The sequence below is a fragment of the Paenibacillus gyeongsangnamensis genome, from assembly GCF_027533625.1.
GTDB lineage: Bacteria > Bacillota > Bacilli > Paenibacillales > NBRC-103111 > Paenibacillus_G > Paenibacillus_G gyeongsangnamensis.
The window spans coordinates 345,432-389,989 of the sequence record NZ_JAQAGZ010000003.1 but is presented as its reverse complement, the minus strand read 5'-3'; the positions used below and the strand labels follow the sequence as shown (position 1 = coordinate 389,989).

The window sequence follows — 44,558 nt, the reverse complement described above, 5'->3', positions numbered from 1 at the left end:
CGGCGCCGGCGGTGCTGCGGCTGCGGCTCGCGAGCAGCCAGGCGGCGCTGCCCGCGGCGAGCAGCAGCAGCGCCGTGAGCGCCGCCGCCGGCTGGCGCAGCAGCGCAAGCGCCGCGGGCACGAGCAGCGTCAGCGCGAGCAGCGCCGCGAGCGGCAGCCGCGAGGCGTCGGAGCGCTGCCCGCGGCCGGCGCTGCGCGAGCGCGGACCCGCGGCGGCGCCGGCGGCGAGCTCCGCCTCGCGCGCGGCTTCGCGCCAGGCGTAGTACAGCTTGCGCCCGCGCCGCAGCAGCTCGAGTCCCTGCTGCGGGTCGAGGCCGCCTTCCGGGCCGGACATGCTGCTCGCATCCCCTACAGCCGCGCCGGCCGCTTCCAGCTCCAGCCGGGCGGTTTCCGCCGCAAGCAGTGAGTCCTCCCGCTGCCAATCCCGCCACTCCTCCCGGAAGCCCGCCGCCTGCTCCCGCAGCATGACAAGAGACGGCAGCGCCTCCAGCGTCGATTCCGTCCACTCCGGCTGGATCCGCCGAAGCTGCTGGCGCAGCTCCTGATCAAGCTGACGCTCCTCCGTCTCGGCCTCTACGATCAGTCTCCCGGTATCCTCGTAGGCGGCGTACCGCTCCGAGAGATGCTCCAGCTCGGCGCGATCCGCGAGCACGTCTCCCTCAGCCTCCGACGCTTCCTGCGCCTTCACGAGTGCGGTCGTAACCGAATCGGCCTCTAACCGGATCCGGGACTGCTCGACCTGCAGCCGTTCGAGCTCGCTCTGCAGCTGCTCCCAGCGGCTAAGCGCATCCTCCGGCCAATCCGTCAGCTCCGGAAGCCCTTCAAGCTCCGTCCGCAGCTCCCGGCAGCGCAGCCGGTGCGGCCGGGCTTTCCAAACGCGCTTCAGCCGATCCGCTTCCTTTCGAAGCGTGCCGGCCCCCACTTCCATAGCGGCAAGCTCGCCGGCGAGCCGTGTCTCGTCCTCACGCAGCGCATCATAGCGTCCCGCCTGGGCCAAACTGTAGCGCAGCTCGTTCTCCGCTGCGCCCAGCTCCTGCAGCTCGCGGTTGATCCGGGGCGTACGCCCTCTCGGCTTGTACAGCTGCTCAAGCTCGCCGGCCAGCTTCCGTTCGGCCGAGCGCAGGCCGAGACCGCTGGCCCCGAGTCCAGCTCCATACAGGTAGCCGCTGATCTCGCCATGCTGCAGCGTGCGCAGCTCCTGCAGCTCCGTCAGTCCGAAAGCAAACAGACTGCGGAACAGCTCGGGGGTAACGCCGGAGAGCAGCTCGGACAGCTCCCGCTCTCCCCCGATCGACCTGTCCGCGAACCTTACGCGCACACTTCCCGCCGCAGGCGCGCGTCCCCGTCCGTCCGGCTCCGCGTCCCATCGCTCGATCCGGACGGTGTTTCCCGATGCATCCTCAAGCACGATGGCTCCTCCATGGGCGCTGCCGTCCCCCGGCGCGAAGCGTTCTGCGGAGCCGCGCGGCGGAAATCCGAACAGCACAGCCCGGATAAATCCGAGCAGCGTGCTTTTCCCCGCTTCATTCGGACCGTACACAAGCGAAGCCGGAGCAATTAGGTGCAGCCCCTTGTTCTTCAGAGAACCGAAGCCCCCGATATGGATCTGTTTGATGTTCAAGGCTTCATCCCCATTTCTGCCTCCCCGGCCAACATATCGATCACCAGCTCTTCGGCCTCCTGCAGCCATTCCCGCAGCTCTTCATCGTTCAGTTCGTTTAGCAGAGCTTGCAGCTGAGGCTGCGCCTTTACCGCGGCGAACGCTTCCTCCTTGAGCCCGGCCCACTCATCCGGGTCAGCCCCGATCTCCTGCGAGAGACGCAGCAGGTCTCCCAGGAAGCCCGGCTGCCCGTTCAACCGTTCCCGGTCCACCGGCGCGCCGGTACGGTCCTCGATCGCATCAACCCACACGATGCCGGCATCCGCCTCCAGCCGTTCCTGCTCCCGAAGCCTTGCCGCCAGCTCTCCCGCCGAGCCTTCGCGCCGCAGCGCCGCGTGCAGCGGTCCGCGGCCTGTCAGCCGCAGCCGCGCCAGAGCCGGACGTCCAGCCGCGTCTTCGCGCAGCGTCTCCACCGCATCCTCCAGCGCCTCCTTCAGCTCCTGCTCGGTCGATAAGGACGAGATGTCGACTGAGCCCTCAATCCAGCGCACCTCGTCGAGCGAATGAAACGCCAAGGACGTATCGCCGGAGGACGAGACATCCGCCAGATAACAGCCTCGCGCCCCGGTCTCCCGAAAATGCCGGCCCTGTATATTCCCCGGATAGACGATCCATGGACGCTCGTGCAAAATAGCGCGCGTATGGATATGCCCGAGCGCCCAATAATCGACGCCGCGCTGCAGCAGTTCCTGCTTGCGGCACGGCGCATAGTTGTCGTGCTGCGGGTCTCCGTCCACATTGCTGTGCAGGAGTCCGATATGGTACAATCCGTCGTTCCAGTTCCGGAATCCGGCCGAGAGGTTGTCCGTAACCGATGCCGTCCGGAACGAAATGCCAGATACTCGGGCGATCGGCTCTTCATCCCGTCCCTTGACGACGACGCTTTCCACTTCCTCCCAGCCGAAAGTAACAACCGACTCAGGCCAGCGCAAATGCGCCGTATAGCCGCCTTGTACCGGATCGTGGTTTCCATGAATGACAAAGGCGGGTATCCCTTGACCCGCCAACGCTTCAAGCGCTCCTTGAAATTTAAGCTGCGCCCGCAAAGAACGATCCTTCGTATCGTACACGTCGCCCGCAATGACGACAAAATCGACCCGCTCCCGCACCGCCAGCTCCACGAGCCGGTTCACCGCTCCGAAAGCAGAGGAACGGACCTGCTCCCGCAGCCGGTCCGGGAGCGATGCGATCCCTCGGTACGGGCTGTCCAGATGCAGGTCCGCCGCATGAATAAACCGAAATGCTTTCATTTGCGTCTCCTCCGTACTATTCCTTCGCTTCTTTCCGGTACGTCCGGTACATGCTCCTCAGCTGCTGCACGACCGTCGTCATCGAATAAGATTTCAGCGCCTTCTCCAAGGCGACCCGCGCAAGCTGGTAACGGTACATCGGATCGCTAGCCACCTTCTCGAGCGCCAGCGCCAGAGCAGGCACGTCGTCCACCGGTACGAGCAGACCGTTGCTGCCGTGTTCGATCTGTTCTGCGATACCGCCGACATTCGTGCCGACCACCGCCAATCCGCACAGCGAAGCCTCCGCGAACACCGAACCGAAAGCTTCCGCGCGGGAAGGCAGCACGAACACATCGAAGAAAGGCATGAAGTCTTCAGGATGGAGCATGTAACCGTAAAAAATCGTGTCGTCATAGATGCCGAGCGATGCCGCCAGCTCCTCAAGCTCGGTGCGGATCGGCCCGTCCCCGATAATATGCAGCACGAACGGGTGGCCCTTTTTCTTGAGCTCTGCGCACGCTTTCAGCAGCACGTCAAGCCCTTTGGCCGGAACGAGTCGGCACACCGTTATGAGCTGAGGCATCTTGTTCTCGTGATGCACGGGACGGAACCTTTTCTCATCGAAGCCGTTCGGAATGACGCCGATCCGCTCCGGCTCCTGCACGAATTCGGCCAGGTAATTCTTGAAGGAGTTGGATACCGTCGTGATTTGATCCACCTGATCCTCCAGCTCCCGGTACAAGGAGGTCAGGAACGTTTGCTCCTGGCCTCCTTCCTCAATCTTGCCGTTCAGCATCAGCTCGCGTTCATAGCTGGAATGCATCGTCATGATGACAGGTGTGTCCGGGAACAGCTTTTTCATCACTAGTCCCGCGATCGGATGATGAGCATGTATCAAATCGTACGTCTTGGTAATCCGCATGCGGGTCCACCAGACGTAGTCCTTAAAGGTTTGGATATATTTATCGACCACTTTGTTTCCGGCGTACTTCTCCCAGTCGAACGTCGAGAAGCGCACCTCTTCCGTTCCTTTACCGCGTATGCGCTTGGGAAGCGAGAACAGCTCCATTTCCCAGCCTCTTTTATTGAAGCGGTCGATCATGAAGGGAACCATCGAGGAAACCCCGCCCGGCTGCTCCGGGGGAAAAAACAAAGCTTGAAGTATACGCATGAAGTCCTCCTAGAATCGTCCGCGCTTGCCGGAACAGGGCATGACTCGGTCGCCGGCAAGGCTTGTTAATATCATCCTATCAGTTCTGGCAATGGACGACAAGACTTCACGAATCGAATATATGTTTGCTATAATGAAAGGCAACATCTTCCGAAAAACTTATTATGACCCTGCCACTGTGGAGGCTTTCCTATCTTTATGACGACGCCAACGTTTTCCGATTTCGTGTTCGGCCCCTACGGCTCCGTATTTATATACGGCATGCTGATGGTCATTATTTTGATGACTTCGCTCGTATCCTTCCGGCTTCTCATGAACCGCCGCAAGATCGGCTATTTATCCATGATCGTCTCTTTAATTATTTTGCTGGTCCAGTACGGACAGCTGATCCGGCAAGCACTTTCTCCAAGCATTGACGATACCGCCGTTTTCACTGCCCTGCTGGTGAAGGTGCTGGCTTTCGTTTTGGTAAATATCGGTCTGTACCAGTTGTACAACGCCACCCGAACAAGAGATTTCGTCGTATTCGCGTTTTTCGGCGGCATTACGGCGCTCGTCTCGATGACCTATTGGTATGCGCCGAACTGGCTGGAGGGCAGCGAAGAACAAATGAGGCTGCTGAAGCCACTTGGCTTGGAGCTCTACTTGTTCCTGCTACTGTTCCTGAGCTTTCTCCTGGTCAATCCCCGCATCGGCCAGAACGGCAAATATCAGCTGATGCTGACCGTTTATTTTGCGGGGCATATCGTACATATGGCCAACGTGTATTTATTCGACGGCAAGCAGCGCTACCTCGGTTTGCTGGAGCAAACGGTTCCATTCGTATTTCACATTGTTCTGTTCCTGTTTATCTTCGAGCGGGTCATCGAAATCATGCAGGCGATTTACAATTCGTCCATAACGGACGGTCTAACGAAGCTGTACAACCGTAAATATTTTTATAACAGGGTTCAGCAGTGCATCAATCAGCAGACTCCGGTATCGATCATTTTCAGCGACATTGATAACTTTAAGAAGCTTAACGACACGAAAGGGCATCATATGGGCGATCAGGTATTGAAGCAGGTTGCTCACATTATGAAAGAAGAGGCGGAAGACAGCGGGCTCTGCGGGCGCTATGGCGGAGAAGAAATGGTCGTGCTGGTGACCGATCCTGATGAGAGCGCGGGGGAGCTGGCGGAGCGGATTCGGGCCCGGGTGCAAGAGGAAACCATCGTCACGGTAAGCATGGGATACAGCTCTTACAAGAAAGGTCTCGGAGCGGACGAGCTGATCAAAAAAGCCGACGAAGCCATGTATCAAGCCAAGACGTCGGGCAAAAACAAAGTGGTCGCATCATAGTGCCGGCCGACCTCAATCCTATCGTCACGCAAGCAAGTGTTCTTCTTAAGAGGAACACCTGCTTCACTCTATGATGAACAACTCCTCCATCGGATGGTTCAGCAGATCGCTGAGCTTCTTGGCCGTAGCGGGCCCCACCGGCTTCACGGACCTCTCCAGCAGGCTGATGTAGGCGTAGCTTAACCCCGTAAGGTTCGCGAGCTCTCTTTGCGTTAATCCTTTTATAATCCTCGCTTTGACGATAGCGTTTTGTTTGGCTGTGATTTTCACCATGACGATCCCTCCATGCTGGGGCTTATTTCCTATTTCCATTATATCCCACATTATTTACAAAAGCAATATCATAAGTTTACTTTAGTATATCGAATTACCAATTGAACTTGCGAATGTTTACTGCTAGTATAAAAACATTAACCCTTGTTTACTTTATTTGTCAGTCCGGTCGCTTGATTTACAACCAAGAATGAAGGTGTTAAGGTTGGATTTTTACGAGCAGCTCAAAGACATGCGCAAGCTAAAAGGCTTTACGATACGTGAGCTGGCCGACCGCTCCGGCGTATCCGCCGCTTACATCTCGCAGCTGGAGAACGGCAACCGCGGCGTTCCTTCGCCCGAGGTGCTGATGAAGCTATCGGAAGGCTTGAACATACCTTATACGGAGCTTATGGCGATTGCAGGCTACTTGGAAAAGTCCCCGGAGACCGATACGGCAAAAGCCGATAAACCCCGGATCAATTTGCGCCGTTTTTTACGCGAGAATGAGCTGGTGTTCGATGGCTTGGAGCTGACCCGGCAGGACAAGGAATGGATCGAACGGATGCTGACAGTGCTGTTCTGGCCGGATAAACGCCGCATGGAAGGACTTAAGGAGGAGTCTTCCCCTGCGGATGACTCCGGCAGGTACCGTTATTGACCATGACAGGGAGGTACGGGTATGGGGAAATTGTTCTCTGAGCTGGGTCCGGAGCATGTGGCGTTTATAGAGAAGCAGCGGATGTTTTTCGTTGCGTCGGCTCCGCTGGCCGGGGAAGGACATGTGAATCTTTCACCCAAAGGCTACGATGCGTTTCGAATTCTTTCCGCCGCGGAAGTCGCTTATTTGGATTTGACCGGCAGCGGCAACGAAACGAGCGCGCATGTGCAAGAGAACGGAAGGATCACGCTCATGTTCATGGCCATGGAGGGAGCCCCGATGATTCTCAGGCTGTACGGTAAGGGGAGCGTGTATCTCCCCGGCTCACCGGACTGGGAACGGCTGAGGCCCCGCTTCCCCGACATCCCCGGCGCCCGCCAAATCGTTGCCGTACAGCTCCACGCCGTCAAAACCTCCTGCGGCTTCAGCGTACCTTATTATTCCTACGACGGCGACCGCGATACGCTAAAAGAATGGGCAGCCCGGAAGAGCGATGATGCGCTGGCCGCCTATCGACGGGAAAAGAACGCCGTTAGCATGGACGGTCTAACCATCCCGCTAGTGTCGGATGCGTTAGAATGAGCTCAGCTTGGGGCAATTGAGGACGAAGCCGGCAGCCCCTGGGGAGAATACGTCTGAGCTTGGAAATCCGGCTGCTTGCATTGGAATTGGCTAGTCGGGTGCCAACGGTTTTCCGCTGTTAGAAGGCAGCCCTCGGAGGCTGCCTTTTCGTGCCGTTAGCTTTGTAAGCCGGCCTTATGTATCCAAGTCTTTTCAAGTGTGAAGTTTGGTTAGCTCATGCGCTCTACTCCATTAACTCCATTAACTCCACTAGCACTACTAACTCCACTACCTATATTACCTCTATTACCTCCACTAGCTCTACTACCTACATTAACTCCGCTAGCTCCACTACCTATATTAATTCCACTACCGAAGTGAACTTCAAACCCTTGTAACCCTGGTTTAGCGGACCTAACCTCGTTTCCATTGAATCCAAGTCTGCTAGATACTCTACTTGCACCCGTGTTGATCCTCAGATCTCACTATCTCGGTTTAGCTTGCCTAAACTACTCGTAAAGGCAATAATGAACCTCAGGACCCTACTAATGAACCTGGGGGCGCTAAAAGTACCCGATTGTTCACTACAGCCCCATACCGCGCCCGCTGTCCTGGTTTACTGAACCTGGGGTCACTTCTAGTGAGTCCAGGTTCACTAACGCCCCTCTTCCAGCGCCCCGACACCCTATAGCACCTTGAGAACCCTATGAATGAACATCGCGTCTCTTGAATTAATCGAAAGTTCATTACAGCCCCAACGGCGGATCTAGCCTAGGGCTTGTAATTGCCAACACACTCATCAAACAGCATGGAGGCCGGATCGGCATCATTAGCCCAAAGGGCCGTGGCAGTACATTCTGGTTTCAAGTACCGTCAAGGCGTTGATTCGGCCGGATAAAAAAACCGGCAATCCCCAACGGGCGAATCTGCCCGCCGGGATTTTCCGGTTCGATTTAACATTATTTTTGCTTATAAGGAATCGGGTCGCTCGAGCCTGCTTCCGCGAAGCCCTTCAGCCGCAAACGGCAGCTGTCGCATTCTCCGCAAGCCTCGGCTTGTCCGTTGTAGCAGGAGGTGGTGAGCTCATAAGGAACGCCGAGCCGCAGCCCTTCTTGAATGATTTCCGCTTTCGTCCACATAATTAGCGGCGTCTCGATGTGCAGCGGTCCGCCTTCCACGCCGACGCGGGTGGCGAGCGCCATCACTTCCTCGACTTTGTGGATAAATTCCGGACGGCAATCAGGGTATCCGCTGTAATCCATTGCGTTCACGCCGATATAAATCGCTTCGGCTCCCGTAACCTCCGCATAGGATGTCGCTATCGACAGGAACAGCAGGTTCCGTCCAGGAACATAGGTAACGGGAATATCCGAATCCACAGGACCGCTCTCCCCGGCCGGCGGCACGTCGATCGATTCGTCTGTTAAGGCGCTTCCGCCGAAATCCTTCAGGAAGCCGAGCGAGATCACCTTATGACGATCCTGAACACCGTAATGCGCCGCCACTTGGCGGGCGTTCTCAATCTCCGACTTATGGCGTTGACCGTAGTCGAAGGTTATAGGGTACAGCTCGTAGCCTTTGTCGCGGGCTATGCCCATGCAGGTCGTACTATCCAAGCCGCCGCTCAAAATGACAACCGCTTTTTTCATATGCGTCCATCCCTTTCTTTATCAACCGTTCTTTAGCCGATTCATTTATGCCAAAAAAGCCCGGCTTGCGCCCAGCGTTTACACGCCGCGCGCCGCCGGGTCCCATATGATCTTGTGCAGCTGCATGTTCAGCTTCACATGGGATAGTCCGTGCTCCAGCATCAGCCGCACCAGCTTCTCCGGCGGCATCGTTTCCCATACCGGGCTGAACAGCGGCAGGGCCTTTGTCGGATTCGCCTCCAGCACTTCCTTCGCCGCCATAAAATCGCGCTCGCTGCCGATGACGAATTTCACCTCGTCCTGCCCTCGAAGCAGCGGGAAATTCGACATGACCATCTTGTCCTCTTCTCCCGAGTCCGGCAGCTTATAATCCATCACATAGCGGACGATCGGCGAATCAATCCTAGACAGGAAAGGTTCCAAATCGATCGCTCCGTTCGTCTCGATGTGCAGGTCTGTGAGCCGACCGGTTTCGGCCAACGCTTCAATCAGCGCCGCCGAGCGGTCGCCGTACAGCAGAGGCTCGCCGCCTGTAAGACACAAGTGGGTGGAACGGAATTTCGCCGTTTCCCGCACGATGTCGCCGATCGCCATGACAAACTCCGCTTCGGCCGGAGGGTAGCTATACTTGGTATCGCACCAGGTACAGCGCAAATTGCAGCCGAACAACCGGACGAATACTGTCGGAAACCCGGCGCGAGTCCCTTCGCCTTCGACCGTTTCGAAGATTTCCACCATCGGCAGCTTAATGCCATCGCGCTCCGCCTTATTCATGATGGGCGCCTCGTTCATGCCGGATCATCTCCCATCAGCCTGGCGGTAACCGCAGCATAACTGGTCGGCGTCTCCCACAGACGAACTTCCTCCACCCGGATCTGCGGAAACAACTGCTCTTCGAGCAAGCCTTCCCGAAGCTGCTCGTACATCCAGACGACCATGTTCTCAGCCGTTGTATTCATCGGCGGAAGCACCTCGTTCAGATAACGATGGTCCAGCTTGTCTATAATGCGGGCTTTCGCGATTCGCTTTATGTCTCCGAAGTCGATCGAAATGCCGCGTTCGTCAACCTTCCCGCGCATGATTACCTGAACCTTGTAAGTATGCCCATGCAGGTTCTTGCATTTCCCTTCATAGCAGTGCAAGTGGTGCGCACTATCGAAGGTGAATTCCTTGGATACAAGTACTTCGCGATCGTGATACTTCAATTGGTTTTTCTGTATATCGACACCCAACGTTTGTACTTTATTTGGGATTTCGTATTCCACTCTCGATTCACCTCTCCCCAAAAAGACCAAACTATTATATCACGGCTGGTTCGCTTCTCACAATATGGTGAAACCTGTATAATGGGTAGGAATTCGATTATGCGAAAAAATTCGACAATGGAGCCGGATAGATGATGATTACGTTACCCCCATCTTATGTTGAACAAATGCGCCGGCAGCTTGGCGCGGAGTCGGCCGCTTTTCTCGCCAGCTACGATGCTCCGAGAACGCAGGGACTGCGGCTGAATCCGCTGAAAACGGGCCTCCTCGAAAAAGGTTTAGATCGGCTGGAGCTGAAATCACGGTTCGGCCTGGAGCCCGTCCCTTGGTGTGACACCGGCTTCTATTATGACGAAGCCTCACGCCCTGGCAAGCATCCTTTCCACGCCGCAGGGCTTTACTATATCCAGGAGCCGTCAGCCATGTCGGCTGTAGAACTGCTGGCACCGGAGCCGGGCGACATCGTGCTCGATTTGGCGGGGGCTCCCGGGGGCAAATCTACGCATATCGCGGGCAAGCTCCGCGGAGCAGGGCTTCTCGTCTCGAACGAAATCCATCCGGCAAGGGCGCGCATCCTGTCCGAGAATATCGAACGGTTCGGCATCCGCAACGCGATCGTGACCAGCGCCTCGCCTCCGCAGTTGGAGGAGCGCTTCCCCCGCTTCTTCGATAAAATCATGGTCGACGCTCCATGCTCCGGCGAAGGCATGTTCCGCAAAGATCCGGAAGCAATGGACGAGTGGTCTCCGGACCACGTCACCATGTGCGCTGCGAGGCAGTCGGATATTCTGGACAGCGCCCTGGCGATGCTGAAGACCGGCGGGCGGCTGGCCTACTCCACATGCACCTTTAACGAAAAGGAAAATGAAAAGGTCATCGCCGGACTGCTCCAGCGGTATCCCTCACTCCGGATAGAACGGACGGAGCGGATTTGGCCTCATCTGCAGCGGGGGGAAGGCCATTTCGTCTGTGTGCTGCGCCTGGAAGAGGACCCCGGCACCGGCCGGCCCGCCCTCTCCGCCGCGGCAGCGAAGCGCCCCGAAGGCAGACCGAAACGGGGTGCGGTCCGGCCCGAGGAAGAAGCGATCCGGTTGTATGAAGCCTTCGCAGCCGATACGCTTTCTCCCGAAGAACGAGCGCTTCCCCCCGGTGAGCCGGTGCTTTACGGGGAACAGCTCTACTGGCTGCCCCATGCGGCGGGCTGTCCCCTGGACAGAGGTTGGCTTCAGGGCTTGAAGGTTCTTCGCCCTGGGCTCCATCTCGGCGAAGTGAAGAAGGGCAGACTGGAGCCGGCTCATGCCTTGGCCTTGAGTCTTCCCGACGCGTCGTATGCGACAAGGGTATTCGACCTGCCGGACGAAAGCGATGCGGCGGAACGCTATCTTCGGGGGGAAGCGCTGCATACGGACGAAGCCGCCGGCGGTTGGACGCTGGTCGCCGTAGCCGGATTCCCCATCGGCTGGGGCAAGCTGTCCGGAGGCCAGCTCAAAAATCATTACCCCAAGGGACTCCGCAAGCCGTAAGGCTTTAAGCTTCACTAAATAAAGGCTGTGCGCCCGTATTAGGGCGTCACAGCCTTTTTATCTTAATGCAGCTGCTCCGTCTCGAAGAACATCTCCTCGATCAGCCGGTTCTTGTGCATCATGCTTAAGTTGATAAGATCGTAGTCTTTTTCCTTCTCCAGCTCTTGCATTAGCATCATGGCGATCGCCTCCCGGTCTCCGGCGCTGCCCGGCTCCCTGAAATCGACGAAGCCGGAAAGCTGCTTGTCGCTGATATCTACCGTCGCCGTGCCGATCGGCAGTCCGCTGCGCGATGGCTGATAAATCTCGTAGCTCAGCACATCCCCGTCATCCCGCGCCAAAATAACGTTATATTTCTCTCCTGGCACTTCGCTATCGAAGTCAGCCGCGTCCTCCAGCAGATCATCGTGCGTCAGCTCGATCGTTTCGAGGATATCGCCGTCCAGCTTCATATCGATGACGAAGGAAACGACCTCTCGATCCTCCAAATCGCCGGCGAGCAGGTCCGCCGTTTCATCCATCTCTTCCTCCGTCGGCTCGACGCTCCAATCGACGAAGCCTGTCACTTCCCTCCCGTCGATCCGTACGAAAGCATCGGCGATCCAGTGCTCTCCTTCATAAATACGGTACTCCACCGTATTGCGCGTTTCGCTGGTTACGGCCAGATCGAGCCCGGTCAGCGTATAAACATCCTGCTCGCCGGGCTCATCCTCGAACCTCGTATCGTAATCGATCCAATCGGACTCATAGTCCAAATCTTCCTCAACGTCGACCCCAGGCATGCGGGGATCGACAGACGATCCCTCCGAGGCGATAACATGATCGTAGTTGCTGAAGGTTACCATGACTTCGCATTCCTTCAGGCGCATCGCGTCGATCAGCCCCTGCACGTACTGGTGTACGTGGTCGCACACCACATCTTTTTCCCGCTCGGACAACACTTCGGTTTCCAATTGGAGCGCCCCCGCCATTTTATCGCCCTCCCGGTACACCAGTGTCAGCGTACCCACAAACTGGTCGCGATAAACGATATCGCACACTTCTCCGCCGGATGTTCGGATATCCGGCCGCAGCACAAGCTCACTCATCGATGTATTCCTCCCCTGGGGCAAGATGGCAGTTCCAATACGCCGGGCACTAAGCCTAGCCGTAGGATTAGCAATCTTAGCATGTCCTGCCACGCCCAAAAACTATGCACCGGGACAAAAGTCCATACCTTTCCCGGGAGCCGCCATATGATAAGGTAGACCGATGCCCCACCGGGTTATCGGAAGCCTAAGTTCAAAGGGAGGAATTCCAAATGTCTTTTGCACACGGCTTCTTCACTTCGACTGGTACGATCCTCGTATTGTTCATTCTGCTCGTTATCGTTTCCCGTTGGGTATTGTAAGAAGCGCTTCCCCGTCGCACTAAGGATTAAAAACGGCAAGGGTCCGAACGCCTGGATCGTCCGAACCCTTGCCCGAGAAATCCATTTAGCTCAGCACATACCGCTGCAGCGCGAACCTGACGCCCTCCTCGTTGTTGGAGGGGACGACGGCGTCGGCTGCTTTTTTTACGTCTTCGGGCGAATTATCCATAGCGATGCCCAGACCGGCAAACCGGATCATGTCCACATCGTTGTAATAATTGCCCATCGCCACAACCGCGGAACGATCGACGCCCCACAAGGCGGCCAGCTCCTTAAGCGCTTCTCCCTTGGAGGCCGCAGCCGGCATGACGTCGATAAAATGTACGCCGCTGCGAATCGCCGTCAGCGACGGCGGCAGCTCCAGCGCCGGGATATCCGCCTCGACCCGGTCCATCTGCTCCTCGCTGCCGAACAGCGTAAACTTAACGAGCGGCTCCGCATGACGCAGCACGTCCGGAACGATATGGGGAGTCAGCATAAATTTGGCATACATCGCCTTCGCTTCCTCCCCGATGCCTTCCGCATACATTTCCCACGCGGTACACACGTCAAAGTGAACCTGCCGCTCGCGGCAGTAGACCGTCAATGATTCCAGCTCGGCGACCTGGAAGCTGATTTGATGCAGCAGCCGGCGGGACGGCGTCTCCACGGTCACCGCCCCGTTATGCGTGATCAGCACGCCGTCCAGCTTCATCTGCTCCAGAACCGGAATCGCATTCGCAGGTCCGCGGCCGGTACACAGGACGATGCGGGCTCCCGCGTCATGCGCCATGCGAACCGACTCCACCGTGCCGCTTGTCAGCTCGTAGCGGTCGTTCAGCAACGTCCCGTCGACGTCCAGTGCAATAATCCGGTATTTCGATTTCACCAGCTTCATCATCCGTATGGTTTCTCCTTCTCCATCAGGGCAACTCTCTCGATAAGGTAACCCGTTTCTATACTCTATAAGTTTATTCGGCTGCTCTAGCTTTCTCCATGCGCTCTAAGCTTCTGCAGCTCCTCCGATGTTAACTCCCGGTAGCGGCCCGCCTGCAGGCTCGAATCCAGCGATAAAGGTCCCATGGTGATCCGCTTCAGGAAGACGACCCGTTTGCCCACGGCTTGAAACATACGCTTCACCTGATGAAACTTCCCTTCCATAATGGTCAGCTCGATTCGGGATTCGGAGGGCGAACCGGCCGCCGCCGGCTTCATCGTCTCCAGAATGCGAAGCTCCGCCGGCATCGTCTTGTAGCCGTCGTCCAGCTCTACGCCATGACGGAATGCAATCGCATCCGCTTCCTCCACATACCCTTCCACAACCGCGTAGTAGGTTTTGGGCACATGCTTGCGCGGAGACAGCAGGTTGTGGGCCAGCTTGCCGTCGTTGGTGAGCAGCAGCAGCCCTTCGGTATCCTTATCCAGCCGCCCGACGGGGAACAGCTCGAAATGGGCATAGTCGTCGTCCAGGAGATCCAGAACAGTCCGGTCCCGGTTGTCCTCCGTCGCCGAGACGACACCCTGTGGCTTATTCAGCATCAAATAGACGAATTCCCTGTACCTCACGGCTTCGCCCTCTACCGTAATCTCGTCCTTATCCGGTTGTACCTGCAGCCCGCTGTCCTTGACGGGCTTGTCGTTGACGCGGACGGAGCCGCGCTTCACAAGCAGCTTGATCTCGCTGCGTGTGCCGAAGCCGGAGTGCGCCAGAAGCTTGTCCAATCGCAGCTTAATTGCCACCTAGGTCCACCTCCAGCCCGGGGGATAATCGTTTTTCAGCAGGCCGTCCTGCCATCGGCCCCAGCCGACGGGGAAGCCGTCGACGCAGACGAGGACGAAGCCTTTGGGCTGGATGCCCTCCTGCGCGATATGCAGCTCATCCGCAGCGAGCTCCAGCGTCTCGCCCTTCAGGTATTTTACAGTGCGCGGATTGGCTGCCGCGAAGCTCACGCTACGCAGCGCATCGGAGGCGCGCAGCCCCATAGCCAGCGCGTGCGAAGGCACGAAGCGCTGCTTGGCTACGCTGCCGAGATACCAGCCAGGCCGGATGACCCGGATCCCGTCCAGCTCCGGCAGCGCTTTCGGCGCGGCGTAAGCATGCTCACCGCGCCAGACGACCGCGGCGCCCGAGTACGGCCCGGCGGCCAGCTGCTCCGCCGCGAAGCGGCCGAGCGCCTCCAGCGGGTCCGCTGCCGGGGCGGCCGCCCCGGCGCGCCCTGCGCCCTTGCGGGCCGGGCGTGCCTCGCGCGGGCGCAGCGGCTCCACGCGAAGCCCACGCTCCGGCTCCGCCGCCGCCGGCGTGCCGCCGCCGACGCTGCCGCGGTGCCTCAGCACCGCGGCGTAGTGGCCTTCGCCCTGCAGGCGGTGCGGCCACAGCCGCGCCGTACCGGCCGTTTCAGCGCCGCGGGCATAGCCCGCTGGAAGCCAATCCGGCCGTCCCGGCGCGAACTCCTGGTGCACGGCGCTCCCGCCGACGGGCACCACCTCAAACCACGGATTCGCATCCAGAAACTCCGCGATCATGGCCTCATTCTCCTCCTGCGAGAACGTGCACGTCGAATAGGCGAGCGTCCCGCCAGGCTTCAGCATCCGCGCCGCCTGGCGCAGCAACACCCGCTGCATCGCCGCGTAGCGCTCCGGCCAATCGGGCCGCCAGGCTTTGGCCATCTCCACCTCCTTGCGGAACATCCCCTCTCCGGAGCAAGGGGTGTCGACGAGAATTTTATCGAAGAAGCCCTCGAACGGGCCTTCGAGCTTCTCAGGGTCTTCGTTCAACACAACGGCGTTCCGGATGCCGCTGAGCTCGATATTTTTGACCAGCGCCTTCACCCGGTCGGGGTGCACGTCGTTCGCCACCAGGAGGCCCTCGCCTTGAAGTCTTGACGCGAGCTGGGTCGTCTTCCCTCCCGGCGCCGCACATAAATCAAGCACCCGGTCGCCTGGACGCACGTCCAGCAGCTCCGCAGGTGCCATTGCGCTGGGCTCCTGTATGTAGTATAACCCGGCGTGATAATGCGGGTGCTTCCCCGGCCGGTCGCCATCCTTGTAATAAAAGCCCGATTCGGCCCACGGCACCGGCCTGAGCTCCAGCTCCGACAAAGCCAAGAACGCTTGGACTGGCACCTTCCACGTATTGACGCGAAGTCCGTACAGCCGCTCCTCGTCATAAGAGGCCAGGAAGGCCGGCATTTCGGCCCCCAGCCTCGCTTCCATCGCTTGCACAAAAGCTTCAGGCAAGCCTTGCTTCATGCTTCGTTCAGCTCGCTTCTAGTTAATCTGGAAGAAAAAAATCCGGTCTCCGTCCGGCTGCGTCTGATAACGCGATAAATAATGGCCGCTGAGCATTGCGAAATCACGGTTATCCCAATTGTACTTCTTATAATGAAACGCTGCAACGATGAGATCGGGGCGCGTCAGGGAGCTGACGAAGACGCGCTTGCCCGGCTCATCCATGAACAGCACGCTGTCTTCCTCCGGCCAAACACGGAGCTGTCCGGTTCGCCATTTCGTCATGTAGACCGTCCGATCCTGGATGTTGGCAAATGCCTGCGCCCCCGGCGAATCATTCACCGCATCGGTCAGGACGCTGCCGTAAAGCACATCCTTCCGGTCCCAGCTATCCGGCACATTCACCGAAGCGAGGGGGATCGTCTCCCCGCTCATCGCATCGCCAAGCAGCCAGCCGGCGGTTTTCTTGTACGGACCCTTGGTTCCGGAGGCCACCGTATACCGATGCAGCAGAACCTGCTTCTTCTCCTCGCTGTATCCCGCAAATTCCATCCGCTCGGCCGAATCCCTGGGCAGGCTGAACCGTTTGATCGGATTCCCCTTCATATCAAGCAGCTGTACCCCGAATGAATTCAGAAGGGAGCGCTTCTCCCCGGCAAGAATTTGCTCGCCTCCCCGGTCATAAGTAAAGTTGTAATAGACAATGCGGCCACCGGCATCCATGCCCGCGTCGACCAGCCCCTGCTCTGCGGTAAAAGGCTGCTTGGCCGTACCGTTGTTCAAATCGAGCCACCAAACGTCGTTCTGAAACCGGCTTGAGCTGTACAACATCACCTCGGAGGAAGGAGACTGCACGAGCGTTTCCCCGGGACGCTTCTCCCCGCTGCCCGGCAGATCGAATGACGCGGCACCCGTCTTGAGGTCGTACAAGGCCAGGCCGTGCTTCGTATCACGGATCAGAACATGCCGTTTATCGGGCGACAGCCCGGCCCCGAGTACCATGGGAAGGCTGCTCGTTTCCTTCGGCACATGCATCAGCTCAAGGACCGGCGTCACCGTCTGGTTCTTTAGGTTGTACCGGTTCACCTCGTAGACCCAATCCTCGCCTTTATTGTGAACGGCCGTATATAAGAATTCATCCGCGCTGAGGAACCCGCAGAGCCGGGTCGAGCCTGCCGCGACCTCGGAAGGAATGCCGTAAGTGAGCGCGATCGGCTCCTGCAGGATCGCTTGCGACTGGGGATCGGCACTGACGAAATCGATTTGGGTCCAGGGACGGTCTTCCTGCAGCTCGGTCCGCTGCATGAAATAAACCGCCTTCGCACGGTCGGGAGTCGTATATTGTTCCATAATACGGCTTTTCTTAAGGGTAGCCTGCAGAGTCCGGGATTTCGCTTTAACTATATGAATTTCGGGAAATTCAAAGGGAGGAAGGGTCGGGTTGTCGCTTGCGAAGCGATCCTTCAGCCGAGCTTCTTGCGGATTTGACGCCGGCATGACCTGCTCCGGAAAAGAACGGCTTGAGACGACAGGAGCCGTTGGGTGCATCGACATACTGAGAACGTAAACTCCGCTAAACCCCAGGCTAAGAACGGCGAGCAAAGCGCCAAGTCTGACGTAGGGACTTGCCTTATGGCTGCCGCTGAAATGAATTCCTCTCATGCTGTTTCCCCGCTTCTGTCATGGATCTGGAGGCTCCGCCCCGCTACTCAATAATTCCACGAACAATTCGAAATTCCTTCAATTTTATAGTATGATCGGAAGAGGGAAACAAAGCGTAAGCAACGAATCCTAATATAGGATACCGAATCGGAAAGGGATTGAAGAAGAGATGAAGAAGCTTGCCATTTATTTGTCCATCATCGTGGTGCTATTCGGCGCGATTTATGTGGTGAATGCCCAATCGAACCAAGCGAAATTCAGCAAGTATGCGAATAACGTATACGGCATTGCGCCGGACAAGCTGAACCCGGAGACAGTGAAGCTGCTTGACGATCCGAATTACCAGAATATCATCCTGCCGGACGCGCTGGACAAGAAAATCGCGAACAAGGAAGATTTCGTTCTTTATTATTTCTCCTCCACTTGCCCGCATTGCAAAGTTACGACACCTGTACTGAACCCGGTGGCGAAGGAGGTCGGCCTCGACATCAAGCAGTTCAACCTGGAAGAATTCAAGGACGGCTGGAACCGCTACAAGATTGAAGCTACTCCTACGCTGATCGCTTACAAAGGCGGCAAGGAAGTGGAACGGCTCGAAGGGGAGCAAAAGGCGGACACGTTCAAGACCTTCCTGCAAAAGTACAAAAAATAATTCAAAACCAAGGTTGCGTCAAAGACCGAACGATAACGGTCCGGGACGCACCCTTTTTTTCTTTTGCGGGTTCCATTGGCCGATGGCATGAGCTCATTGAGGCGGAATAACAAAACCGGTCCCCATGCATGCCGCCGTAGTTAGTTCTCTTCCCCATGCTCCTCAGGCGGATGCTGCCGGAGCGCCTCCACGGCTTGCACAAGACGGTCGTCCACTATCCGGATGTCCAGATCGTAGAATTCAAACGGCTCCTTCTCCCGCTTATGCAGCTTGTCCAGATAACGTTCGCTGTCCTCCCGCAGGCGCTTCAAGTCGATGCCGAGCTCGATCCCGCCGAAGCCGTTCAGCTTTTCGAGTCCCGCGGTGAACAGCTTCACGGAGCCGTTCGGATTGCCGTTCCGATAATGGTAAAGGCCTACTGCTACCTGCAGCAGGCCCTGATATAAAGGATCGCGGCCTTCTTCGAGCCACAGCTCCTCCATTACCTCGTGGCACTCGAAATAATCCCGCTCGAAATTAAAATAGTAAATGAACTGAACATACAGCCGGTCATACTGCGTCATGTTCCGCCGCTCCTCCGCCATCAGGTTGACGAGCCTTTCTTCGCCCGCCGGATCGCTTCCTCCACCTGATGCAGCAGATGCTTCAGATGCCAGGCGTCGTCCGTGTCCCAGAGCTCGTTGAACCGCAGCTGGAACTGCGCGGCCTCGCGGACTCTGTGGTAGAAATAAAGCTCTTGGATGCCGTTCAGCACCCGGGCGATAATATCCGACTTGTCTTCGAACAGCTTCTGGGCTTCCATAATTTCCACGCGGATGCTGCTCATCTCCTGATCGAGCTGGTAAGCCGCCTCCGCCGCTTTGCTGAGCCGGTTCGTCACTTCCGGAGGCAGACTCTCCCGGTATTTGTAATTCAGCGAATGCTCGATCGTCGCCCAGAAATTCATCGCCAGTGTTCTCAGCTGGATCTCCGCCAACACGCGCTTCATGCCAAGCGCGGTCTGAACGGGGTATTCTACAATAATATGAAAGCTGCGGTAGCCGCTCGGCTTATTGTTCTTAATATAATCCTTCTCGTAGAGGAAGGTCATGTCTTCGCGCGACTTGATCAGCTCGGCGAGCCGCTCGATATCCTCAACGAACTGGCACATGATCCGGATCCCGGCAATATCCTCGATTCCGGTTTCCAGCTGTTCCATGGGCACGCTCAGCCGCTTGGCTTTATCCAATATGCTTGAAATCCGCTTCACGCGGCCCGTAACGAATTCAATGGGGGAATATTCCTCGCGGCTCTTCAGTTCGCCGCGCAGCGTCTTGAATTTGACCTTAAGCTCCTCCACCGCCTGTTCGTAAGGCAGCAGAAATTTCTTCCAATCGCGTCCATCCATACCGGCTTCCTCCATTCTGACTTCACCTTAATGCTCCGAGCCGATCGCCTCCGACACATGCTTGAAGCCGTCCCGCTTCAGCAGCTCGCGCAGCCCGCCGTTGATTCGGCGCAGAAGCTCGGGCCCTTCGTAAATGAGCGCCGTGTAGATTTCTACGAGACTGGCTCCGGCCCGTATTTTTTCATATGCATCCTCCGCGGAGAAAATGCCGCCCGACCCGATGATCGGAAGCCGGCCTCCGGTTGCCTTGTAGAGCGTCCTGATCAGCTCGGTCGAGCGTTCCGTGAGCGGACGTCCGCTCAGGCCGCCGGTCTCCCCCCGGTTCGGGTGGACAAGCCCTTCCCGCGAAATGGTCGTGTTCGAGGCGATAATGCCTGATACGCCGCTCTTTACGATCGTTTCGACCATGTATTCAACTTCCTGCGGCTGCAGGTCCGGCGCAATCTTCACGAGCACCGGCTTCTCCCTTCCTCCGAAGCGCGCGTGCTGCTGCCGGATTTCCTCCTTCACCGCCGCAAGCAGCCAGGACAGGTCGTCGCCGTGCTGCAAAGCTCTCAGGTCCGGCGTATTCGGCGACGAGATGTTCACGACGAAGAAATCGCCGTATCCGTACAGCGCCTGGATGCAGGCGCGGTAATCCTCCTCCGCCTTCTCATTGGGAGTAACCTTGTTCTTGCCGATATTGATGGCCAGGGGAATCGTGCGTTTCCCTTGATTGCGGAGATTGCGCTTCATCCCTTCAATCCCGACGTTGTTGAAGCCCATCCGGTTAATCAACGCTACGTCCTCGGGCAAACGGAACAGCCGGGGCAGCTCATTGCCCTCCTGCGGCTTCGGCGTTACCGTGCCGGCCTCCATAAAGCCGAAACCGATACTTGAGAAGCCCGGCACCGCCTTCGCATTCTTGTCAAGCCCTGCGGCAAGGCCTACCGGATTGGGAAAACGGATCCCCCAAAGCTCCATCTCCAGCTCCGGGTACGATCCGACTCCATACATCGCCTTCAGCAGAGATCTGCCGCCGGGAAGCTTGCCGACCGTGTGCATTCCGTTGATAATGAGATGATGCGCCGACTCCGGATCCATCCGAAACAGCACCGGTTTTGCTATCTGTTTGTACAACATCTGGTTGTTTTCTCCCCTTAACCGTTCAGCAATCGATATTCCTCTTTTGACAGTTTATCCTTTTGCCGCACAAAAATAAAGGGGACAAGGCCTAAAACGACTCTTCTAAAACGGTTACATTATGATAAAATAATAATAAACCTCAGAAAAGGCAGGGCTGATCTCCATGCATAAGAACAAACCCACCTATTTGAAGCGCAGAACAAAGGATGAACCGAACAAGAAGCTGATCATCTGGGTCAGCTCCATCTTTGCGGTGCTTGTCGTCCTGATGGCCGCCCTGCTTATTTTCAATCGCTAAATCCATCGTTGCTCACCGCAAAAATGGCCTTTAGGAAAGACATCCTGACCGGCCGTTTTTTAATCTAACCATTTATACACCTTGCCCGGATTCGTTTCCTCACTGAATAACGGTACGGTGTAAGGCGCTTCTCTCCGTTCAATTTCCTCCGGCAGCAATCCTTTCCCGATGGTCACGGGCGTGCCGAGCGGCACCAGATCAAACAGCTCCTCCACATCGTCCTTCAGCATCCGGACGCATCCAAGCGACTGATCCTTCTCCATGCTGGCCGGCTTGTTCGTCCCGTGAATGGCATACTGCGTATCGGAGAGCGTCATGCCCCTGGAGCCGAATTCGCCGTTCGACTTGCCGTTCGGATTGCGCACCTTCTCGCTGATGGTGAAGCTTCCCTCCGGTGTCCGGTCGCCGCCAAGCCCTACCGGATAGTTCCTTACGATCATATTTCCGCTGAGAACGGCCAGACGGTGCGCCGTCTTGTCCACGACAATCCGCATCGGCTCATTCAGCGGCTTGGTGAGCTTCCCCCCTGCGGTCTGGGCTGCGGCAGACGCTTGCGCAGGAAGAGGCTCGCCCGCAGGCTGCGGATGCTGCCGGACCCAGGCCGCTATCTCCGTAATCATCGTTTCCTTCTGCCGCTCGTACTGCTCCTGCATATACGGCGTCAAACCCGGCAGCGTATTACTCGGATAGCTCTGGGTCAGATCGGAAGGCGATTCGGGCGCCCTGCCGGTTCGGCGTATATAGGAAGCGACGGCCGATCTCAATGCAAGCTCCTGCTCTTGCCTGATCATCCAGGCGGCGACGATTTCCGCCGCTTTCCCGGAATCTCCCGGCTGACAATTGCAGCTGGCCCGATCTAAGTAACTGATCTGCTGCTGGGAAGCATCTCCCTTCGCCTCCACCGAGATCAGCAGCTCCGGCTTCTTGAGCCATCCGATCCAATGCGTCTGGCCGATAGCAACCCCTCTAGTCAAGATGCCGTAGCTGGCGATCCACTCCTGAAGCAGCATCTCCTGCAGCGCAGAGCCGACCGCTTCCTTCGACTTGGGTCCGGATAAATAATATACCTTGGTCTCTTGCAGCTGCTGAGGCGTCATGCCGGCTGGGAGCACCGATTCCGCCTTCGGGGACTCCGTGTTATGCAGCGGGGCATAGACAATGGCGGCCGCCGCCACGAGCGACAGCGCCGTCCAGCGAAGATAGCGTTTTCTTCTTGACCTTACTGCTCTCGCCTTCCATTGCCGAATCGGCTCCAGCACATCCGGAGGCAGCTGTATCGTCTGGTTCTCATAAGCCTCGTAAATTTCGCCGGCCTGCGCGTAACAGTAAAGGGCTTTGCCCTTCTTCCCCTGCTCCTCGTATTCGCGTCCAAGCAAATACCAGGCCATCTTATTATCAGGGTGTTCTCTTACATACGTTTTCAAATAAAAAGGATCCCGCTTTAAGAAAGCCTGCAGCTTATCCTCCGTCCGATCAGGTTTCACGAGCCACCCCTCCTTCCACCTTCCCCCATGTATATCGGTTCGGCTGCCTGCAAAGTTTAGAACCCGGCCGGAATGGCAGACCGTTCCCTTATACAAAACAAGCCCGGATCCGCAGGACCAAGGCTTAGGTTCGTCTGGCTTCCAATCCCCGATTCTTAAGGATTCCGGGAGGTCCCGAGGCTGTCAACCCAGTTTCGGTCGGCCGCCCTCAAATAGTTCCTTTCCTCCATTACCTCCCGGAACGCATCCACCGCTTTTGGATCGAAGTGCGTTCCCTTGCAGCGTTCCAGCTCATACACGCCGTCTCTGAGGCTTCTTCCCTTCGCATACGGACGGTCGGTCGTCATGGCGTCAAAAGCATCCGCCACAGCCACAATTCTCGCATCGAACGGAATTCGCTCTCCGCTTAGCCCGTCCGGATAACCGGTTCCGTCCATTTTCTCATGGTGGTGCTTGGCGATCTGCGTAGCCTGGCGCATCCGTTCTTTCGGCTCCATGCGGGATAAAATTCGGGCACCGATCGTCGTATGCGAAGCCATAATTTCGAACTCGTCATCATTCAAGCTGTCCGCCTTGAGAAGAATACGGTCGGGCACTCCGATCTTACCGATATCGTGCATCAGAGCGCCCCTATGGAAATGTATGCATTCGTCCTCCGGCCATTTCAGTTTGCGGGCGATCCAGAGCGAGTACAGCGCTACCCTGGAAGAATGGCCCGCTGTGTAAGGATCCCTCGAATCCAGTGCCAGCACCAGGGAATGAATGAGACTGATCGAGAACGGGTGATCCCCGGCCGCGCCTTCCCTGTTCAGCTCCATCGATGATTCCAGCAGCAGTGCCAGCTCCTGGTTCTTCCTTTCCAGCTGCTCGATCCGAGCCAGCAGCTCCCGTTCGTCTTTCACTTCAAACCCTTCCTTCCTACCGCATGTCCCCAGCCGTATCAGATCCCACTTCATCATATGGCTTAATCATAATCGAAAAGACCTATTCTGTGAAGAAGAGATCCTCTTGCTTCGCCACAGAATAGGTCTGTTTTATTTGATAAGACTTTATAAGTTTTCGTGGACTTATAGCTTCGCATCAACCTTGATAAACGCGCTGGTCCTTGTAAGACAAGGACGGCGTAGCCGTTTATCCTGGTCGAATTACCGCTTTACAGTTTTACGTCGGTACGCTGTCTCAGAATGACCGTCCGGTTCTCGTCGTTCCACTGTACGTCCAGACCGATTTCTTCAGCGAAGAAACGCACGGGGACGTAGGTCCGATCCTGACGAATATACGGCTCCACGTCGGTCGGCTTTGCTTGAGCATCCTTCCCTGCGACAAGCCGCTTGATGCCGGTCTTGCCGACATACAGCTCGACCGTCGTACCGTCTTTGGTAAGCTGCACCGAACTCGTCGCGTCGTCGAACGTCACTTTGAAGCCCAGCGCCTCGGTAATGGCACGGACGGGAACCATCGTTCGACCGTTCACGATTTCGGGCTGGGCGTCGAATGCCATCACGGCGGAATCCAGCACCACTTTCACTTGATCGTTTGCCGGAAGATCGGCGGGCAGACGGTAAGGGCTGATCTTGCGGACTTTATTATTGTAGGAATCCGCAACATAAATACTCCCGTCGGCAGATACGGCAACGGCTGCAGGACGGTTCAACCGCGCTCCGCGTTCGGTGCCATCCTCTTCACCCGTAGTCAAATCCGGCGCGCCGGCCAGCGTATACACTCTTCCGTCAAGCAAATAACGTACCGCGTGGTTCTGGCTGTCCGCAATGACGACACCGCCTTCTTCCGTAACTGCGATGCCCATCGGAAAATGAAACCTGGCTTGCAGCGCATCGCCGTCTGCGTAATCCCCTGCTACGTACAGCTCATGCTTATCGTATACGGCGGAACCTCCGCTTGCCGCGAAGCCGCCCCCGGCTAGTGTAGTTACTTTGCCTTGCTTGAGATCGATATAACGGATGCGTTGGTTCCCGGAGTCGCTGACCACCAGATTTCCTTGTTGATCCAGCACAAGACCGGTAGGTTCATTGAAGCGTGCCGCCTTCAAATCTCCGTCCTGATAATCCCCGGCGGCCACGACTTGACCCGGCGTCACTTCAACGACGCGCGATGAAGCCGAATTCAGCGTACTGACCTGGCCCGACGGAGAAATGCTACGAATCATATGGTTCAGCGTATCGGCAACATATACCGTTCCGTCGGCAGCCACGGCGACAGCCGAAGGGTGATGGAAGGTCGCTTCCTTGGCCGCCCCGTCCTTGCTTCCCAGGAGACCGCTTCCCGCCAGCGTGCTGACGGTGCCGCCTGCGCCGATCTTCCGAATGGCATTGTTGGCCGAGTCGGCTACGTAGACATTGCCGGCCGCATCGGCCGCAAGGCCCATCGGCCCTTGAAACACCGAGCGATCCTTCTTGCCGTCGAGCAGTCCTCCGACCGGAAAGCCCGTATCATCCAGCTGGTACAACATCCCCGCATAAGTTGCAACGAGATTGTCCTTGATCGAACGGATCAAATGATTGCGCGTATCCGAAACCAGCAGCGTGCCGTCCGGAAGCGCGGTCAAGCCTGCCGGAGACCGGAACAAGGCTGTAAGCTTACCCCCGTTCTCGCTGCCTAAGGCGCCGGTACCGGCTTCCGTCGTGACGGAGGTTAGTATTTGATTGTCGCCGCCCCTCAGGCTGGTCTTGCCGATCGAAGCGGCGGATACGCCGCCGCTTCCGATCAGAGCGAAGATCAGCAACGAACCGGCCGCTATTTTGCTTGCTCTATTCATACTTGTCTCCTTCCTGACAACCTATTAAGGCGCTACCGTATTCGTAACGGAACCGGACTGGATCGGCCATTCGTATACCGTACCGGAATCCTTGTTTACGATCTTCATATAAACGAGACTTGCTGCAGGTGTTGCTGCTGCATTCCGGATTTTAAGAGGAATGGTCACAAGCACCTTTTCCCCGTCAACCGTGAGGTTTTCGGCTGCCGTGTTCCCCTGCACGAAGCGTGTCCCGGCATAGATCAGCTCATTTTGCGTCTGACCTTGAATCTGGTTCAGGATCTCGGCGGAATCCCCGCTCCCGAATACCGTCGAAGCATTGGAAGGGAGCTCTGTCGGCCCCTCGTAATTCAGCTCCGAGTTATTGTAAACGAGATGCGCCTCCACCGCGTAGAAAGCGGACGAGCCGGTGAAGTTTTTCAGCTTCAAGGTATACGTCGCCACTCCGTTCGAGATCACGGGATCAGATAAGACGAACCCGGCTGTGGACGAAGTATCGACGGATATTCGCCCGGGAACGGGAACGGCGTTTCCGCGGATTCCCGACTTCTCCGTAACCAGCTTCAGGCCGCTGTAATTTCCGTCCGGCAGCGGAATCGTTACCGTATCCGCTCCTTTGCCGTCGGCGCCGGCAAGCACCTGATCGGTATTAAGCACGAGAATTTTGCTGCCAGCCGGTGCCTTGGCTTCAATCTTAGCCATGCCTTTGCCAAACACGGTATCCGCTGTAGGACTGACAAGAACGGCAGTACCCGGATCGACTACCGTGAACGCCGGGATGGCGACGGCCGAACTCGACCTGCTGCCTCTGACTGCCTTCGCGGTCAAATTGGCTGCGCCCTCCGCAAGGGGGCTCAGCTGAATCTCAACGTCCGCCGCATCATTGCCTGCTTGCGATCCGACCAACGTTGCACCGTTATAAATTTGAATCGTGGCTTTGGCGGACGCTTTCGCCTTAAGGACAACCGGATTTTTCACCACGGCGGCAGGAGCCGTAACGGTTGGGGCCTCTATGCGGCTATCGTCCGAAGAAGAGCTGCCAGTGTTTCCACCGGTTCCTCCGCTGCCGCCTGCACTTACTCCGTTTCCGCCGGAGGAGCCGGCTGTGGAAGGCGTCGTAGCTTGCGCATTCTTTTTCTGGTTGTCGATGAACGCCTGCCGGCCGGCCGAATCCAGAGTCGCCATGAAGCTGTCCACGGCCGCCTGATTCAAGGCCGCTTCCGTTTTTTTGTTCGCTTCGATGATTCCCGCCATTTGCTGTTCCATCTTCTGCAGGTCAGCCGAACGTTGTGCGGCCTGCATCTCTTTCCTTTCGCGATCGAACGGGTTTTCAGGGGCAGGCGGCACGAACAACTTAGGGTCCATGCCCGCATTTTTATCTAAAGGAACCGGCTCTTTCATAAAATCGATTCGTTTGGACGGATCGAAAATTTGCCGGTTCACGCTATCGATTAACGCAGAGTCGATTTTTTTGCTGTCGACCGCTTGCTTCGCAAGAAGAGGAATGATCGCATCGAAATTATTCCTGACCGCGTCGAGCTCCGCTTGCGTTTCCAGGAGCAGAACGCTGGATGCATCCGGTTTCGTGATTCCTTGGTTAAATTGCTCCAGGAGCTGCTGCTTGATCTGATCATTCTCCGCCTGTATGCCGGGAATATTTTTGATGAACGCCTCGAGCACTTTCGGCGAAACAAGATCGACGATCTGTTTCGCATCGGTATAGCTGATCTTCGAGCGCAGGTCGGGCTCGGGATCTTTAGTGGAGGTCGTTAAAAGGATTTGCTGGGCCGGATACACTGTCACCCGGTTCTGGGACTGTACGGAGCCGGATCCGCTCCCCGAGCTCAGCAGATTCGCAGCGCTGACTTTGCCTGCGACGACCAGCATGAGCGTCTGGCCCGTTTTCGGATTAATATATGTAAGGAATTGCGTACCTCTAACGCCCATGACGGCCGTGGGGGTCTCCACTTCAAACTCGTCGTCCGAGCTTACAAGCGATTTGACTTTGGACCACATGGAGCCTGCCCATGATTTGAGCTTCGAGGTTTTGCCCGCACCATGATCCATCAAATCGGAGATGTATACTTCGGCGTTATCGCTGATGGTCAGCTCGTCGTCGTGATCCACGATTTTCAGTACGGCGTAGGAAGCTTTTCCTGTCGTAATCAGATCCCCTTGGTTCAAGGTCATATCCTTGTATACCTGATACGATTTGGAGCCGCCGGCTTTCTTCACCTTCACGTCCCCGGTGACATCGCTCACGATCGCCGCACGTACGGTTTTGGCCTGAGCCTTCGGAGCGACCGGTACGGAGAGCAAGGAGAACAGCAGCGTGAAGAGCAGGACCATGATGCCAAGCGGCCTGCCCTTGCTCCGTCCGATAATATTAAGCATCGACACTTCAATAACTCCTCTCTTGAATAAAGACTATAATTCCGCCTCGGATCTTTAATTAAGAACACGTAGAAACTACCTATAATTGTAAGCTCCCGCCCCGCAATAGGCAACGATTCTTTGCAGAAAAAACAGACATTTTGTCGAAGAAAAATGATCGACGGGACGATGACTCAAGAAGCGTTCGGGCGCAGCCTGTTCGCCGCCGATTCCGGCGCGCACTTTAGGCCCGTCACCTCAAACAGCTTCAGCGGCACGCTCTTGCCTTTCATCAGCTTCTCCCCGGCGTAATTGTACTCGAAGTACATCTTGGTCAACTCATAGGTCGCCTCCGATACGAGCACCTGATTAGGATGCGTATTGGACTCGATCCGTGCAGCCGTATTGACGTTGTCTCCGATCGCCGTATAATCGACACGCAGGTAGGAGCCGATATTGCCTACGACGACGTCCCCTGTGTTGATCCCGATACCGACGCTGATGGTCACTCCGTATTTCTCCAGTACGTCCGCCCGCACTTTTTCCATCCCTTGTTGAATCTCGTAGGCGGTTTTCACGGCATAGTAGGGATGATCCGGCACATCGAGCGGCGCGTTATACAGGATCATGGCCGCATCCCCGATAAATTTGTCGATCGTACCGTGGTTGGCCAGCGCCCGTTCGGTTATGAGGTTGAACATCATGTTGAGAAAATCTACCACTTCCTCCGGCTTTAGCCGCTCGGACAACGGAGTGAAGCCTCTCACGTCCAGGAATAGGATCGTGAGCTCCTTGGAGATGCCGCCGAGCTGGATTTCCTGCTCGCTGCTTGCGATCTCCTTCACGAGATCCGGAGAGATATAGCGGCCGAACTGCTTCGTGATGTAATTTTTCTGCTTAGTTTCAAAATACGTCTTCATCGCGATATTGACCAGATAGGAGATGAGGCCGCAGGCGACCGCACCCATGACGTCCACATAGTGCAGCGTCGTCTTGAACAAGACGAACTGTCCGTAGGTGATCAGCGCGATGATGCCGAGCATCAGCACGATGCCGGAGATAGCCCGCATTCTCCAAGTGAACCAGCCGAACAGGATCAGAATCAACACGGCCAGGCCGATCGAAATCTGTTTATTGGCCGGCGTGATCACTTGACCCTTCAGAATTTGATTCAGGATGTTCGCGTGCGCGTACACCAGGTGCATATGCTTCTCGACCGGCGTCGGACCTTCATCGGAGCCCGGCGCGGTATAACCTACGAGGACGAGTCGGTCCTTGAAGGTCTGGGGAGGAACCGCTCCGTTCAATACTTTGCTAAAGGGAATCGTCTCGAAGTCGTATTCGCCGGCGTCCCAACGAATCGGCATTTCGGACCGCGGGCTGCCTTCAATGCTTGGCAGGTTCATGAACCGGCTTACATCGACGCCGGCCAGCTGCGCGACGGCAAGCCCCATCGAAGGATATACCCCTTGAGGGGTGTTGATTTGGAGCCAGTTGGAGCGAATGATACCATCCGTATCGTAGGCGGCATTAATATGCGCTTTGTTGTTGTTTTTGCTGAACATCGGAATCGGGTCGACGACCGATTGGGCCATGAGCAGCTGTCCCGCCTTGGCTTTGGTGGTACGGGTAAAATCGTTCTCCAGCTTGGCGTGAGAAGGAAGAATAATGTTCTTATACTTGCCCAGCTCTTCGGCCAGCAGCTTGTCGCCTTCGGAGCCCGCGCTCTTCGTATACAGCTCGATATCGAAGGCAAGCACCTTGGCTCCGGCCTTCTCCAGTTGTTGAATCAACCGGGCGTAAACCTTGCGGTCCCATGGGTACGGTCCCACTTCTTTAATCGAATTCTCGTCGATGCCGATAACGACAATATCCTCGTGCGGCTGCTGGCTCATCGTTTCTTTCACGTTGAAGTCATAGAGCTGGTACGACAGTATGTTTAACAACCCGTTGGACAGCAAGATGACGCACAGCACAACGACGGCCAGATTGCCCAGAGCAATCACGGCCGTCTTGTTGAATCCCATTTTCATGCGGAGCCCCCTAATCCAATATATCTACTAATATTATCATAGAAGCCCAAGCTTTAGGTAAAAATTATGTAAAAATATAGGACAGGAAGCACGGTTACTCCGTCTCAGATTGACGAGAAACCCATGAAATGGAGAAATCTGCCATGGCACTCCGGTGGAGTATCCCCCTCCGGCCGCTGTTGTTACCCGTAAAGTTTTCAATTTATTCGCTTTTGCAGCGGCCATTTTCCGATAAAAAGGGCGGGCGCTCTCGCTCCTACAGGGGATACCCCACCTACACATTTTTTTGCATATCCGGGTTCTCGTAAGGACCAGCGCAACAAAAAAAAGCCTATTTCCGACAAGGAAACAGACTTTTTTGTAGAACGATGGTCTTAACCGGAATTACTTATTGAAAGGAGCGTCCGCCACTTTAATGGAGTCCGTAGGGCAGCCGTCTTGTGCATCCTGCAGATCATCATAAAGATCTTCAGGGATCTCGGTGTTACCTTTGTTGCCGTCGCTTTCGTAGATGACTTCGGCCAAGCCTTCGTCGTCGTAATCGTAAATATCAGGTGCAGTTGCGCCGCAAGCGCCGCAAGCGATACAGGTATCTTTCTCTACCCATGTGTATTTTGCCATGTCTAATGTTCCTCCCTTAATTGTGTAACCTCATCCTAAAATATAATATAAATACAAGGAAAGTTCAAATAGAAAGTCGCGATCGATTCAATACCTTGCCGATATGGATCAAAACCCGCGCAGTCCGCACCGTTCGGCAACGAAACGCGCGATCCCTTCCGCGTCGTCCGCCGGGAATACGGGAATGCCGCCCGGCGCTTGCCCTATTACAGCGAGGTCCGTCGTCACCCACGCCACCGGCGGAACAGGAAGCTCCTTCAGGATAGCGGCCTGCTCCGGGGTTCGGAATACGGCGATTTTATCGTGGCTGCCATATTTGAAGCCTTCGACGATCACCAGATCGTACCTGATCTCCAGCCGTTCCAATACAGAATCCAACCGGCTCTCCCCCCGCTCGCGGTATCGGACCTCCCCCGGCGAGACGACGACGACGGCCGATGCGCCGGCGCCATACAGCTGTGCCGAATCGGTTCCCTCGACTTCTTTATAATGTCCGTGAGCATCGTGTTTTATAACGGCGACCCGAACGCCCCGCGCCTCGAAAATCGGCGTGAGCCGGGCGATGAGAGTCGTCTTGCCGCTGCCGGAGAATCCGGCGAAGCCGATCACCTTTGTCATTCGTCCTCTTCCTCCAGTCTCTTCAGTCGTAAGTGATCCATCTGCAGTGACGTTCCCCTAAGCTTGGAATTGCGAATCAGCGTGGACGGGTCGTCTCCCAGCATGCCCGCCGTAAGGATGACATGCTCCCCATACTTGTCCCGCAGCGCATCCATGGCCTGGGTCAGCTTCTCCTTTTGCGGCTCCTTCTCATAGCTGAACAAATCGAGCTGTACCGCAGTCTCCTGCTTGGCCACCAGATTCTGCAGCGTCACCCCAAGCAAACGCACCGGTTCTTCCGGCTTCCAATGGCGGTCGAACAGCTTGCAGGCTTCCTTATGGAAGACGTCCGCATTCTCCGAGGGCTCGGGCAGCTTCGCCGCGCGCGTGATCGTCTTCATGTCCGGGTCGCGAATCGTAATCTGCACCGTATTAGCCATCAGTCCTTGTCTGCGCAGCCGGCGTCCCACCTGGTCGCTCAAGTTCAAGAAGACGCGGTGGATCGCTTCCCGTTCCGTATAATTGGAGGGCAATGTCGTCGTATGCCCGATCGACTTGCTCTGGTCGCGTTCCGGATTCACGGGTGAGCCATCCTCGCCGTTGGCCGCCCGCTTGAGTGCCGGCCCCATCACGCCGAACTGGTCCTTAAGCAGGCTCTCGTTCGCATGGGCCAGCTGCCCCAGCGTATGAATTTGCAGCCGTTTCAGCTTCTCGGCCGTCTTCTTCCCGATGCCGTACAGGCTCGCGCAAGGCTCCGGCCACAGCAGGGCGGGCACGTCCCGCTTCCGGAGCACAGTGAGGCCGTTCGGCTTCTTCATATCGGAGGCCATTTTGGCCAGCAGCTTGTTGGGAGCCACGCCGATCGAGCAGGGCAAGCGAAGCTCCTCGCGAATGCGCTCCTGAATCATCCGGGCGATCTCCAGCGGCGTCCCGAACGTCTTGGAACCCGTAATATCGATATAGCATTCGTCGATGGACATCGCTTCGACGAGCGGCGAATATTCGTAGGCGATCTTCATGAAGCGGCGGGAAAATTGCCGGTACAAATCGAAATCGGGACGGATGAGAATGAGCTCCGGACACAGCTTCTGAGCCTGACCGACGAGCATGCCTGTCTTGACCCCTAGAGCCCGCGCTTTATAGGAGCACGTCACGATAATGCCTTTGCGCAGCTCCACGCTGCCTGCCACGGCAATCGGACGGTCCTTGTATTTCTCCGGCTCGACAGCCTCGTGCACGGAGCAGTAGAAAGCATTCATATCGATATGCAGAATGACTCTGCCGTTCACCGGATAGGCATCATGTTTTGAAGGCTTCATGTTTGCGCTCTCCTCCCGTTATCAGATTCCTTTCCGTTCCCGGCCAAGGTCAAGGAATCATGTCCCGAATATACTATCCTTAGCAGGAATACTTGTGCTATAATTATACATCATCATTTTTGCAAATGGGATAACTTGCAGGAATCAGGAGGACGACCATGGCCAATACCGTTAAAATCTTCGACACCACGCTGCGCGACGGAACGCAAGGAGAAGGCATCAGCCTTTCTGTGGAAGACAAATTGAAAATTGCCCAGAAGCTCGATTCGCTGGGTGTTTCCTATATTGAAGGCGGGTGGCCCGGAAGCAATAACAAGGACATTGAGTTTTTCACCCGCGTTAAGGATTTAAAGCTTCAACACGCTAAAATTACCGCTTTCGGCAGTACGCGCCGCAAGGAGACGCTGCCGGAGAACGATGTTAACTTGAACCGGATTCTGGAGGTCGGCGTGTCGGTCGCCACGATCTTCGGCAAGTCCTGGGACTTCCATGTCCACAAGGCGATTCAGACGACGCTCGAGGAAAATTTGGCAATGATCTACGATTCGGTCAAATATTTAAAGAGCAACGGGTTAGAGGTCATTTACGATGCCGAGCATTTCTTTGACGGATACAAGAACAACCCTGATTATGCCCTGGCTACGATCACCAAAGCGCAGGAAGCCGGAGCGGATTGGGTCGTGCTCTGCGACACGAACGGCGGAACGCTGCCGCACGAAATTTCGGCAATCGTTACCAAAGTTAAGCAGACGCTTGCCGTTCCGATCGGCATCCATGCCCACAACGACTGCGAGCTCGGCGTGGCGAACTCGCTCGCCGCGGTCATGGCGGGAGCGGAGCAGGTACAGGGAACGATCAACGGGTACGGCGAACGGTGCGGCAACGCCAACCTATGCTCGATTATTCCGAACCTGCAACTGAAGCTGAAATACAACGTCATCGAAGAGCAGCAGCTCGCCAGCCTGACGAAGGTGGCGCGTTACGTCGGCGAAATCGCCAATATGCATATGCCGGTAAATCAGCCGTATGTCGGAGCGGCGGCATTTGCCCATAAGGGAGGCATTCACGTCTCCGCGATTTTGCGCAATTCCAGCACCTATGAGCACATTGTGCCGGAGCAGGTCGGCAATAAGCAGCGCGTCCTCGTATCCGAGCTCGCCGGACAGAGCAATCTCTTGTTCAAGGCCCAGGAGCTGGGGCTTGAATTCGATACGAACAACGAACAAACGAAGCTGCTGATCGAGCAGATCAAGCAGATGGAGCACGAAGGCTACCAATTCGAAGGCGCCGACGCTACGCTCGAGCTGCTCATCCGCAGCGCCTACGGCAAGCTGGAGGACATCTTCACGCTGGAATCGTTCAAAATTATCGTGGGCAAATCCGAGACGCATCCAGTAAGCTCGGAAGCGATTGTCAAAATACGCATCCACGGCCATACGGAGTACAACGCAGCCGAAGGGAACGGTCCGGTGAACGCGCTCGATAATGCGCTCCGCAAATGTCTCGTCAAATATTATCCCGGCATCCAGGATATGCACCTCGTCGACTATAAGGTGCGCGTACTCGACGAGAAGGATACGACCGCGGCCAAGGTTCGCGTGCTCATCGAAACGACTGATTTCCACAGCACCTGGAGCACGGTCGGCGTATCCGAGAACGTCATCGAAGCCAGCTGGATGGCGCTTAGCGACAGCTTCCGCTATGCGCTCCTTGGCCGCACCCCTTCGGGCGCACTGCCGGAAGAACAGAAGGAACGTCTTGGCGTTATCAATCACTGATCATAAAAAAATAAAACAGCTGCATCATCCGCATAGGAGAAGCAGCTGTTTTTTGCTTTACTTATTTCAGCAGCGCGTCGAGCTTCGACTCCCACTGCTCCAGGGGAAGCACGTGAACGACCTCGCGGAGCTTGCCCTCGCGATCAATCAAGAAGCTGGTCGGCACGAACAGGATGCGGTACAGCTCCGCCGTCTTCCCCTCTTGGTCGAGCAACACCGGGAAGGACGGCTTATACTGCTTCACGAAGCCATTCACCCCGCTCATGCCGTCGCCCTTGGTCACATTGACCGCATATAAATCAACCCGGTCTTTATATTTCTCATAAATCTGATTCAGCACCGGCGCTTCTTCATGACACGGTCCGCACCAGGAAGCCCAGAAATTCAGGATCAGCGGCTTCTCGCGCAGGCCCCCCACGGCATAGGTCCTGTTATCCATCGCCTTCAGCTCGAACGAAGGAGCGGGCTGCTGAAGCTTCAGCTCCTGCCGTACGGCGGAGGAAGCCGCTGCCGCTGCGTTATTGTTAAGATGCCAGGCTTGGCCGATACCCGTCGTCGTCAGCACGATGGCCGCACCCACCGCTGCGAATAGTTTGTTCATCCTTTCCACACTCCTGCCGTCGTAATGATCCGCTCCTCTTGGGATAACCCGGTAAGCATGATGCCGCGCATCCAAGGGAACATTACCTCTTACATAGACTTGACAGGAGGACTGGTGTTTAGTCATGGAGAAGACAAAATCAAAAAAACTGAACATATGGTTCGAAAGCGATATGGACGCCGATGCTGATGAACCGGGCAGCGCCAAACCGGGCGGCAAATCCGGCAATAAGGAGCAAGCCGCGTCCAAGGGGCAACTTGCGGAATTTATCGCGATCGCTTCCGTGCCTCTCGTGCTGGTACTCGGCAATTCGATGCTGGTTCCGATTCTTCCGGATATGCAGGAGCGTCTCGGAATTTCCCAATTTCAGAGCAGCCTCGTGATTACTTTGTTTTCCGTTACGGCTGGCCTGGTCATTCCGATCTCGGGGTATTTATCCGACCGCTTCTCCCGCAAGGCCATCATGATTCCCTCCTTAATCATTTACGGTGCGGCAGGCATACTCGCCGGGTTCGGAGCGATCTGGAATTCCTACGCGATTCTCATCACGGCAAGGGCAATTCAAGGGCTGGGCGCGGCCGGAACGGCTCCGATCGCCATGGCGCTTGCGGGGGATTTGTACAAGGAAGCGATGGAGAGCAAGGCGCTCGGCCTGACGGAAGCGTCCAACGGCGCGGGGAAGGTAGTCAGTCCGATTCTCGGCTCCCTCCTAGCGCTGATCGTCTGGTACGCTGCGTTCTTCGCTTTCCCCGTCTTCTGTCTGCTGTCTCTGCTTTGTGTCATGTTCCTGCTTAAGGAACCGAAGAAGGAGAAGCAGCCCCCTAAGCTCAAAGAATATTTGGGCAACATCGGGAAGATCATGAAGCAGAAGGGCCGCTGGCTGATCGCTTCGTTTTTTGCAGGCTCGATTGCGCTGTTCATCTTATTCGGCGTGCTTTTCTATTTATCCGATATTCTGGAGATGGAGCCCTACTTCATCGACGGAGTGAAGAAAGGGCTTGTCCTGGCCATCCCGCTATTCGGACTTGTAGTCACCTCGTACACCACCGGTGCGCTCATCAAAAAGAACGGCACTGTCATGCGCTGGCTCATCAACATCGGACTGGCCGTAATGACCGTATCGCTTGGCCTGTGCATTTTTTTGTTCAATAAAAGCATCTACGTCTTTATCGGTCTGCTGACGCTTAGCAGCGTCGGCACGGGACTGCTTCTGCCCTGCCTGAACACGATGATTACCGGCTCGGTCCAGCGGGAGCAGCGCGGGATGATTACGTCGCTTTATAACTGCCTTCGCTTCCTGGGTGTCGCGGCGGGCCCTCCTCTGTTCGGCTGGTTGATGGAGAAGTCCGATCAGCTGGTTTTCATTTCGGTGACCATTCTGGCCTTTCTAACACTGGGGATGGTGTTTTTCCTGATTAAGCCGAAGGGGAAAGTCGGGGGCTAGCTTGGAAGCGGCGAAGGTCGGATGTATAATGGAAGCTAAAAAGAGGTTTCCGATGACTGACCTTATCATCATCGACGAAATGCTGCTTCGGCGGGTCATTGCCCATTGCGAATCGGAGCTTCCTCGGGAGGCCTGCGGCTTTCTGGGAGGCGTCCGAGAGCCGGACGGTACGGTTGTTAGGGCGATGCAGTGGCTGCCGGTCCGCAACCGGGCGCAAGACCCTTCGCATCATTTCCTAATGGACGGGCTCGACACGGTCCAGTGCCTGATGCGGCTCGAACCATCGCTGGAGCTAGTCGGTCTTGTGCACTCCCATCCCCGGACGGCTGCCGTCCCTTCCGAGGAGGATCTAGCCACGGAGTGGCATACGCTGCCCAGCCACTGGATCGTCTCGCTCGCCGTTCCGGGACATCCGGACGTTCGGGCTTTTGCCTATATGAATAAGGATGGCACCATAATGTACAGGCCGCTTCGGATCCTTTCCGGAGCCGGTTAAACCGTAAGAAACACAAAAAAATCTTCACGATGCGCCCAGCCGCGGCATCCGAAGATTTAATGATGGCTCAAATGGGCGTACAGATCGCCCAGCGTCTTTACATCCCGCGACCTGATTTCCAGCAGCATCTTGCCCCACAGGCGCGCAGTCATAAAGGCATCCTCCAGCGCATGATGCCTCTGCGTCACCTCGATCCCGTACCAATCCAGCATCGTATCGAGATCGTACCGCTTCAGCTTCGGATTCAGCCACTTGCCGATCATCATCGTATCCAGGAGACGGTGCGACAAGTTGATCTTGGACGTGCGCCACAGCGCGGAATTCAAGAAGTGCTTGTCGTGTCCGGATCCGTGGGCAATGAGGACCTTCTGCTGCACGAATTCCAGAAAGCCGCGCAGCGCATGGAGCAGGTCGGGGGCATCCTTCACCATGCCGTTCGTGATTCCCGTCAGCGCTTCAATCTCGTCCGGAATCGCCCGTTTTGGGTTGACGAGACTGTAGAACCGCTCCTCCTGCAGCATGTGGTGGCCTTGGACGGCCACAGCGCCGAAGGAAATGATCTCATCCCCGTTATACGGAGAAAAACCGGTCGTTTCGAGATCGAACACAACCAGCTCCAATGTATCCAAAGGAATTTCGTACAATGAATTTTTGCGCTGCTCCTTCACGATGGACCGGATGAAGGCCATCTGCTGGGCGCTCTGCGCGTCGAACATCGAAGTAATGGCTGGAGTAATGCCACCCATTTTATAGAGATGCCACATCCTCCCGGCCATCCTCATATCCTTCATCCCGATTCACCTAACCTTTTTCCATCTCTTTAAGAACGCTTTTCTTTACATATTTTTGCAAATCGCTGCCGATTCTCAGACACAGCTTCAGCTCATTGATCCGTTCCTTAGTGAGGAGCTCCGGCTTCAGCTTCCCCCTCGTGGAATATTGCCCGTCCTCCACCTGGTAAGGCGTCAGCGAACGAAGCTTCAAAGCGATCGAGAGCGCTTCAAGCCAGTCGCTTCCGATTTCTTCCTCCACCACGCCCTTCTCGACCAATCGGCGAATCCGTTCCACCGTGGAAGATTCCCGGATTTCCGCTTCGATGGCCAGGAGACGAATCCCGTTGACGATGGGAATATAGGCGCCGTACTTGATATCGACGCCTCCTGCGTCCTCCCCGTATCGTTCTCTAATCAGCTGACCGAAGACGCCGAGCGAAATTTTATGATGCAGCGTATTTTGCAGCAGATGCTCCAGCATGGCAGGATGGCTTTTTACGCAATCGTACAATGGGTCCTTCAAGGCTTGGCCCAGACTTTCGTCGCCCTCGATCACGCGGACATCCGCCGCAATGAGCAGGTAGCGGACATGCTCCCAATCCGGTTCGGAAAGCCAATGCCTCAACATGTCCTTATAAGCGGACAAGGGCTTGCGCCACATGTCATTCGTGCAAATGACATTCCCGCTGCAGGGCGGATAACCGGCACCCATCAAGCCTGCGGACACCTTGTTCGCCAGCTCGGCAAAATAAGCTGCGCTAGCCGTCCGGATCCCCTCGTCCCCGGAATCCGCATAGACCAGTCCGTTGTCCTGGTCGCTCCATAGCGTCTGCTCGGCCCGTCCCCCGCTGCCGAACAGCAGGAAACCGTAAGCGACGGGTGGCCGGCCGAAGCCTTCCGCCTCCATCTCGCCCAGCGCCAAACGGATCACGCGTCGTATGATCGCGTCATGCATCGCATTGACGTCATGGTTCCATTCGAACGGATAGGAGAAAAGGAGATGCCGCTGGAACGCTTCATGGATTCGATCCCGAAAGTCTCTAAGCTCCCCGATCCCGGACGCTTCGCCGACTTCCTGCGCGATCATTTCCAATGAGAGTCGTTCCATAACGGCATCCCCTTCATAGCTTTATTTTTTCCGCTTAGACGGTTTGGGCCGCTCCGCCGGCTTGAGCTTTTTTCATTTGCTCGGGATAACCGTACGTGCCGTGCTCGGAAAGGTCCAAACCGATAATTTCTTCTTCTTCCGTTACGCGAAGACCGATCGTCGCTTTCAAGATGTACAGGATGATGAACGAGAGGACGAGTACGAACAGGAAGGCTCCGAACACGCCCAGCGCCTGCACGCCCAATTGCTCGAGTCCGCCGCCGTAGAATAAGCCCGGCTTACCTACCGCCACCTTCGCAACGAGCTCCGGCGTTGCGAACAGCCCGGTAGACAGCGTTCCCCAAATCCCAGCGATACCGTGTACGGAGAAGGCAAAGACCGGATCGTCGATACCCGCTTTCTCAAACCACTGCGAAGTGAAGAAGGTAAGGATTCCGGAGACCGCGCCGATGATAATTGCATCCCTCGGCGTTACGAAGGCGCAGGAAGCGGTGATGGCCACAAGTGCCGCGAGTACGCCGTTCAGCATGCTGGGAATATCCGCCTTGCCGAAGTACATCCAGGATACCACGAGGGCCGCTACCGCACCAGCCGCTGCCGCCAGGTTCGTTGTCATCGCGATGTAGCCGAAGAAGCCGTCGCCCATGGCGCTGAGCGTAGAGCCCGGGTTAAAGCCGAACCAGCCGATCCAGAGAATGATAACGCCGAGCACCGAAAGCACTTGGTTATGTCCCGGAATCAGGTTGGGCGTCTTGTCTTTGTTATATTTGCCGATCCGCGGCTTGAGGAGCAACGTAGCTACGAGTGCTGCTGTAGCGCCTTGCAGGTGAACGACCGTCGAGCCTGCAAAGTCCTGCATGCCGATCTTGGATAACCACCCGCCGCCCCATACCCAGTGGGCTACAACCGGATAAATGATGACCGTAAACAAGATGCCGAAGATAAAGTAAACCGGCAGCTTGCCGCGCTCTGCGAAGCCGCCCCAGGCGATAGCCAGAGATACGCCCGCAAAAGCTAACTGGAACAAAAACTTGATCGCAATCGGAATATCGGAGAAGCTCAGCGAGCTGAAGGCAGCCTTGGCTTGATCCTCCGAGCCGTTCAGGAAAAACCCTGTAGTTCCGAAGAAGCTGTTGCCGTCGCCGAAAGCGAGCCCGAAGCCGACAGCCCAAAAGGCGATGGCGCAAAGACCGAACGTAAGAACCGTTTTCCCTGCAACATGGCCCGCATTTTTCATCCGTGTCGAGCCGGCTTCGAGGAGCGCAAAGCCCGCTTGCATGAAAATAACGAGGATGGCGGCGAGCATGACCCACACGGCGTCAATAGCGCTTTGGAGCTGAGCCGGCGTCGCATCGTCAGCGGCAAATGCCATACTCGGCACGAGAACTGACATGAGTCCGGCGGAAAAGAGCAATTTCTTTAACATCGTGACCACTTCCTTATCAATGTTAGTTTTTATAACATTTTTTGAAATCCTTAATGTCATTATATACAGCTCATATGGTTTTGGCAATAGGTTTTTCGTTAACAAACCGTTAAAAACGAAAAATAACCTAACATATAATATGCATAGTTCGGTTTTGTTGTCCATATTTTATGAAATACATGGTAAACATGACATGAAAGAAGGCCAGCTACGTGAAGCTCCTTTAGTTTAGGCGCATTTAAACCTAACATGAACCTGCTTGAGCGTTTGCATCACTTCCATGAAAGCTTAACCAAAGCATAACGTTTGACTGTACGGTTTTTGATGGAGTATCATACTATATAAGAAGCGTTTGAAACCAGTGCGAGACAAGAGCAATTCATTACATTCCATTAATGAGGTGAGAATTATGGGGTTATGAATCTTTATAAAATTGGAGAGCTGGCCCGTTTGTCGGAAGTCAGCCCCAGAACAATCGATTATTATACCAAGCTTGGACTGATCGAGCCGGAGAAGCGTTCCGATACGAATTATCGCTTGTACAACGATGAAACCTTAGCCCGGCTGAAACGTATTGAAAGTATGAAAAGGGAGAAATATACCTTAGAAGAAATCAAGGCTTCCTTGGCCCAATGGAATAAGGTAAGCCACGATGATCTGGTGACAGATAAGCTTACATCCTTACAGCATCTCATTCAGCAGGTCGAGAAGGAAGCGAAGGAAGCCGAAGTGCTTGTTGAGAAGCTGAAGCCGTCCCAGCTCAAGAATCTTCATAAGATGCTGACCCCGTCCGCCGCAGCCTGCATCGAGGCGCTGCTGCTGCTGCTCGGCAAAAGCCCCCTTTCCTAATTCATTACTTGGAGGATGAGCGCTCAATGTTTTTTCACCCAATGGATATTTTGATTTTTATCGCCTTCGGCCTTTCGCTTTGGGCTCAGTTTCGGGTGAAGGGGACCTTCAACAAGTGGTCCGATGTACCGGTTCAATCCGGAATGACCGGATATGAAGCCGCGCGGCGCCTGCTGGATGCCAACGGATTGTACGATGTGCCGGTCGAGCCGGTACCCGGCGCCCTGACGGACCATTACGATCCGACGCAGCGGGTAGTCCGCTTGTCCGAGCCGGTCTACTATGAAAGCACGATCTCGGCCGTATCGGTCGCCTGCCACGAGGTCGGCCACGCGATCCAGCACAAGGTGCATTATCCGATGCTGGCCCTTCGCCATAATATGTTTCCTGTCGTGAATTTTGCTTCGGGTGTCGCCCCGCTGCTCATTCTCGCAGGCTTGTTCTTCCAGCAGTTCAACTTCCTGCTCGGCATCGGGATCATCTTCTTCTCCGCAGCCGTCGCCTTCCAAATCGTGACGCTGCCGGTCGAATTCAATGCCAGCAGCCGCGCCCGGGATTTGATGGTGGCCGAAGGCTACATCACCAATGACGAAGAACGGGGCGTTGCGAAGGTGCTGAACGCCGCCGCGCTCACTTATGTGGCTGCTGCGCTGATCTCGGTGCTCGAGCTGCTCAAGTACATCATGATCTTCACCAACCGCAACGACGATTAAATCATGCCAGGATAAACAGCTACGCCGTCCTTGTCTTACAAGGACCAGCGCGTTTATCAAGGTTTATCAACCAAAAGAGACCTGCCGGTGACACATCGGCAGGACTTTTTGTGTTCAATGGATGCTCCGGAAGCCTAGCCTACCCCGCGCAAATCGGCAGACGGGCTGCGCGAGCGTCCATCAAGAGGTCAATGAGCTATCGGCTCGAACCACAGCTCGCGGAACTGTACCCAGCCCAGGGCATTCAAAGACACGTTCTTTAGGGAAGGATGAAATACGGTCCTCTGCGTATGCTGGAACAGGAAAAAGACATGGGCCTCCTCGCGAATAAGCTGCTGCAGCCGGTTCAAATAGCCCTCCCGCGTCAGCGGAGACCCTTCTTGATACATGCGGCTGATCAGCCAATCGGTTTGCTGCTGCAGCTCCTCCCCCAAATGAGTCCGAACGCTGCATTGATCCGAGAGGAACAATTCGATGATCGACAGCTCCAGATCGTGATCCAGCACATTGCGTCTTAAGCTGAGATGAGCGCTGCGGATCGGATCGAACCCGTAGTCCTGCCAGCCGGGAACAAGCTCCCGGATCTCGATCCGGATTCCGATACCGGCAAGCTGGGAAGCAATCGCTTCCGCCATCTCAGCGAATCCTTTCGATACCGACAAGATCAACGTCTCGCCCTCGTAGCCGCTCTCAGCCAAATACCGCCTCGCCAGAATAGGTTCATACTGGTCATCGGTATTGCTGCGTTCCTGGTCCACGGCGTAAAACCACCTGGCAAACGCCGTCCTCTCTTCTTCGCCCGGCGGGATCAACCGCTGCCGGTCCACCCCGTGCATGAACGCCTTCCGGAAGGCCAGCTGCCGCTGGGGTCCGGGAATATTGAGATTAAATATAATAAAGCTGCAGTCCCGTCCGATCGTTTCGATCACTTTCCAATCCTTCGGGATTTCCGATCCGCGGTTTTCCTGATACCGCATCATATAAGCAGGAGAATCGATGCAGCTGGCTTTACGCATCAATTCCGGCGTGTACCAGATCTCGATGCGATCCAGGTGCGCCCTCTTATCGTAATAGCGGGAGAAAGCCTCCAGCACAAGCATGTTCTCGTCATGCTGCTGCACCTTGAAGGGCCCCGTCCCTACAGGGGTGCGGCGGAAGGCCGGTCCCAGCTGGCTCACGGCATCCTCGGGCACGATCGAAGCCCGGTCGAAGCTCAAATGATGAAGAAACAGCGGGTTAGGCCGCCGGAGCTTCATCGACACGGTATACCGGTCGACCGTACTTACCTCCAGCACATCGGAGAACAGCCAGCGAAACGGAGAGCGCAGCTCCTCGCTTTGAAGCCGCTCCAGCGTAAACCGGACATCGTGGGACGTCATTTCCCGGCCGTTGTGAAAATAAACGCCTTTGCGCAAATAAAATGTCCAACGCGTCCCATTCTCGCATGTCGTCCAATAATGAGCCAAGCCGCCTTCGATCTCTTCCGTCTTAAGATTGTACTTCACCAGCGTATCGAAAATTTGCTGTGCTATGTGCGATTCGACCACAAAGGTCAGCATTGCGGGATCGAGACAATGAACCGGCTTGCTGTAAGGCAGGCGAAGCGCATCGGTCCGTTCCTCTCCCTTCACCTCGGGGCGGTATCCGAAATGGGTGTCGAGCCAGTAGACGAACCGGTCCTTGACCGACGGCAGATGCGACTGCTCCTCCAGGAAAGCGAACGCCTGCTGAATGTCGCCTTTTTCCACAAAGCCTTGCGCCCTCTCCAGCACAACGCTCTCCACCGGCACCAGGAAGACGATCCTGGACAGATGCCCGCGGCCCCGGCCAGGTATCCACCGGATCCACTCCGCCTCCTCCATCCGCCTAATCACCAGATTCACGTTCCGGCTCGAGCATTGAAAAATTCCGGCCAGCTCCGGCAGCGTAATAGGGAGCTCCTCACGCTCCCGGACACCGGGATAGCGCTTGCGCAGCTGTAAATAATAGAAGTCCAGCAGACATTCCTCCTCTCGACAAAAGATGAAGAAATAATAAAATATGCTACACTTTTTATTCATCTTTATCAAGCTATAATGAGAATCAGAAAGCGGCAAGCTTAACGCCGCTACATTCGGAGTCAAGCCGATGCTTAAAAGCGTAAGGCGCTCTATGGAGGGGTAATCATGCTGAATCCGTTCGATTTGGAAATGCAAATGTTAGAACATGCCAGAGAGGCTGAGCGGAATGCGAACGGCACCCGTTGGTCGCAGGTGCCGTTAATGGATTGGCTGTTAGGCGCATTGACCCTCAGCTTATTGTTCTCATTCTAACCGGCAGGCAAGAGAAGGAGTGCCGGTTCTAAATCAACAAACGAACTTAAGGCTCAAGGCTTCCGGATGGACGGACAGCGCCTTGAGCCGGTTCGCCGTGTTTAATGCCCGAAAAAATCAAGCAGAAATTGTCTGAACACTTCCGCGACCAGTGGAAGCTTCTCTCCTTTGCGGTGCACAAGTCCGATGCTTCGGGTCACTTGCGGCTCCGTTACGCGCACCTTCACCGGCTGCAGCTCGCTGATTTCCATCAGCGCCATCTCCGGCAGCAGGCTGACGCCCATGCCCGCCGCAACCAGCCCGCGTATCGTATCGGTCTCCTCGCCTTCAAAGCCGATCTGCGGGCTGAAGCCCGCCTGCTGACACGCGTCAAGCACGATGGTGCGCAGGGAATACTCTTCGCTGAACATGACGAAGGAATCGTCCTTCAGCTGCTCCAGACGAATCGTCTGGTATTCCGCCAGCACATGCCCCTGGGGAACGATCGCGTACAGCTCCTCGTTCAGCAGCAGCTCTCCTGTCACATGCTCATGCTTGTCGGGAAAAGGTGAAATGAACGCCAGATCGATTTCGCCTTTATATACGTCCCGAATCAAGCTATTGAACGTCCCCTGCCGGAGACGGAATTTGACGTTCGGATAATTTTTGCGGAAATGCGCCACCACGGTAGGCAGAAGGTAAATGCCGAGACTGTGGGGAAAGCCGATTCGGATTTCGCCGCATTCGGGGTCTAAATATTCGTGAATTTCATTCACAGCGCGTTCGAGATCGGTCAGTATTCCCTCCACCCGTCCGAGA

At 56.0% G+C, this 44,558-nt stretch carries 42 protein-coding genes and 1 pseudogene (1 of these 43 only partly in view); 14 read left to right on the top strand and 29 right to left on the bottom strand.

Annotated features, from left to right (window positions below; genetic code table 11):
* The 3 genes from O9H85_RS06740 to O9H85_RS06730 form a co-directional block, all read right to left on the bottom strand.
* Window positions 1-1,621, bottom strand: a 1,621-nt coding sequence (locus tag O9H85_RS06740) for an AAA family ATPase (RefSeq protein ID WP_269880515.1), incomplete at its 3' end; no start/stop codon positions are given.
* Window positions 1,618-2,910 (bottom strand): metallophosphoesterase family protein, encoded by a 1,293-nt coding sequence (locus O9H85_RS06735; protein WP_269880514.1) that lies wholly within the window; start codon window positions 2,908-2,910, stop codon window positions 1,618-1,620. The genes O9H85_RS06740 and O9H85_RS06735, both read right to left, overlap by 4 nt.
* Window positions 2,911-2,926: 16 nt before the next feature.
* On the bottom strand, window positions 2,927-4,063 hold the full coding sequence (locus O9H85_RS06730; RefSeq protein WP_269880513.1) for a glycosyltransferase family 4 protein: 1,137 nt from the start codon (window positions 4,061-4,063) through the stop codon (window positions 2,927-2,929).
* Between the two features lie 198 nt (window positions 4,064-4,261).
* On the opposite strand from O9H85_RS06730, the gene O9H85_RS06725 reads away from it, so the two are divergent.
* Window positions 4,262-5,404 (top strand): GGDEF domain-containing protein, encoded by a 1,143-nt coding sequence (locus O9H85_RS06725; protein ID WP_269880512.1) that lies wholly within the window; start codon window positions 4,262-4,264, stop codon window positions 5,402-5,404.
* A 63-nt stretch (window positions 5,405-5,467) separates the two neighbouring features.
* Here the strand turns inward: O9H85_RS06725 and O9H85_RS06720 are convergent, their stop codons facing one another.
* Window positions 5,468-5,677, bottom strand: a complete 210-nt coding sequence (locus O9H85_RS06720; RefSeq protein WP_269880511.1) for a helix-turn-helix domain-containing protein — start codon at window positions 5,675-5,677, stop codon at window positions 5,468-5,470.
* A 205-nt stretch (window positions 5,678-5,882) separates the two neighbouring features.
* On the opposite strand from O9H85_RS06720, the gene O9H85_RS06715 reads away from it, so the two are divergent.
* From O9H85_RS06715 to O9H85_RS37700, 3 genes and pseudogenes are all read left to right on the top strand, one after another.
* Window positions 5,883-6,317 (top strand): helix-turn-helix domain-containing protein, encoded by a 435-nt coding sequence (locus O9H85_RS06715; protein WP_269880510.1) that lies wholly within the window; start codon window positions 5,883-5,885, stop codon window positions 6,315-6,317.
* Between the two features lie 21 nt (window positions 6,318-6,338).
* Entirely contained in the window at window positions 6,339-6,899 is a 561-nt protein-coding gene (locus tag O9H85_RS06710) for a pyridoxamine 5'-phosphate oxidase family protein (RefSeq protein WP_269880509.1), read from the top strand.
* A 747-nt stretch (window positions 6,900-7,646) separates the two neighbouring features.
* A pseudogene (locus tag O9H85_RS37700) lies at window positions 7,647-7,763 on the top strand (ATP-binding protein); the annotation flags it as partial.
* 74 nt (window positions 7,764-7,837) lie between these two features.
* Here O9H85_RS37700 and queC read toward each other — a convergent pair.
* The 3 genes from queC to queD all read right to left on the bottom strand — a co-directional run bounded on the left by queC (window position 7,838) and on the right by queD (window position 9,792).
* Window positions 7,838-8,527, bottom strand: coding sequence for a 7-cyano-7-deazaguanine synthase QueC (gene queC, locus O9H85_RS06705; protein WP_269880508.1), 690 nt, complete (start codon window positions 8,525-8,527; stop codon window positions 7,838-7,840).
* Window positions 8,528-8,605: 78 nt separating this feature from the next.
* Window positions 8,606-9,319, bottom strand: a complete 714-nt coding sequence (locus tag O9H85_RS06700; RefSeq protein ID WP_269880506.1) for a 7-carboxy-7-deazaguanine synthase QueE — start codon at window positions 9,317-9,319, stop codon at window positions 8,606-8,608.
* Entirely contained in the window at window positions 9,316-9,792 is a 477-nt protein-coding gene (gene queD / locus O9H85_RS06695) for a 6-carboxytetrahydropterin synthase QueD (protein ID WP_269880505.1), read from the bottom strand. Before queD ends, O9H85_RS06700 begins: the two co-directional genes overlap by 4 nt.
* 134 nt (window positions 9,793-9,926) lie before the next feature.
* Between queD and O9H85_RS06690 the strand changes: the two genes are divergently transcribed.
* Window positions 9,927-11,315 (top strand): RsmB/NOP family class I SAM-dependent RNA methyltransferase, encoded by a 1,389-nt coding sequence (locus O9H85_RS06690; protein ID WP_269880544.1) that lies wholly within the window; start codon window positions 9,927-9,929, stop codon window positions 11,313-11,315.
* A gap of 62 nt (window positions 11,316-11,377) precedes the next feature.
* On the opposite strand, the gene O9H85_RS06685 is transcribed toward O9H85_RS06690, so the two are convergent.
* The gene (locus tag O9H85_RS06685; protein WP_269880504.1) at window positions 11,378-12,403 is read right to left on the bottom strand and encodes a hypothetical protein; all 1,026 of its coding nucleotides are present in this window, start codon (window positions 12,401-12,403) and stop codon (window positions 11,378-11,380) included.
* 212 nt (window positions 12,404-12,615) lie between these two features.
* Between O9H85_RS06685 and O9H85_RS06680 the strand changes: the two genes are divergently transcribed.
* Window positions 12,616-12,705 carry a YjcZ family sporulation protein gene (locus O9H85_RS06680; RefSeq protein ID WP_269880503.1) on the top strand — a complete coding sequence of 30 codons (90 nt, stop codon included), beginning with the start codon at window positions 12,616-12,618 and terminating at the stop codon, window positions 12,703-12,705.
* An 85-nt stretch (window positions 12,706-12,790) separates the two neighbouring features.
* Here the strand turns inward: O9H85_RS06680 and O9H85_RS06675 are convergent, their stop codons facing one another.
* The 4 genes from O9H85_RS06675 to O9H85_RS06660 form a co-directional block, all read right to left on the bottom strand.
* A complete protein-coding gene (locus O9H85_RS06675) occupies window positions 12,791-13,606 on the bottom strand; it encodes a Cof-type HAD-IIB family hydrolase (RefSeq protein WP_269880502.1) in 816 nt (271 codons plus the stop codon).
* An 83-nt stretch (window positions 13,607-13,689) separates the two neighbouring features.
* Window positions 13,690-14,445 (bottom strand): pseudouridine synthase, encoded by a 756-nt coding sequence (locus O9H85_RS06670; protein WP_269880501.1) that lies wholly within the window; start codon window positions 14,443-14,445, stop codon window positions 13,690-13,692.
* The gene (locus tag O9H85_RS06665; RefSeq protein ID WP_269880500.1) at window positions 14,446-15,954 is read right to left on the bottom strand and encodes an RsmB/NOP family class I SAM-dependent RNA methyltransferase; all 1,509 of its coding nucleotides are present in this window, start codon (window positions 15,952-15,954) and stop codon (window positions 14,446-14,448) included.
* Window positions 15,955-15,972: 18 nt separating this feature from the next.
* Window positions 15,973-17,595, bottom strand: coding sequence for a hypothetical protein (locus O9H85_RS06660; protein ID WP_269880499.1), 1,623 nt, complete (start codon window positions 17,593-17,595; stop codon window positions 15,973-15,975).
* Between the two features lie 169 nt (window positions 17,596-17,764).
* Here O9H85_RS06660 and O9H85_RS06655 point away from each other — a divergent pair, with 169 nt between their 5' ends.
* Window positions 17,765-18,247, top strand: coding sequence for a thioredoxin family protein (locus tag O9H85_RS06655; RefSeq protein ID WP_269880498.1), 483 nt, complete (start codon window positions 17,765-17,767; stop codon window positions 18,245-18,247).
* Between the two features lie 140 nt (window positions 18,248-18,387).
* On the opposite strand, the gene O9H85_RS06650 is transcribed toward O9H85_RS06655, so the two are convergent.
* Genes O9H85_RS06650 through O9H85_RS06640 form a run of 3 tightly spaced genes read right to left on the bottom strand, consistent with a single transcriptional unit; the run spans window position 18,388 to window position 20,756 of the window.
* Window positions 18,388-18,810, bottom strand: a complete 423-nt coding sequence (locus O9H85_RS06650; protein WP_269880496.1) for a DUF309 domain-containing protein — start codon at window positions 18,808-18,810, stop codon at window positions 18,388-18,390.
* 20 nt (window positions 18,811-18,830) lie between these two features.
* On the bottom strand, window positions 18,831-19,634 hold the full coding sequence (locus O9H85_RS06645; RefSeq protein ID WP_269880495.1) for a GTP pyrophosphokinase: 804 nt from the start codon (window positions 19,632-19,634) through the stop codon (window positions 18,831-18,833).
* A 27-nt stretch (window positions 19,635-19,661) separates the two neighbouring features.
* Entirely contained in the window at window positions 19,662-20,756 is a 1,095-nt protein-coding gene (locus tag O9H85_RS06640; protein WP_269880494.1) for a quinone-dependent dihydroorotate dehydrogenase, read from the bottom strand.
* A 166-nt stretch (window positions 20,757-20,922) separates the two neighbouring features.
* On the opposite strand from O9H85_RS06640, the gene O9H85_RS06635 reads away from it, so the two are divergent.
* The gene (locus O9H85_RS06635; RefSeq protein WP_269880493.1) at window positions 20,923-21,057 is read left to right on the top strand and encodes a hypothetical protein; all 135 of its coding nucleotides are present in this window, start codon (window positions 20,923-20,925) and stop codon (window positions 21,055-21,057) included.
* Between the two features lie 59 nt (window positions 21,058-21,116).
* Here the strand turns inward: O9H85_RS06635 and O9H85_RS06630 are convergent, their stop codons facing one another.
* The 8 genes from O9H85_RS06630 to O9H85_RS06595 form a co-directional block, all read right to left on the bottom strand.
* Window positions 21,117-22,541 (bottom strand): L,D-transpeptidase family protein, encoded by a 1,425-nt coding sequence (locus O9H85_RS06630; RefSeq protein ID WP_269880492.1) that lies wholly within the window; start codon window positions 22,539-22,541, stop codon window positions 21,117-21,119.
* Window positions 22,542-22,696: 155 nt separating this feature from the next.
* Window positions 22,697-23,443: an HD-GYP domain-containing protein gene (locus tag O9H85_RS06625; RefSeq protein ID WP_269880491.1), complete on the bottom strand. Its 747-nt coding sequence runs from the start codon at window positions 23,441-23,443 to the stop codon at window positions 22,697-22,699.
* A gap of 251 nt (window positions 23,444-23,694) precedes the next feature.
* Window positions 23,695-25,317 carry a stalk domain-containing protein gene (locus tag O9H85_RS06620; RefSeq protein ID WP_269880490.1) on the bottom strand — a complete coding sequence of 541 codons (1,623 nt, stop codon included), beginning with the start codon at window positions 25,315-25,317 and terminating at the stop codon, window positions 23,695-23,697.
* Between the two features lie 24 nt (window positions 25,318-25,341).
* Window positions 25,342-27,711, bottom strand: coding sequence for a FecR family protein (locus O9H85_RS06615; RefSeq protein ID WP_269880543.1), 2,370 nt, complete (start codon window positions 27,709-27,711; stop codon window positions 25,342-25,344).
* A gap of 173 nt (window positions 27,712-27,884) precedes the next feature.
* A complete protein-coding gene (locus O9H85_RS06610; RefSeq protein ID WP_269880489.1) occupies window positions 27,885-29,723 on the bottom strand; it encodes a CHASE2 domain-containing protein in 1,839 nt (612 codons plus the stop codon).
* A gap of 384 nt (window positions 29,724-30,107) precedes the next feature.
* On the bottom strand, window positions 30,108-30,344 hold the full coding sequence (locus O9H85_RS06605) for a ferredoxin (RefSeq protein WP_269880488.1): 237 nt from the start codon (window positions 30,342-30,344) through the stop codon (window positions 30,108-30,110).
* Window positions 30,345-30,452: 108 nt separating this feature from the next.
* The gene (gene mobB, locus O9H85_RS06600) at window positions 30,453-30,962 is read right to left on the bottom strand and encodes a molybdopterin-guanine dinucleotide biosynthesis protein B (RefSeq protein WP_269880487.1); all 510 of its coding nucleotides are present in this window, start codon (window positions 30,960-30,962) and stop codon (window positions 30,453-30,455) included.
* The gene (locus O9H85_RS06595) at window positions 30,959-32,260 is read right to left on the bottom strand and encodes a DNA polymerase IV (RefSeq protein ID WP_269880486.1); all 1,302 of its coding nucleotides are present in this window, start codon (window positions 32,258-32,260) and stop codon (window positions 30,959-30,961) included. The genes mobB and O9H85_RS06595 overlap by 4 nt, the downstream gene beginning before the upstream one ends.
* 158 nt (window positions 32,261-32,418) lie before the next feature.
* Here O9H85_RS06595 and cimA point away from each other — a divergent pair, with 158 nt between their 5' ends.
* A complete protein-coding gene (cimA, locus tag O9H85_RS06590; protein WP_269880485.1) occupies window positions 32,419-34,038 on the top strand; it encodes a citramalate synthase in 1,620 nt (539 codons plus the stop codon).
* 61 nt (window positions 34,039-34,099) lie between these two features.
* On the opposite strand, the gene O9H85_RS06585 is transcribed toward cimA, so the two are convergent.
* Complete coding sequence (locus O9H85_RS06585; RefSeq protein ID WP_269880484.1) at window positions 34,100-34,639, bottom strand: TlpA family protein disulfide reductase; 540 nt, start codon at window positions 34,637-34,639, stop codon at window positions 34,100-34,102.
* A 124-nt stretch (window positions 34,640-34,763) separates the two neighbouring features.
* On the opposite strand from O9H85_RS06585, the gene O9H85_RS06580 reads away from it, so the two are divergent.
* Window positions 34,764-36,083 (top strand): MFS transporter, encoded by a 1,320-nt coding sequence (locus O9H85_RS06580; protein ID WP_269880483.1) that lies wholly within the window; start codon window positions 34,764-34,766, stop codon window positions 36,081-36,083.
* A gap of 52 nt (window positions 36,084-36,135) precedes the next feature.
* A complete protein-coding gene (locus tag O9H85_RS06575) occupies window positions 36,136-36,579 on the top strand; it encodes a M67 family metallopeptidase (RefSeq protein WP_269880482.1) in 444 nt (147 codons plus the stop codon).
* Between the two features lie 56 nt (window positions 36,580-36,635).
* On the opposite strand, the gene O9H85_RS06570 is transcribed toward O9H85_RS06575, so the two are convergent.
* From O9H85_RS06570 to O9H85_RS06560, 3 genes are read right to left on the bottom strand one after another with little or no spacing between them, the layout of a single operon-like run.
* Window positions 36,636-37,370 (bottom strand): exonuclease domain-containing protein, encoded by a 735-nt coding sequence (locus O9H85_RS06570; protein WP_269880481.1) that lies wholly within the window; start codon window positions 37,368-37,370, stop codon window positions 36,636-36,638.
* A 10-nt stretch (window positions 37,371-37,380) separates the two neighbouring features.
* Window positions 37,381-38,460 carry a DUF294 nucleotidyltransferase-like domain-containing protein gene (locus O9H85_RS06565; protein ID WP_269880480.1) on the bottom strand — a complete coding sequence of 360 codons (1,080 nt, stop codon included), beginning with the start codon at window positions 38,458-38,460 and terminating at the stop codon, window positions 37,381-37,383.
* A gap of 34 nt (window positions 38,461-38,494) precedes the next feature.
* Window positions 38,495-39,886, bottom strand: coding sequence for an ammonium transporter (locus O9H85_RS06560; RefSeq protein ID WP_269880479.1), 1,392 nt, complete (start codon window positions 39,884-39,886; stop codon window positions 38,495-38,497).
* Window positions 39,887-40,303: 417 nt separating this feature from the next.
* Here O9H85_RS06560 and O9H85_RS06555 point away from each other — a divergent pair, with 417 nt between their 5' ends.
* Together O9H85_RS06555 and O9H85_RS06550 are read left to right on the top strand one after the other, a co-directional pair.
* Window positions 40,304-40,735 (top strand): MerR family transcriptional regulator, encoded by a 432-nt coding sequence (locus O9H85_RS06555; RefSeq protein ID WP_269880478.1) that lies wholly within the window; start codon window positions 40,304-40,306, stop codon window positions 40,733-40,735.
* A 26-nt stretch (window positions 40,736-40,761) separates the two neighbouring features.
* On the top strand, window positions 40,762-41,448 hold the full coding sequence (locus O9H85_RS06550; RefSeq protein WP_269880477.1) for a zinc metallopeptidase: 687 nt from the start codon (window positions 40,762-40,764) through the stop codon (window positions 41,446-41,448).
* Between the two features lie 188 nt (window positions 41,449-41,636).
* Here O9H85_RS06550 and O9H85_RS06545 read toward each other — a convergent pair whose 3' ends face one another.
* Window positions 41,637-43,508 (bottom strand): ABC transporter substrate-binding protein, encoded by a 1,872-nt coding sequence (locus O9H85_RS06545; protein ID WP_269880476.1) that lies wholly within the window; start codon window positions 43,506-43,508, stop codon window positions 41,637-41,639.
* A 105-nt stretch (window positions 43,509-43,613) separates the two neighbouring features.
* On the opposite strand from O9H85_RS06545, the gene O9H85_RS06540 reads away from it, so the two are divergent.
* The gene (locus O9H85_RS06540) at window positions 43,614-43,760 is read left to right on the top strand and encodes a hypothetical protein (RefSeq protein WP_269880475.1); all 147 of its coding nucleotides are present in this window, start codon (window positions 43,614-43,616) and stop codon (window positions 43,758-43,760) included.
* A 101-nt stretch (window positions 43,761-43,861) separates the two neighbouring features.
* Here the strand turns inward: O9H85_RS06540 and O9H85_RS06535 are convergent, their stop codons facing one another.
* Window positions 43,862-44,558, bottom strand: the 3' portion of a protein-coding gene (locus O9H85_RS06535; RefSeq protein ID WP_269880474.1) for a LysR family transcriptional regulator. 191 nt of this gene lie beyond the right edge of the window; only the last 697 of its 888 coding nucleotides appear in the window; the start codon falls outside the window, past its right edge — the gene reads right to left on this strand; the stop codon is at window positions 43,862-43,864.

Coding starts and splice junctions, on each gene's coding strand:
- O9H85_RS06735 (WP_269880514.1), bottom strand. CDS start 2,910: ATGAAAGCATTTCGGTTTATTCATGCGGCGGACCTGCATCTGGACAGC.
- O9H85_RS06730 (WP_269880513.1), bottom strand. CDS start 4,063: ATGCGTATACTTCAAGCTTTGTTTTTTCCCCCGGAGCAGCCGGGCGGG.
- O9H85_RS06725 (WP_269880512.1), top strand. CDS start 4,262: ATGACGACGCCAACGTTTTCCGATTTCGTGTTCGGCCCCTACGGCTCC.
- O9H85_RS06720 (WP_269880511.1), bottom strand. CDS start 5,677: ATGGTGAAAATCACAGCCAAACAAAACGCTATCGTCAAAGCGAGGATT.
- O9H85_RS06710 (WP_269880509.1), top strand. CDS start 6,339: ATGGGGAAATTGTTCTCTGAGCTGGGTCCGGAGCATGTGGCGTTTATA.
- queC (WP_269880508.1), bottom strand. CDS start 8,527: ATGAAAAAAGCGGTTGTCATTTTGAGCGGCGGCTTGGATAGTACGACC.
- O9H85_RS06700 (WP_269880506.1), bottom strand. CDS start 9,319: ATGAACGAGGCGCCCATCATGAATAAGGCGGAGCGCGATGGCATTAAG.
- O9H85_RS06690 (WP_269880544.1), top strand. CDS start 9,927: ATGATTACGTTACCCCCATCTTATGTTGAACAAATGCGCCGGCAGCTT.
- O9H85_RS06685 (WP_269880504.1), bottom strand. CDS start 12,403: ATGAGTGAGCTTGTGCTGCGGCCGGATATCCGAACATCCGGCGGAGAA.
- O9H85_RS06680 (WP_269880503.1), top strand. CDS start 12,616: ATGTCTTTTGCACACGGCTTCTTCACTTCGACTGGTACGATCCTCGTA.
- O9H85_RS06675 (WP_269880502.1), bottom strand. CDS start 13,606: ATGATGAAGCTGGTGAAATCGAAATACCGGATTATTGCACTGGACGTC.
- O9H85_RS06665 (WP_269880500.1), bottom strand. CDS start 15,954: ATGAAGCAAGGCTTGCCTGAAGCTTTTGTGCAAGCGATGGAAGCGAGG.
- O9H85_RS06660 (WP_269880499.1), bottom strand. CDS start 17,595: ATGAGAGGAATTCATTTCAGCGGCAGCCATAAGGCAAGTCCCTACGTC.
- O9H85_RS06655 (WP_269880498.1), top strand. CDS start 17,765: ATGAAGAAGCTTGCCATTTATTTGTCCATCATCGTGGTGCTATTCGGC.
- O9H85_RS06650 (WP_269880496.1), bottom strand. CDS start 18,810: ATGACGCAGTATGACCGGCTGTATGTTCAGTTCATTTACTATTTTAAT.
- O9H85_RS06645 (WP_269880495.1), bottom strand. CDS start 19,634: ATGGATGGACGCGATTGGAAGAAATTTCTGCTGCCTTACGAACAGGCG.
- O9H85_RS06640 (WP_269880494.1), bottom strand. CDS start 20,756: ATGTTGTACAAACAGATAGCAAAACCGGTGCTGTTTCGGATGGATCCG.
- O9H85_RS06635 (WP_269880493.1), top strand. CDS start 20,923: ATGCATAAGAACAAACCCACCTATTTGAAGCGCAGAACAAAGGATGAA.
- O9H85_RS06620 (WP_269880490.1), bottom strand. CDS start 25,317: ATGAATAGAGCAAGCAAAATAGCGGCCGGTTCGTTGCTGATCTTCGCT.
- O9H85_RS06615 (WP_269880543.1), bottom strand. CDS start 27,711: ATGCTTAATATTATCGGACGGAGCAAGGGCAGGCCGCTTGGCATCATG.
- O9H85_RS06610 (WP_269880489.1), bottom strand. CDS start 29,723: ATGAAAATGGGATTCAACAAGACGGCCGTGATTGCTCTGGGCAATCTG.
- O9H85_RS06605 (WP_269880488.1), bottom strand. CDS start 30,344: ATGGCAAAATACACATGGGTAGAGAAAGATACCTGTATCGCTTGCGGC.
- mobB (WP_269880487.1), bottom strand. CDS start 30,962: ATGACAAAGGTGATCGGCTTCGCCGGATTCTCCGGCAGCGGCAAGACG.
- O9H85_RS06595 (WP_269880486.1), bottom strand. CDS start 32,260: ATGAAGCCTTCAAAACATGATGCCTATCCGGTGAACGGCAGAGTCATT.
- cimA (WP_269880485.1), top strand. CDS start 32,419: ATGGCCAATACCGTTAAAATCTTCGACACCACGCTGCGCGACGGAACG.
- O9H85_RS06585 (WP_269880484.1), bottom strand. CDS start 34,639: ATGAACAAACTATTCGCAGCGGTGGGTGCGGCCATCGTGCTGACGACG.
- O9H85_RS06580 (WP_269880483.1), top strand. CDS start 34,764: ATGGAGAAGACAAAATCAAAAAAACTGAACATATGGTTCGAAAGCGAT.
- O9H85_RS06575 (WP_269880482.1), top strand. CDS start 36,136: ATGACTGACCTTATCATCATCGACGAAATGCTGCTTCGGCGGGTCATT.
- O9H85_RS06570 (WP_269880481.1), bottom strand. CDS start 37,370: ATGAAGGATATGAGGATGGCCGGGAGGATGTGGCATCTCTATAAAATG.
- O9H85_RS06565 (WP_269880480.1), bottom strand. CDS start 38,460: ATGGAACGACTCTCATTGGAAATGATCGCGCAGGAAGTCGGCGAAGCG.
- O9H85_RS06560 (WP_269880479.1), bottom strand. CDS start 39,886: ATGTTAAAGAAATTGCTCTTTTCCGCCGGACTCATGTCAGTTCTCGTG.
- O9H85_RS06555 (WP_269880478.1), top strand. CDS start 40,304: ATGAATCTTTATAAAATTGGAGAGCTGGCCCGTTTGTCGGAAGTCAGC.
- O9H85_RS06550 (WP_269880477.1), top strand. CDS start 40,762: ATGTTTTTTCACCCAATGGATATTTTGATTTTTATCGCCTTCGGCCTT.
- O9H85_RS06545 (WP_269880476.1), bottom strand. CDS start 43,508: ATGAATAAAAAGTGTAGCATATTTTATTATTTCTTCATCTTTTGTCGA.
- O9H85_RS06540 (WP_269880475.1), top strand. CDS start 43,614: ATGCTGAATCCGTTCGATTTGGAAATGCAAATGTTAGAACATGCCAGA.